Here is a 55046-nt window from a genome sequence, read left to right as displayed (position 1 = left end):
AGCCCGGGATCGCGCCGATGCCGAACGCCATCACAAAGATCACCGCCCACGCCAGCTCGGGCATGGTGCGCAAAAACGCCACCAGCACGCGAATGGCAAAGCGCACCGGCGCCGGGGACCAGGCGTTATTGGCGGCGAGAAACGCGAAAACGGTGGCAATGGCGACCGCCACCAGGGTTGAGGCCAGCGCCAGCTGCAGGGTTTCCCAGATCAGCGGCAGCTGGATCGGCAGGCGATAGCCCCACCAGGCCAGCGACCCTTTGGTCTGCACGTCGGCGAACAGGTTGCCGGCGCTCAGGGGCGGAATGGTCTCTGCCATATAGTCCAGGAAGTGGGGCAGCGAGTGCCAGATAGTCAGCAGATTAAATTCCGCGGCGCTGCCGGCGGCAAAATAGAGCGCCAGCAACAGCAGCGACCAGCAGACGGCATCGCGCTTTTGCCGCGAGCGTACCTGCTGGTAATAGCGTTCAAATTCGATGTGGGTCGTCTTCATGCGTCGGGGATCTTCAACGTAGCGCCGCCGCTCACCTCAGGGCAAGCCGGCGGCGTTGAGGCAGGATTAACGCGCGCTCACCAGCTCGCGTTTCATATCGATAATCTGCTGGAAATCAGCCACGCTGCCCGGGCCGATGTGCTGCGTACCGCCCATCGCTTTGATAAAGCAGGCGTGATCCTCAGTATCCAGTTTTTTCACCGCCGCCACGACCTTCGCCTTAAAGTCCGCCGGCAGCGCATTGCTCACAAGGATCGGGCCGTTCGGGATCAGCGGCGATTGCCAGATAATGCGGATCTGCTTCATCAGATCCGGATGATCCATGCGAATCAGGCGGTTGAACGCGCCGGTGGTGTAGCCGGTGTTGTAATCGCCAACCATCGAGGCCCAGGTCACCGCCCCCGCGAACTGGCCATTCAGCACGCCGAGGATGTCCTGCTCGTGGCCACCGGAGAAGGTGACGCTGGAGAAGGTGTTGTTGTATTTGTTGTCGGCGTTGCCGCCAAATTTTTCTTTAAACGCATGGTTAGGGATCAGATACCCGGAAGTGGAATCCGGGTCGGCGAAGCCAAAGGCTTTGCCTTTTAAATCGTCCAGCGTTTTATACGGGGAGTCGGCTTTGACAATCACCACCGAGTGATAGCCGCGAGACTGATCTTTGTCGTCCACGGCGATGCCGACGATATCCACCGCTTTCGGGTTATTGAGATAAACCGAGGCGTAAGAGGAGGGGGACATGCTCAGCACCACGTCGACTTTACCCCCCAGCAGACCCTGAATCACCCCGGAATAGTCGGAAGAGTTACGCAGTTTGGTATCCACGTTCAGCTCTTTATCGAGGAAGGTCTTCACGCACTGGTTATCGCCGATTTGCTGGGTGGCGTTCTGGCCGCCGAGAATGCCCAGATTCAGCTCTTTCGGCTGCGCCGCAGCTGCCTGCCATGCCATCATCATGCCCGCGACCATTGCGGATAAACGAACTGCGCCAGTCATATATATTTTCATTATCTTGCCCGTGTGAGTGAAATTAATGCAATTGGCTAACGTCATCGCCGTACAGCTGCTGCAGTACATCCTGCGTCAGCCGGGCGGGGTGATCGTCAAAAATAAGCTGTCCGTTGGCGACGCCGATAACCCGGGTGCAGTAGGTCCTGACCAGCTCCACCGAATGCAGGTTGACCATCACGCTGATGCCCTGCTCGCTAATCTCGCGCAGCACATCCATGATGCGCTGAGTGTTTTTCGGATCCAGCGAGGCGACAGGCTCGTCGGCGAGCAAGATCCCGGGGTTTTGCATCAGCGCCCGGCAGATCGCCACCCGCTGCATCTGCCCGCCGGAGAGGTTCTCCGCCCGCTGCAGCGCGTGCGGCAGCATGTTCATCCATTCAAGCAGCGCAATAGCGCGCGCCCGGTCGGCTGCGGGAAAGATTTTAAACAGCGATTTCAGGGTTGAAGTCTGGCTGAGGCGGCCCAGCAGAACGTTGGTGAGCACGTCGAGGCGCGGCACCAGGCAGAAGTCCTGAAAGATCATCCCGCAGTGGCTGCGCCAGGCGTTGAGCGCGCGGCCTTTCAGCCGGGAGACATCGTGCGGGGTACCGACTTCCGGGTAGCTAAGAATTTCGCCGCCGCTGGCGCTGTGGGTGCCATTGAGAACATGCAGGAGCGTCGATTTACCGGCGCCGGAGCGACCAATAACCCCGACCATTTCACCGGCGTGCAGATCAAAGCTGATGCCGTCCAGCACCTTGTGCTGAGCCTCGTAGGCTTTACTCAGGTTACGCACGCTTAAGACCTTCCGCTGCCGGCCGGCATTGAGATCGGTGAACGGCTGGAAATCAGTTTCGGCCACCGCGGCAAGAGAGCTGTTCATAAGAGTGTCCAGGTTCGTCATTAACTGGCCACTATTAATAGGTCTTTATGTGAAATTTCGATGACGGTATTGCGAACAAACCGTGAACAGGCGGGAAAGGGCGGCGGTGAGCGGTCCACCCGCGCGCGTGGCGCGCTGGCAATGTTGCCGATCACGGCACCCTCGGCCCCCGGTCCACCCGCGCGCGCGTGGCGCGCTGGCGAAGCGCCGAAAAGCGGCTATGCTTTCGGGGGCGCGGAGACAGGCGCCCCTTGACGGCCCGAACCCTCGTCAATCTTCGCTTAATCTTGCTGATGAGAACTGTTATATCGAATAGATAATGCGTCTGCCTTTGTTTAGCATTCAACATTCCCCAGGTATTAACATATACATAACTATTTTGTGCGGCAGGTTAATCTATTCATGAGTCTTATGTGTTGGTGAATCATCCTGGTTGTTGCTTCTTTTTGGATTTATATTCTTTATTTTTTAATAAATTTGGTTTATTCGACAGCTTCATTCTGCCCTCCATTAAGAATATTCCTAACATAATAGGGTGAAGATCCTGGGTAATATAAAATTCAGCTAAGAATCGACGGTAATATTGCCAATAACCTTATGAAAATAAATGTCTTTTTTCTTTCCTCAAAAAAACGATATTTTCAGTTTTTGTAAATATTGACCTGGGCGCGAAATTCATTGCCTTTCCGCATGTTGACACTCTATAGGAAAAAACTTAAATTCAACGCCAAGCAGAAAATAATTATAGTTTAACCCCGCTTATCCAATATTGATAGGTGATGCGTGTCTTATTTAATGGCGATTTATTAAAGGAATGGAATACGCCAGTTAACTTTATAGGCCTGGCAAGCAGTGACGTTGTAAAAATGATTACTTCAAGGACTATGAGGTTAAAAACTATATGGAATATAAAAGCTGTTCCGATAAGTATATTTGGTCTGCCCATGACTCCTACTTCTATAAAGGATTATCCGAACTGATTGTAGATATCGACGAATTAATTTATCTGTCGCTAGATAAAATCAGAAGAGATTTCGTGTTTATCAATCTCAATACGGCTTCGTTAAACGAGTTTATCAGGCGCGACAGCGAATGGCTATCCGCGGTAAAGGGGAAACAGGTCGTATTAATTGCGGCCAGAAAGTCAGAGGCCTTAGCGAATTATTGGTATTACAATAGCGATATTCGCGGCGTGGTATATGTTGGCCTGAGTCGCGATATTCGAAAAGAGCTGGCCTATGTGATTAATGGCAGGTTTCTCCGTAAAGATATTAAGAAAGATAAAATTACAGACCGGGAAATGAAAATTATCCGCATGACCGCCCAGGGCATGCAGCCGAAATCGATCGCCAGAATTGAAAATTGTAGCGTGAAGACAGTGTATACCCATCGGCGCAATGCTGAGGCCAAGCTGTATTCCAAAATATATAAGTTAGTTCAGTAACACCCAGGCAAGTTAATTTTTGAATGGTTCACCGGGACATCATGTCCTTAATTCAACTCAGGAAGAAAAAGCGATGAAAAAAAAGGTTCTGGCAATAGCTCTGGTAACGGCGTTTACCGGTATGGGTGTGGCGCAGGCTGCTGACGTAACGGCTCAGGCTGTAGCGACCTGGTCTGCGACCGCCAAAAAAGACACCACCAGCAAACTGGTCGTCACCCCGCTCGGCAGCCTGGCGTTCCAGTATGCCGAAGGCGTGAAAGGTTTTAACTCACAGAAAGGTCTGTTTGACGTGGCAATTGAGGGTGACGCAACGGCGACCGCCTTTAAGCTGACCTCGCGTCTTATCACTAACACCTTAACCCAGCTGGATACCTCCGGCTCCACGCTGAGCGTGGGCGTGGATTATAACGGCGCAGCGGTGGAAAAAACCGGTGATACCGTGATGATCGATACCGCCAACAACATTCTGGGCGGCAACCTCAGCGCGCTGGCTAATGGCTACAACGCCAGCGGCCGCACCACCGCGCAGGATGGTTTCACCTTCTCTATCATCAGCGGCACCACTGACGGCACCACCGCCGTGACCGATTACAGCACCCTGCCGGAAGGGATCTGGAGCGGCGACGTTAGCGTCCAGTTCGACGCCACCTGGACCAGCTGATCCTTCTGATGCACCAGCAGGGGGGGCTCCCCCTGCTTTTTTCACGGACGGAATTGTTATGAAAAAGCACCTTCTGGCCCTCGGGCTGCTGCTTGCCGGAGTATCGCCGGCGCAGGCGCTGGATGTCGGCGATATCTCATCTTTTATGAACAGCGGCAGCAGCACGCTGAGCAAAACGATCAAGAACAGCACCGACAGCGGCCGGCTGATCAATATCCATCTCGAACGGCTCTCTTCCCCGCTGGATGACGGACAGGTTATCCCGATGGATAAACCGGATGAGGTACTGCTCACTCCCGCCAGCCTGCTGCTACCCGCCCAGGCCAGCGATGTGATCCGCTTCTTCTACAAAGGCCCGGCGGATGACAAAGAGCGCTACTACCGCATTGTCTGGTTCGACCAGGCGCTCAGCGATGCCCAGCGCGATAACGCCACCCGCAGCGCGGTGGCCACCGCTTCCGCCCGCATCGGCACCATCCTGGTGGTGGCGCCCCGGCAGGTGAACTACCGCTTTCAGTACGCCAACGGCTCCCTGACCAACACCGGGAACGCGACGCTGCGGATCCTCGCCTACGGCCCTTGCCTGAAGGCCGCCGAGGGTAAGGAGTGTAAAGAGAACTACTACCTGATGCCGGGTAAATCACGCCGTTTTACGCGCGTGGACACGGCGGATAAAAAAGGACGGGTTGCGCTTTGGCAGGGTGAGCAGTTTGTTCCCGTGAAATAGACAGCTGTGCAGATGGATAACGACGATGCCTCTACAACGGATTTCCCCAGGACTGAAAACACCGCTTGCCTTCGGCATGTTTTTTTTGTTCGTTCAGCCCGACGCCAGCGCGGCTGCCCCAGGGGCGCAGCAGATTGGCGGGGTGATTATTCCGCAGGCCTTCAGCCAGGCGCTGCAGGACGGCATGAGCGTTCCTCTCTATATTCATCTTGTCGGCAGCCAGGACACCCGGGACGATCAGCGGATCGGCAGCGCCTTTATCTGGCTGGACGGCGGCCAGCTGCGCGTTCGGCAGATCCGGCTGGAGGACAATGAGGGTAACGCCAGCGTCAGCGAACAGACCCGCCAGCAGCTGACTGGCCTCGCCAACGCCCCGTTCAGCGAGGCGCTCACCATCACGCTGACCGACAGCGCGCAGCTGGATCTCAGCCTGCGCCAGCTGCTGCTGCAGCTGGTGGTCAAGCGCGAGGCGCTGGGCACCGTGCTGCGCTCGCGCAGCGAAGACATCGGCCAGTCGAGCGTCAACGCCCTCAGCAGCAACCTGAGCTATAACCTCGGCGTCTATAACAACCAGATGCGCAACGGCGGGAGCAACACCTCCAGCTATCTGTCGCTGAACAACGTCACGGCGCTGCGTGAGCATCATGTGGTGCTCGACGGCTCACTGTACGGGATCGGCAGCGGTCAGCAGGACAGTGAATTATATGAGGCCATGTATGAACGCGATTTCGCCGGCCACCGCTTTGCCGGCGGGATGCTTGACACCTGGAACCTGCAGTCCCTGGGGCCGATGACCGCTATTTCGGCGGGCAAGATTTACGGCCTTTCCTGGGGGAACCAGGCCAGCTCCACCGTCTTCGACAACAGCCAGTCCGCCACGCCGGTGATCGCCTTTCTGCCGGCGGCGGGCGAGGTGCATCTCACTCGTGACGGCCGGTTGCTGAGCGTCCAGAACTTCGCCATGGGGAACCATGAAGTAGATACCCGCGGCCTGCCGTACGGTATTTACGACGTGGAGGTCGAGGTGATCGTCAACGGGCGGGTGGTCAGCAAACGCACCCAGCGGGTCAATAAGCTGTTCAGCCGGGGACGCGGCGCCGGCGCGCCGCTGGCGTGGCAGGTGTGGGGCGGCAGTTTTCATATGGATCGCTGGTCGGAGAGCGGGAAAAAGACCCGGCCGGCGAAAGAGAGCTGGCTGGCGGGCCTCTCGGCCTCCGGGTCGCTCAGCACCCTGAGCTGGGCGGCAACGGGCTATGGCTACGACAACCAGGCGGTGGGAGAAACCCGCCTGACGCTGCCGCTGGGCGAGTCGATCAACGTTAACCTGCAAAATATGCTGGCCAGCGACAGCTCGTGGAGCAGCGTCGGCAGCATCAGCGCCACGCTGCCGGGGGGCTTTAGTTCAGTGTGGGTCAACCAGGAGAGAACCCGCATTGGCGATCAGTTGCGGCGCAGCGATGCTGACAACCGGGCGATCGGCGGCACCCTCAACCTCAACGCGCTGTGGTCGAAGCTGGGGACGTTCAGCGTCAGCTACAATGATGACCGTCGCTACAACAGTCATTACTACACCGCGGATTACTATCAGACGGTCTACAGCGGCGCCTTTGGATCGCTCGGCCTGCGGGCAGGGATCCAGCGCTATAACAATGGCGACAGCAGCGCCAACACCGGGAAATATATCGCCCTCGATCTGTCGCTGCCGCTGGGCAACTGGTTCAGCGCCGGGATGACCCATCAGAACGGCTACACCATGGCTAACCTCTCAGCGCGCAAGCAGTTTGATGAAGGCACCATTCGCACCATCGGCGCCAATCTGTCGCGGGCCATCTCTGGCGATACCGGGGATGACAAAACCCTCAGCGGCGGGGCGTATGCCCAGTTCGACGCCCGCTACGCCAGCGGCACGCTGAACGTCAACAGCGCGGCGGACGGCTACGTCAACACCAACCTCACCGCCAGCGGCAGCGTCGGCTGGCAGGGCAAAAATATCGCCGCCAGCGGACGAACCGACGGCAACGCCGGGGTGATCTTCAACACCGGGCTGGAGGATGACGGTCAGATCAGCGCCAGGGTCAACGGGCGGATCTTCCCGCTCAGCGGCAAGCGTAACTATCTGCCGCTCTCTCCCTATGGCCGCTATGAGGTGGAGCTGCAAAACAGCAAAAACTCGCTCGACAGTTACGACATCGTCAGCGGGCGCAAGAGTCATCTGACCCTCTATCCCGGCAACGTGGCGGTGATTGAGCCTGAGGTGAAGCAGATGGTCACCGTCTCCGGTCGTATTCGGGCGGAAGACGGCACGCTGCTGGCGAATGCGCGGATTAACAACCATATCGGCCGTACCCGCACCGATGAAAACGGCGAGTTTGTCATGGATGTGGATAAGAAATACCCCACGATCGATTTCAGCTACGGCGGCAATAAAACCTGCGAAGTGGCGCTGGAGCTCAGCCAGGCGCGCGGCGCCGTCTGGGTGGGGGATGTGGTTTGCAGCGGCCTCTCGTCGTGGGCGGCGGCGCAGCAGACAGGAGAAGAGAATGAAAGTTAACCCCTTAATCGCCCTGGCGATCCTCGCGCTGCTCTGGCCGGCGGCCGCGCTCAGGGCGGCGGTGACCAAAACCACCTGGTCGGATGCGCCGGCGCGCGAGTTTGTGTTTGTGGAAAACAACGCCGACGACAACTTTTTCGTCACCCCCGGCGGGGCGCTGGATCCGCGCATGACCGGCGCCAACCGCTGGACCGGCTTAAAATACACCGGCTCCGGGACCATCTATCAGCAGAGTCTCGGCTATATCGATAACGGCTACAACACCGGGCTCAATGCCAACTGGAAGTTTGATATGTGGCTGGAAAACTCGCCGGTTTCGCACCCCTTAACCGGCCTGCGCTGCATCAACTGGTACGCCGGGTGCGATATGGCCACCAGTCTGATCCTGCCGCAAACCACCGACGCCAGCGGGTTCTATGGCGCGACGGTGACCAGCGGCGGCGCGAAGTGGATGCACGGTATGATGTCGGACGCCTTCTATCAGTATCTGCAACAGATGCCGGTCGGCGGCAGCTTCACGATGACCATCAATGCCTGCCAGACCTCGGTGAACTACGACGCCAGCAGCGGCGCGCGCTGTAAGGATCAGGCCTCCGGCAACTGGTATGTGCGCAACGTCACCCACACCAAAGCCGCGAGCCTGCGGTTGATAAACACCCACTCGCTGGCGGAGGTGTTTATCAACAGCGATGGCGTGCCGACGCTCGGGGAAGGGAACGCCGACTGCCGGACGCAGACCATCGGCAGCCGCTCAGGATTAAGCTGTAAGATGGTCAACTATACCTTGCAGACCAATGGGTTAAGCAACACCTCGATCCATATTTTCCCGGCGATCGCCAACTCGTCGTTGGCCTCGGCCGTCGGGGCGTACGATATGCAGTTCAGCCTCAACGGCAGCTCATGGAAGCCGGTGAGCAATACCGCCTATTACTACACCTTCAACGAGATGAAGAGCTCAGACGCGATCTATGTGTTCTTCTCCAGCAACTTCTTTAAGCAGATGGTGAATCTCGGGATCAGCGATATCAATACCAAGGATCTGTTCAACTTTCGCTTCCAGAACACCACCTCGCCGGAGTCAGGCTGGTATGAGTTTTCCACCTCCAATACGCTGATTATCAAGCCCCGTGATTTCAGCATCAGCATTATCTCCGACGAATATACCTCGGCGCCGTCGCGGGAGGGGTATGTCGGCAGCGGCGAACCGGCGCTCGATTTCGGCTACATCGTCACCACCAGCGGTAAAACGGCCGCCGACGAAGTGCTGATCAAAGTGACCGGACCGGCGCAGGTGATTGGCGGGCGCTCCTACTGTCTCTTTAGCTCCGATGACGGTACGGCGAAAGTGCCGTTCCCGGCGACGCTCTCTTTTATCACCCGCAGCGGCGCGACGCAGACCTACGACGCCGGGTGCGATGACAGCTGGCGGGATATGACCGATGCGCTGTGGCTGACCACGCCGTGGACCGATATCTCCGGCGAAGTGGGGCAGATGGATAAGACCACGGTGAAATTCTCGATTCCGATGGATAACGCCATTTCGCTGCGGACGGTAGACGATAACGGCTGGTTTGGCGAAGTCAGCGCTTCAGGAGAGATTCATGTCCAGGCGACGTGGCGCAACATTAACTAAGGCCCTGCTGACGGTGGGCTGCCTGCTGGTGGCTCCGCTGGCGCAGGCTATCTCGGTCGGCAACCTGACCTTTTCCCTGCCGGCTGAAGCGGATTTCGCCAGCAAACGGGTGGTCAACAACAATAAAAGCGCGCGGCTGTACCGCATCGCCGTCAGCGCCATCGATCGTCCGGGCGGCAGCGAAGTGCGCTCCCGGCCGGTGGATGGCGAGCTGCTGTTCGCCCCCCGTCAGCTGGCGCTGCAGGCCGGGGAGAGCGAATACTTCAAATTTTACTATCATGGCCCGCGGGACAATCGCGAGCGCTATTATCGGGTCTCGTTTCGCGAAATCCCCACCCGCAACCTGACGAGGCGCAGCCCGACCGGCGGCGAGGTCAGCATGGAGCCGGTGGTGGTGATGGATACCATTCTGGTGGTGCGCCCGCGCGAGGTGCAGTTTAAATGGTCTTTCGATAAGGTGGCCGGGGCGGTGAGCAATACCGGCAATACCTGGTTTAAGCTGCTGATTAAGCCAGGATGCGATTCGACCGAAGAGGAGGGGGACGCGTGGTATCTGCGTCCCGGGGACGTGGTTCGCCAGCCGGCGCTGCGCCAGCCGGGGAACCACTATCTGGTCTATAACGACAAATTTATTAAGATCAGCGATACCTGCCCGCTGAAGCCCCGCCCCGCGGAGTGAACCTTACCCGGCGGTCGCGCGGCGGGTAAAGCGCCGGCTGGCCAGCAGGCTCAGACCGCAGCACAGCAGGTAGTACACCGCGCCGGTGAAGACGAAGATCGCCAGGGGATAGATCTGCACCCGGTTGTTGACCTGGCCGGCCACGGTGGTCAGCTCCGGGACGTTGACGATAAACGCCAGCGAAGTGTCCTTCAGCAGGCCGATAAAGATCCCCACCAGCGACGGCTGAACGTTGCGCAGCGCCTGCGGGAGCAGCACCAGGCGCAGCGTTTGCCCGGGGGCGAAGCCCTGGGTCAGCGCCGCCTCATACTGACCTTTCGGCAGCGACTGCAGCCCGGCCAGCACCGAGTGCATCACCGAGGCGGCGGTAAACCACGCCAGCGCCAGGGTCACGGTCACCGCGCCGGGCAGATCGCCGCCGGTCAGCATCGGCAGCAGATACCACAGCCAGAAGATGACAAATATCAGCGGGATGCCGCGGATAATTTCCGCCCACAGAAACAGCAGACGCCGCGTCAGTCCGCCGTAGCGCCAGGCCAGGCCCGCCAGCGCAATGCCTCCCGGCAGCGCCAGCAGCGTGGCGCCGATAGCCATCAGCAGGGTCAGGGCCACGCCGCCGGGCTGGCCCTCCGCCAGCCGGCCCCACAGCAGGTAATCAAGGTTATCGGCGATCACCGCCAGATTAGCGTTCATGTTGGGCGCTCCGTTGCAGTTTTCTTCCCGGGCCGAGACGCGTTAGCGCCACGCCCATCGCCACCCCCAGCGCCAGGTACAGCGCGGTGCCGACGGCAAAAGCCTCCAGGGCGTGCGCGTTATAGCTCTCAATCTGCCGCACCTGATAGGTCAGTTCCGCAAAGCCGATGCCGCTGGCCAGCGATGAGAGTTTCATCAGGTTGAGATACTGGCCGACAATCGGCTGCCAGGCGTTGGCCAACCCCTGCGGCAGGAGGATAAAGCGCAGCTCCTGCCACGGCGTAAAGCCCTGCGACAGCGCGGCTTCCCGCTGCCCGTGGCTGACGGCGCGCAGTCCGGAGGCGATCTCTTCCACCAGAAAGGCGGAGGTAAAGACCCCCAGCCCCCACATTGAGCAGAGGAACTCCGGCGTCAGCCACCAGACGTTGCCCGGCAGAATGGACCAGGCGTGCTCGTCGTTCACCACGTTCTTCACCGCCAGCGGCAGCAGATTCCAGGCGGCAAAGTACCAGAACAGCAGCTGGACCAGCAGCGGGGTATTGCGAAACAGCGAGACCCACGCGGCCACCAGCCCGCGCCCCGCGCGGCCGCCGCCGAGACGCAGGGCCAGCAGCAGAACCGCCAGCGCAGTGGCGAGCAGGATCCCGGCGACGCTGACCCAGACGGTGGTGAGAAAACCAGAGATAATCCATTGCAACGGCTGTCCGCTCAGGACGCCGTGCCAGTCAAGCATCGGCGTCACTCGAGGCTCTCCTGGTGCAGCGGATCCAGCACCTTCTGCAGAAAACGCCGCGCGCGGGCATGCTGCGGATGGGCGAAAAACTCAGCCGGCGGGGCGACCTCGAGAATGTCGCCGCCGTCGATAAACACCACCCGGTCGGCAATTTCGCGGGCAAACTGCATCTCGTGGGTCACCACCAGCATGGTGATCCCGCTGTGGGCGAGGTTTTTCATCACCTGCAGCACTTCGCCGATCATCTCCGGGTCGAGCGCCGAAGTGGGCTCATCGAACAGGATAATCTGCGGCGAGGAGGCCAGGGCGCGGGCGATCGCCACCCGCTGCTGCTGGCCGCCGGAGAGCTGCGCCGGCATCTGCTGCGCTTTCTCCTCCAGCCCGACCTGACGCAGCAGCGCCAGCGCCCGCTCCTGTGCCGCGCTTTTTCCCCAGCCGTGGACGCGCTCCAGCGCCAGCGTGATGTTCTCCTGCGCCGTCAGGTGGGCGTAAAGGTTGAACTGCTGGAAGACAAAGCCGACGCGGCTGCGCAGCTGGCGCAAGGCGCTGCCGCTCAGCCGGCTGGTGGGTTTGCCGTCGATCAGGATCTCGCCGCCGCTTAAGGATTCGAGCTGGTTGATCAGGCGGATCAGCGTCGATTTTCCCGATCCGGAAGGGCCGAGGATCGCCACCACTTCGCCGGGATCGACCTGCAGGTTGATGGCGTTAAGCACCTGATGATCGCCGTAGCGCTTGGCCACCTCACGAAAGGTAATGCTGGCGCGCTGCAGACGTGAAAAATCCGCGGCCGGGGCCGCGGAGTGGGAGAATAAACCCGAGAACATATTATTTCGCTTCTATGGTAAAGGCGCGCGGCTGCGGCGTTTTAGTGGCAGGGCCAAACCAGACATCGTAAATTTTCGCGGCTTCGCCGGTTTTCTCCAGCTTCACCAGCTCATCGTTGACGGCCTTCAGCAGGGCCGGTTCGCCTTTCTTCACCCCCACGCCAATCTCTTCTTTGCTGAGCAGGTCGGGCAGAATTTTAAACTTGGCTTTATCCGGCGCTTCCGCCAGCAGACCGGCAAGGATGGTGCTGTCCTGGGTGATGGCCTGGACGTTGCCGTTGCGCAGGGCGGTCAGGGCCAGCGGAATATCGTCATAGGAGAGGACGCGAGCCTGCGGGAAACGCTGGTGCAGCGCCTGTTCGCCGGTGGTGCCTTTCACCGCGCCGATGCGCGCTTTGCTGTACTCATCAAGCTTATCCGGAGAGCCGGCCGGCACGAGGAACTGCTGGCCGGTGACGAAATACGGCGTTGAGAAATCAATAACCTGGGCCCGCTCCGGGGTGATGGTAATGTCGGCGACGATCAGGTCGGCTTTGCCGGACTGCAGCAGCGGAATACGGTTGGCCGGGTTAGTGGCCACCAGTTCGAGTTTGACGCCGAGCGCTTTCGCCAGCGCCTGGGCAAAGTCGACGTCGTAGCCGACGATATGGTGGGTTTTGGCGTCCACGGAGCCGAACGGCGGGTTGGCGTCAAAGGTGGCGACTTTCACGACGCCGGCGGCTTTGATGTCAGCCAGCTGGTCGGCCTGCGCCTGCGAGGCGAGCAGCAGCATACCCAGCGCCAGTGCGATTTTTGTGGTTTTGTTGCGCATATTTTTTCCCCTGAATCCCTGTTTTGTTTTGTGGACATCACGCTCCCACACATTCCCCGTCGGCGGCAAAGAAGAAAAAATTCTTATCTATAACGAAAAAGAACTTAACAAACCTGTGGGTATTCTTTATGCGCTGGTAGCGTTTTACCGGCGCAGTCACGACTGCCGGGCGGTCCTCTTTCCCTCCGGAGAGAGGGTGAGGGTGAGGGATAGGGGTAATTTTCCGTTCACTTTGCGTTTGCGAGAAAATGGTGGTTCTTTGCCGGTGAACGGGTAAAGGGGGAGAAAACCGTCTCCCCCTTTACAATCCCCCCGGTCCCGCAGAGAAATCGGTGCTGCGCACTACGCTCACCTCCCGGTCATCAGCCTGCGGTCGGCTCAACTCGACGTCATGTCTCGAATCGCCTCTGGCCGCCGTCCATGGCGGCCAGCCCTTGTCTGCCGACCTCCGGTTCGCCGATTTCAGCGGGAATCGGGCCCGCTGCACGCCCGTAGGTTTCAGGAGCCATTTCATAGCTATCAGAACATATCCGTTAAAAATGGTATGTGCCTTTCCCTGTGGCCCCGCGGTATATAGCGGTGCGGCAACGACAGCCGAACGGCCCTCTTTCCCTCTGGAGAGAGGGTGAGGGTGACAGGACCGGGCGTAATATGCGCCAGCCAGGATTGCAAATTCGGAATTAATATTTCCCGCGCCCGGCCAACTGTGGTTGAAATAGACCCAGGCGATTCGCTTCCCGACAGAGGAGAAAACGAAAGTGGCATTGTGGCAACGGTTAACGGGCTGGCTGGCTTTTTTGTCCAACGGTGAAGCCGGACAGCAAGATACTCAACGCGTCATGGAGGCGATCCTGCCGGTGGCCAGCCTCTACGGCGTGGACATTGGCAACGTGGAAACCCGGTGGTTCCGTCATGATAAGACATACTGAGCGACGCAGGACGCGAGAAGCCTACTGGAACGAGGTGTGCTTTGTGTAGCAAGAGACTGCCTGAGGTTGCGGCATCGCAGGAGGCGCAGCCGCAGCCCAGGCAGTTTTAACCACCCTTATCCCCCCAGATACATCCGCTTAATTTCCGGGTTAGTCAGCATCTCCCGCGCCGCGCCTGACAAGGTGATCCGGCCATTCTCCAGGACATACGCCCGATCGGCGATCGCCAGCGCGGCCGTCGCATTCTGCTCCACCAGCAGCACCGTCATATTCTCTTCGCGCAGTTGCTTAATGATGCCGAACAGCTCGCCGACAATTTTCGGCGCCAGCCCGAGGCTCGGTTCATCCAGCATCAATAACACCGGCTCGCTCATCAGCGCCCGGGCGATGGCCAGCATCTGCTGCTCGCCGCCGCTCATGGTGCCCGCCATCTGATGGCGCCGCTCCTTGAGCCGTGGAAAGAGGGCGTACATACGATCGCGCAGGCGGGTGTAGCCGGCGAGATTATTGTAAGCGCCCATGCGCAGGTTCTCTTCGATGGTCAGGTTGGTAAAGACCCGGCGTCCCTCCGGCACCAGCGCCAGCCCGCGACGTACGATCTGGTGGGTCTGGCTGCGCGAGATATCGTCGTTGAGGAAGCTGACGCGCCCGCTGGAGCGCACCAGGTTGACGATCCCATTGAGGGTAGAGGTTTTACCGGCGCCATTGCTGCCGATCAGGGTGACGATCTCCCGGTCATAAACATCGATATCGACGCCTTTCAGCCCCTGGATCACGCCGTAAAAGACCTTCAGTTCTCTGGCGTTAAGCATAATTGGCTTCTCCCAGATAAGCGGAAATGACGTCCGGATGCTGGATCGCCTCGGCCATCAGGCCGCTGAACAATGGCTTACCATACTCCAGGACCATCACCCGTTCGCACAGGCGGTTGACGAAGGGCATATCGTGCTCGATTAACAGGACGCTGAGCTGATAGTCATGGCGCATGCGGAAGATCAGCTCCGCCAGATCCTCGGTCTCCTTTGGGTTCATCCCGGCGGCCGGCTCATCGAGCAGCAGCAGCTTCGGCGAGGTGGCCAGCGCGCGGGCGATCTCCACTTTGCGCTGGTTGCCATAGCTCAGGTTCGTGGCCTGCATATGGGCGAAGTGGGCGATGCCGATGTCTTCCAGAATGGCCATCGCTTTGGCCTTCGCCGCCCGCTCGGCCGGAAAGTAGCGGCCAATGTGCAGGGCCGCCTCCAGCAGCGAGTAGCGGCTGGCGCGGTCGAGTCCAACCATCACGTTCTCCAGCACCGTCATCGAGTTAAACAGCCGGATATTCTGGAAGGTGCGGGCGATCCCGGCGTTGACCACCTGGTTGGGCTTCAGCCCCTTCAGCGACGTGCCCGCGAGGGTGACGCTGCCGCTGGTGGGCTTATAGTTGGCGGTGATGATGTTAAACAGGGTGGTCTTGCCCGCGCCGTTAGGGCCGATAAGGCCAAAGATCTCCGCTTCATCAACATGGAAGCTGACGTTGTCGATGGCCCGCAGGCCGCCAAACTGCATGGTGACGTCCTGCACCTGCAGGATGATTTTATTTTCCGCCATAGCTGCTGTTCCTTCTTCCCATCTGCCAAATCTCTTTTTTCCCCAGCAGCCCTTCGCGGGCGAAAAGCATGATGATCAGCAGCAGCAGGGAGAAGACCACCATTCTCAGGCCCGGATAGGCGCCGAGATCGTGACCGAAGAACTGCAGCGGCTGGTCGAGAAAGCGCAGCCACTCGCCGCTGCCGACCACCAGCACGGTGCCGAGCAGGGCGCCGGTGGTGCTGCCGAGCCCGCCGAGGACGATAATAATCAGCAGCTGGAAGGTGAGCATAAAGTCGAACAGCCCCGGGGAAATGGTGGTCAGCAGGGAAGCCAGCAGACCGCCGCCGATCCCTTCGAAGAAGGCGCTGGTGGCGAAGGCGCAGGTTTTAATGCGGAAGGTGTTGACCCCCATGGCGATCGCCGCATCTTCATCGTCGCGAATGGCTTTCATCATCCGGCCATACTTCGACCACACCAGTTGGAGGATCATGCCGGTAGCCAGCAGGGCGAACAGGCCGCACCAGAACAGGAGATGCGGCTGTTGGGGAATATCGTTCAGCCCGATGGCGCCGTTGGTAATTTGCGGGTTGTTAATGGCGAGGATCTTGATGATAAACCCGAAGCCGAGGGTGACGATGGCCAGGTAGTCGCCGCGCACCCGGAAGACCGGCACGGCGAGGCACACCGCCAGCGCCGCCGCGCACAGGCCGCTTATCAGCAGGGCGGGGAGGAAGCCCGCGTGCAGGCTGAGGATCCACGGGCTGGGGGCGGCCATTTCAAACATATCTATTTTGCTGTCGCTGGAGAGGATCAGCAGGGCGGTGACGTAGGCGCCCACCGCCACGAAGCCGTTCGGCTCCAGCGACAGCTGGCCGGTCACGCCGTTGATCAGGTTGTAGCTGACCGCGAGGATCATAAAGATAAAAATGGTGCTGATGACGCGAACAATGTAGTCATTGAAAACCACGTTGATTCCGGCCAGCAGCGCGATACAGATGACAATAATGGCCAGGTTGCGCAGCTGCGCCCCGGCGGTGGTCGTCGCGTTGAGCATCAGAAACGGCTCCTTTCCAGACGTTCGTCGCCCATAATGCCGACCGGGCGGAACAAGAGGACCAGAATCAAGAACAGGAAGGCGAAAGCGTCTTTATAGCCGCCCAGTTCGGGGAAGATCGCCACCGCGACCACCTCGGTAAAACCGAGGATAAAGCCGCCCAGCACCGCGCCGGTGACGCTGCCGATCCCGCCCAGCACGGCGGCGGCGAAGGCCTTCAGGCCGATAAGCACGCCCATCAGGGGATCGATCGTCGGGTAGCTGATGGAGTAGAACACGCCGCCGAGCGCCGCGAGGCTGCTGCCGAGGGCGAAGACCAGGGAGATGATCCGGTTGGCGTCAATGCCCATCAGACGCACGGTGTTGACGTCAAAGGCTACCGCGCGGATCGCCATTCCATAGCGGGTGCGGTACAGCAGCCAGAGGATCGCCAGCAGCAGCAGGACGGTGATCAGCGGCACAATCCACGCCACGTTGGTAATGATGACGCTGCCGAAGGCCCGGGTCTGGTTGAAAAAGTCAGGGGCGGAGAAGAAGCGCGAGCTGCCGCCAAACAGCACATTAAACAGGTTTTCGAGGAAGAAGCTGACGCCGATGGCGGTGATCAGCATGGAGATTTTCGAGGCCTGGCGCAGCGGACGATAGGCGACCCGGTCAATCAGCATGCCAAACAGGCCGCACAGCCCGAGGGTCAGGAAAACGGCTACCCCGAAGGGTAGCCCAACCGAAGAAAATAAAAACAGCGTACTAAACGCGCCGACCATCATCACGTCCGCATGGGCGAAGTTGATCAGCCTTAGCACGCCATAAACCATCGTATAACCGATGGCAATCAGGGCGTACATGCCCCCAAGACTCATTCCATTGACCACTTGCTGGAGAAAAATGGCGCCGTCCATTTTGTAGCCTCGTCACAACTTAAGGGTTAACCACGGTACGAAACGCCAGCTTGCCATCTTTCACTTCGTTGATGACCGCGCTGCGAATGGCGTCGCCGTTCTGTAACGTCAGCGTGCCGGTCACGCCCTGGAAATCTTTGGTGGCGCGGATTTTTTCATTCACGCAGACCCGATCGTGGGGATCGCTGCACTGGTTCATGGCGTTGACGATAACGTTATAGGCGTCCGCCGCCATAGCGCCCCAGGTATGGGTCGGCTGCTGGTATTTGGCTTCCCAGGCTTTGATGAAGGTTTCCCCGGCCGGGGTCTGCTCTTTGGCGTTCGGCGAGTAGTAATCGGTGGTCATATAGCCGTTGACCGCGTCTTTACCCACATCGAAGAAGACCTGATCCGCGGCCAGACCGTCGCCGCCCACCACCGGTTTGTTGAGCCCCAGCTGTTTTGACTGGACGGCAATCAGCGCCCCTTCGGTGTAGTAGATCGGCATATAAATCATGTCGACATTCTTCGCCTTGACGCTCGCCAGCTGGGCTTTAAAGTCCTTGCTGCCGCCCGGGGCCTGTACCTCGATGGGAATGGTGCCGCCGTTTTTCAGGAACTGGGTGCGGAACGCTTTCGCCAGGCCGACGGAGTAATCGTTGCTACTGTCAAACACGATGGCGGCGGTTTTGGCTTTCAGATCGCGGGAGGCCAGATTGGCCCCGACCACCCCCTGGAAGCTGTCCGAGAAGCAGACCCGGCTGACGTACGGATGGTTGCGGGTGACGCGGTCGTTGGTGGCGGTGGAAGAGACCAGCGGCGTTTTGCTGTCGTCGGCGATCTTGGTCATCGCCAGGGTGTTGGAGGAGGTGACTTCCCCGATCACGGCATCCACTTTATCGCTGGAGACCAGCCGCTGCATGGCGTTGGCCGCTTCGACTTTGTCGCTTTTATCATCGATAACGATAAGCTTGATGGTATCGCCATTTTTTAACGTCGGGGTGATGGTCTGAATAATGTCCAGCCCTTTCTGCGACGGCTGACCATAGCCGCTGAGGGCGCCGCTCAGGGGTAATACCACCCCGATTTTAATTTCCGCTGCCTGCGCGCTGCTCGCGCCGGCCAGCGCGGCTACCAGCGTGGCCATTAAAGACGCTTTCCCGGAAAACGATTTCATTGGTATTTCTCCGTCGGTCGATTATTTATCTTTAACCATCAATGACTGCATAACATTGAGGAATAATTCGCCAGCGTATCTGGCGAATTATTGGCTGTTATGTTGAATAGATAACGAGATATATACCCTAAATAATTCGAGTCGCATGAAGGTGGCATGTGAGCGATTTCCCAGGCGCTTGCAGAAGTCAGTGACTGGGGGGAAAGAACGCAGCCAACGCACATGCAACTTAAAGTATGACGGGTATTTTTAAGGCGCTGAATTACCTTACAACGTCCGTTTCGTTTTTACTCATGCAATATTCTTATTACCTGCAGGCAAGGGCATAAGGCTGGTGACAACACGGCTTTTGATACGCTGAACGTATTTTGCCGGGGGGCGACTGGCGCCTTATCCGGCCTGGAAAATACGCACTATAAACCGGTTGAACGGTTTCCACAGGCTCGCGCCAGCGAAGCGCCGCCGGGCGATTTCAGCGCACCCGAATATAATATTCAGGTGCGCCAGGTAATATTAAAAATCTATTCTTCGGCTCGCGTGACTTATTATTTTAAAGGGGTCAATGGTTTTATTTTTCCATGCAGCGCCGGATTATCGCTTTCATCTTTCAGGCGCACGCCGGTAAGCCGTCGTAAAAAAGCCTGCTCCAGCAGCCAGGCCAGTTTAAATGCGGCGGCGTCATGGCTCAGCCCTTCCGGGCGAATATTGGAGATACAGTTGCGCTCTGACTCCAGCCGCTGCCGATGGGGCTGCCAGGTGAGGTAGACGCCGAGGCTGTCCGGCGAGGAGAGGCCCGGTCGTTCGCCAATCAGGATCGCCACCGCGCGGGCTTTCAGGGTTTCGCCAATATCATCCCCCAGCGCCACCCGCGACTGATGGGCCAGCACCACCGGCGCCAGGCCGATCCCCAGCGTCTGCAGCCAGGGCAGCAGGGCGCGGATCAACGGCACCGCCTGGCGCTCTACCGCCCAGGAAGAGAGGCCGTCGCCGATCACCAGCAGCAGGTCGGCGGGGCGGACGCCGCTGGCGGCGAGGTCGGCGCGACTCTCGTCGGCGAGCTGCCGCCCGAGATCCGGGCGCCGCAGATAGGTATGACGGTCCGGCGCGGCGCTGTGCACCGTCAGGGTGTCGAGGCCGAGCGCCGCCAGCGGCGCCACCAGCTGCTGGCTGGCGAACGGCTGATGAATGGCGTCCCGCGCTCTGGCGTGGGCCAGACCAAAGTTAAGGACTTCGCGGGTCGGCAGGCTGGCGCCGCTGCGGCCCAGGGCGATCCGCGCATCGGTAAATTCACGCAGCGGGTTCCAGGCGTCGGGACGGTTCATACGGGGGCTCCTTGCGGCAGAACGGACAGCAGCGGATGGCGGGCGTCGGTGAGCCGCAGCGCGCCGTGCGGATCGATAATTTGCATCTTCGCCAGCCAGTCGGCGAACTCCGGGGCATGCTTTAAGCCCAGCAGACGACGGGCGTAGAGCGCGTCATGGAACGAGGTGCTCTGGTAATTAAGCATGATATCGTCCGCCCCTGGCACGCCGATCAGGAAGGTGAGCCCGGCGGCGCACAGCAGGGTCAGCAGGGTGTCCATATCATCCTGATCCGCTTCCGCGTGGTTGGTATAGCAGACGTCGCAGCCGATCGGCAGACCCATCAGCTTGCCGCAGAAGTGATCCTCCAGCCCGGCGCGAATAATCTGCTTACCGTCGTAGAGATACTCCGGACCGATAAAGCCGACCACCGTATTGACCAGCAGCGGTTCAAAGTGGCGGGCGACGGCGTAGGCCCGCGCCTCGCAGGTCTGCTGGTCGACGCCGTGGTGGGCGTTGGCCGACAGGCAGCTCCCCTGGCCGGTCTCAAAATACATTACATTGTTGCCGAGGGTGCCGCGACCGAGGCTGAGGGCCGCCTCGCGGGCCTCCTGCAGCATGGCAAGGTTGATGCCGAAGCCGCTGTTGGCCGCTTCGGTTCCCGCCACCGACTGAAACACCAGATCCACCGGCGCGCCGCGCTCAATCAGCTGCAGCGTATTGGTGACGTGGGTCAGAATGCAGGACTGGGTGGGAATGGCGAAGCGCTGGATAATATCGTCCAGCATCACGTTCAGCTGCGCCAGCACCGGTAAGCTGTCGCTGGCCGGGTTGATGCCGATCACCGCATCACCGGCGCCGTACAGCAGTCCGTCGAGCATACTGGCGGCGATGCCTTTCAGGTCATCGGTGGGATGATTGGGCTGCAGGCGCACGCTGAGGTGGCCGGGCAGGCCGATGGTGTTGCGAAAGCGCGTCACCACCTGACATTTGCTGGCGGCGAGGATCAGATCCTGATTGCGCATCAGCTTGCTTACCGCCGCCGCCATCTCCGGGGTGATAGCGCGGGCGACCCGCTGCAGCGTGGCGGTATCGGTGGCATCGTCCAGCAGCCAGTCGCGGAAATCGCCGACCGTCAGGTGACGCAGGGCGGCAAAGCCCTGCGCATCATGGGTGTCGAGGATCAGGCGGGTCACTTCGTCCTGCTCGTAGGGGATAAGCGGGTTGTCGAGAATGTCGGTCAGCGGCACCTCGGCGAGGGTCATTTTCGCCGCCATCCGCTCTTCGGCCGAGTGGGCGATAACGCCCGCCAGGGCGTCGCCGGAGCGGGCCGGCGACGCTTTCGCCATCAGCGTTTTCAGACTATCAAAGCGCCATACCTGGCCCGATAGCGTGGTTTTATACATGCCGCCTCCTCAGGAGACCGTGCGCAGTTGAGGATCCACTGGCGCCCGTTCACGGGCCGCTGCGGTTTTGCGGAACCACAGGTAGCCGCCGAGCATCATCGCCGCGAAAATCAGCGCCAGCAGCAGGTTATACCAGACCATCGCCACCAGGCAGATCACCGCCATGCCGAGGGCAAAGGCCGGCGCCAGCGGGTAGAGCGGCGCGCGGAACGGACGGATCAGCTTCGGCTCGCTACGGCGCAGTTTGAACAGCGCCGCCATGGAAGTGATATACATAACAATAGCCCCAAATACCGACATGGTGACGATGCAGGCGGTCAACGGCATGCCGCTGATGGTGATCAGCGAGTCGGAGAAGATCGCGGCGATACCCACCACGCCGCCGGCGAGGATCGCCAGATGCGGGGTGCGGGTGCGGCGGTTGAGGGAGGCCAGCCCGGCGGGCAGATAGCCGGCGCGGGCGAGGGAGTAGATCTGCCGCGAGTAGCCCATAATGATGCCGTGGAAGGAGGCGACGAGGCCAAACAGCCCCAGCCACACCAGCATATGCAGCCAGCCGCTGCCGTTGCCCACTACCGTCTTCATCGCCTGAGGCAGCGGGTCGTTGATATTGGACAGCGCGCGCCAGTCGCCGACGCCGCCGGCGAAGACCATCACGCCGATCGCCAGCACCGTCAGCGTCAGAATGCCGCCGCCCAGGGCGCGCGGAATGGTGCGCTGCGGATCTTTGGCCTCTTCGGCGGCCATGGAAGCCCCCTCAATGGCGAGGAAGAACCAGATGGCGAACGGAATGGCGGCGAACATCCCCGGCAGCGCCAGGCCGCTAAAGCTTTCCGCGCCCGCCCAGCCGTTGGCGGTGAAGTGGCTCCAGGAGAAGCCGGGGGCGACCACGCCCATAAACACCAGCAGCTCGAAGATGGCCAGCAGGGTGACGATCAGCTCGAAGGTGGCGGCGATGCCGACGCCGAGGATATTGAGCGTCATAAAGATCACGTAAGCGCCGCAGGCGACCCACTTCGGATCCAGCGCCGGAAACTGCACGTTGAGGTAGGCGCCGATGGCCATGGCGATGGCCGGCGGGGCGAAGACGAATTCAATCAGAGTGGCAAAACCGGCGATAAAGCCGCCGGTGGGCCCGAAGGCGCGGTAGGCGTAGGCGAAAGGGCCGCCAGCGTGCGGGATGGCGGTGGTCAGCTCGGTAAAGCTGAAAATAAAGGCGCAGTACATGGCGGCGACCGCCAGGGCGACGACCATAAACCCCATCGTGCCCGCCTGCGACCAGCCGTAGCTCCAGCCGAAGTACTCCCCGGATATCACCAGTCCGACGGCGATCCCCCATAAACGAAAACTGCCGAGCGTTCTTTTTAAGGTGGTGGTGTGCTCTGTCATACGTGTTGCCTCGCCAGATAGAAAGGTTCTGAACGACAGGCTGCAAAGAGAGTGCCAGAACGTTGTCCGCCGCGATGAGGCGCCAGCCCGTGGCGCGCTCACCGGCGCTGCGCAAAAATGGGGCAGGCTGCACGCTGTCGGCGCGCGACCTGGTGCAGCGGCTTTGCTTTTTCCGCGGTGGCACGGTATAACACTTCTTCTTTTGGATGTTTAGATGTCTATACGTTTATACGCATCATGGCCCGGGCAAGCGGGCTGGCGTGAGAAAATAAAATGCAAAGCACAACACAACAACAAGGTGGGCAACTGAAGCGCACCATGAAAACGCGCCATCTGATCATGCTGTCGCTCGGCGGCGTGATTGGCACCGGCCTGTTCTTTAATACCGGCTATATCATCTCCACCACCGGCGCGGCCGGAACGCTGCTGGCGTATCTGATTGGCGCCCTGGTGGTCTGGCTGGTGATGCAGTGCCTCGGCGAACTGTCGGTGGCGATGCCGGAGACCGGCGCCTTCCACGTTTACGCGGCGCGCTACCTTGGCCCGGCGACGGGCTATACCGTGGCGTGGCTCTACTGGCTGACGTGGACGGTGGCGCTGGGTTCGAGCTTCACCGCCGCCGGCTTCTGTATGCAGTACTGGTTCCCGCAGGTGCCGGTCTGGATCTGGTGCGTGGTGTTTTGCGCGGTGATTTTCGGTCTTAACATCATTTCGACCCGCTTCTTCGCCGAAGGCGAGTTCTGGTTCTCGCTGGTGAAAGTGATCACCATCATCGCGTTTATTATTCTCGGCGGCGCGGCCATTTTCGGCATCATTCCGATGCAGGATGGCTCCCCGGCGCCGGGCCTGCGCAATCTCACCGCCGAAGGCTGGTTCCCGCACGGCGGCCTGCCGATCCTGATGACCATGGTGGCGGTGAACTTCGCCTTCTCCGGGACGGAGCTTATCGGCATTGCCGCCGGAGAGACGGAAAACCCGCATAAGGTTATTCCGGTCGCCATCCGCACCACCATCGCCCGGCTGATTATTTTCTTTATCGGCACCGTGTTTGTGCTGGCGGCGCTGATCCCAATGCAGCAGGCGGGGGTGGAGAAAAGCCCCTTCGTGCTGGTGTTTGAAAAGGTGGGCATCCCTTACGCGGCGGATATTTTCAACTTCGTGATCCTGACGGCGATCCTCTCGGCGGCCAACTCCGGCCTGTACGCTTCCGGGCGGATGCTGTGGTCGCTGTCGAACGAGAAGACGCTGCCGGCCTGCTTTGCCAAAGTCAATAAACGGGGCGTGCCGGTGACCGCGCTGTCGGTGAGTATGCTGGGCGGCGTGCTGGCGCTGTTCTCCAGCGTGGTGGCGCCCGATACGGTGTTTGTGGCGCTGTCGGCGATCTCCGGCTTTGCGGTGGTGGCGGTGTGGTTGAGCATCTGCGCCTCGCACTTTATGTTCCGCCGCCGCCATCTGCAGCAGGGTAAGGCGCTGAGCGATCTGCAGTATCGCGCCCCCTGGTATCCGGTGGTGCCGATTCTGGGCTTTGTGCTGTGCCTGGTGGCCTGCGTGGGCCTCGCTTTTGACCCGAGCCAGAGAATTGCGCTGTGGTGCGGGATCCCCTTTGTGGCCCTGTGCTATGGTGCCTGGTATCTTACTCGTTCACGGAAAATGACTCAGGAGCCACAACATGTCGCAGACTAATCCGTTTACCGCCCTGCTTGCCGCCCAGCCTTTTGTGCTGCTGGACGGCGCCATGGCCACCGAGCTGGAGGCCCGCGGCTGCGATCTGGCTGACAGCCTGTGGTCGGCGAAAGTGCTGCTGGAGAACCCGCAGCTGATCCGCGATGTGCATCTCGACTACTTTCGCGCCGGAGCGCAGGTGGCGATCACCGCCAGCTATCAGGCCACTCCCGCCGGCTTTGCCGCGCGCGGCCTGGATGATGCGCAGTCCCGGGCGCTGATCGGCAAAAGCGTCGAGCTGGCGCGCAAAGCGCGCGAGGCGTACCTCGCCGAGAATCCGCAGGCCGGCACGCTGCTGGTCGCCGGTTCGGTGGGGCCGTATGGCGCCTTTCTCGCCGACGGCTCGGAGTATCGCGGCGATTATCAGCGCAGCGCGGCAGAGTTCCAGGCCTTCCACCGCCCGCGCGTCGAAGCGCTGCTGGATGCGGGCGCCGACCTGCTGGCCTGTGAAACCCTGCCGTCATTCGCCGAGATCCAGGCCCTGACAGCCCTGCTTCAGGAGTATCCCCGCGCCCGCGCCTGGTACTCCTTCACGCTGCGCGACGCCGAACATCTCAGCGATGGCACGCCGCTGCGCGAGGTGATGGCCGCCCTGGCGGATAACCCGCAGGTGGTGGCGGTGGGGATCAACTGTATCGCGCTGGAAAATACGCCCGCGGCGCTGGCGCATCTGCACAGCCTGACGGCGCTGCCGCTGGTGGTCTATCCTAACTCCGGCGAACATTATGATGCGGTGAGCAAGACCTGGCACCATCATGGCGAAGCCTGCGCCAGCCTGACGGATTATCTGCCGCAGTGGCTGGCGGCCGGGGCGAAGCTGATCGGCGGCTGCTGCCGCACCACGCCGAAGGATATCGCTGAGCTTAACGCGAAGCGCTGAGTTTTGTGCCGGGTGGCGCTGCGCTTACCCGGCCTACGCCTTGCGCGATCTGTAGGCCGGGCAAGGCGTAGCCGCCACCCGGCGCCAACCCTCTGCCGCCAACCCACCGCGCAAAATCAACTATCCTTTCCCGCTTTTGTTCTAAAAACGATTCGCTATTAGCCAGAATTTTTAATTACTTCATCTCCATCCTGATGCCGGAAATACTGCACCTATAACAACTCAGGGGAAGCAGACATTATGGCATTCACATCGCGAATTACTCTTCTGGCGGCGCTGGCCGTCGCCGCCTTCCAGGCGCAGGCGGTCAATGTGACCGTGGCGTATCAAACCTCCGCTGAGCCGGCGAAAGTCGCCCAGGCGGACAACACCTTCGCCAAAACCAGCGGGGCGACCGTCGACTGGCGGAAATTTGACAGCGGCGCCAGCGTGGTGCGCGCCCTGGCCTCCGGCGATGTGCAGATCGGCAATATCGGCTCCAGCCCGCTGGCGGTGGCCGCCAGCCAGCAGGTGCCGATTGAAGTGTTCCTGCTCGCCTCAAAGCTCGGCAACTCCGAAGCGCTGGTGGTGAAGAAAAGCATCACCAAACCGGAAGATCTGATCGGCAAACGCATTGCCGTGCCGTTTATCTCCACCACCCACTACAGCCTGCTGTCGGCGCTCAAACACTGGGGCATCAAGCCGGGCCAGGTGCAGATTATAAACCTGCAGCCGCCGGCGATTATCGCCGCCTGGCAGCGCGGGGATATCGACGGGGCTTACGTCTGGGCGCCAGCGGTTAACGAACTGGAAAAAGAGGGCAAGGTGCTGACCGATTCCGCGCAGGTCGGGGAGTGGGGCGCACCGACCCTCGACGTCTGGGTGGTCCGTAAGGACTTCGCCGAGCAGCATCCGGAGATCGTCAAAGCGTTTGCTAAAAGCGCCATCGACGCCCAGCAGCCCTACATCGCCAACCCGGAGGCATGGCTGAAACAGCCGGACAACATCAGCAAGCTGGCGCGCCTGAGCGGCGTGCCGGAAGCCGATGTCCCCGGGCTGGTGAAGGGGAACACCTACCTGACCGCCGCTGAGCAGGCGCAGGCGCTGAATGGGCCGGTCAATCAGGCCATCGTCGATACCGCGCGCTTTCTGAAAGAGCAGGGCAAAGTGCCCGCGGCGGGAACCGATTATCGTCAGTACGTTACTGACCGTTTCGTGAAGTAAAGGAGGCGGCGATGCTGCAAATCTCGCATCTTTCCGCCGACTACGGCGGTAAACCGGCGCTGGCGGATATCAACCTGACGCTGGAGAGTGGGGAGCTGCTGGTGGTGCTGGGGCCTTCGGGCTGCGGTAAAACTACCCTGCTGAACCTGATTGCCGGATTCGTGCCCTATCAGCACGGCAGCATCACCCTCGAAGGTCAGCGGGTGACCGGGCCGGGCGCAGAGCGCGGCGTGGTCTTCCAGAACGAAGGCCTGCTGCCATGGCGCAATGTGCAGGATAACGTGGCGCTGGGGCTGCAGCTGGCGGGCGTGGATAAAGCGCAGCGGCGGCAAGCGGCGGCGCAGATGCTGAAAAAGGTCGGCCTCGAAGGGGCGGAAAAGCGCTTTATCTGGCAGCTGTCCGGCGGTCAACGCCAGCGGGTGGGCATCGCCCGGGCGCTGGCGGCGAATCCGCAGCTGTTGCTGCTGGATGAGCCCTTCGGCGCGCTTGACGCCTTTACCCGCGAGCAGATGCAAACGCTGCTGCTGACCCTCTGGCATGAGACCGGCAAACAGGTGCTGCTCATCACCCATGACATTGAAGAGGCCATCTTTATGGCGACCGAGCTGGTGCTGTTGTCGCCGGGGCCGGGGCGAGTGGTGGAGCGGCTGCCGCTGGATTTCAGCCGCCGCTTTGTCGCGGGCGAACCCTGCCGCAGCATCAAATCCGACCCGCGGTTTATTGAACAGCGGGAATACATTCTGAGCCGGGTGTTTGACCAACGGGAGGCTTTCTCATGAGCGTGGTACTGAACGACAAACCGCGTCAACTGACGCTGAAGTGGCGCTGGCCGCTCTCCCGTCAGCTCACCCTCAGCGTGGCGACCCTGGCGGTGTTGCTGGCCGTCTGGTGGGCGGTCGCGGCGCTGCAGCTGATTAGCCCGCTGTTTCTGCCGCCGCCGGGCCAGGTGCTGCAGAAGCTTATCACTATCGCCGGGCCGCAGGGCTTTATGGATGCGACGCTCTGGCAGCACCTGGCGGCGAGCCTGACGCGGATCGTTATCGCTCTGCTGGCGGCTGTGCTGATCGGCGTGCCGGTGGGGATCGCCATGGGGCTCAACTCAACGGTGCGCGGGATCCTCGATCCGCTGATCGAGCTTTATCGTCCGGTGCCGCCGCTGGCCTACTTACCGCTGATGGTGATCTGGTTTGGCATCGGTGAAACGTCGAAGATCCTGCTGATCTACCTGGCGATTTTCGCCCCAGTAGCGATGTCGGCGCTGGCGGGGGTAAAAAGCGCGCAGCAGGTGCGGATTCGCGCCGCCCGTTCGCTGGGCGCCAGCCGGGCGCAGGTGCTGTGGCTGGTGATCCTGCCCGGCGCGCTGCCGGAGATCCTCACCGGGCTGCGCATTGGTCTTGGCGTCGGTTGGTCAACGCTGGTGGCCGCTGAGCTGATCGCCGCCACCCGCGGGTTAGGATTTATGGTGCAGTCCGCCGGCGAGTTTCTCGCCACCGATGTGGTGCTGGCGGGGATCGCGGTGATTGCCATTATCGCCTTTTTACTGGAACTGGGTCTGCGCGCGCTGCAGCGGCGCCTGACGCCCTGGCATGGAGAAGTACAATGAGTGAACGTCTGAGCATTACCCCGCTGGGGCCGTATATTGGCGCGCAGGTGACCGGGGCGGATTTAACCCGTCCATTGAGCGACAACCAGTTTGAACAGCTGTATCACGCGGTGCTGCGTCATCAGGTGGTATTCCTGCGCGAGCAAAATATCACCCCGGCGCAACAGCGCGACCTGGCGCTGCGGTTTGGCGACCTGCATATCCATCCGGTCTACCCTCACGCCCCAGGCGTCGAGGAGATTATCGTCCTCGATACCCACAACGATAATCCGCCGGATAATGACAACTGGCATACCGATGTCACCTTTATCGACACGCCGCCCGCCGGCGCCATTCTGGCGGCGAAAGAGTTGCCGACGACCGGCGGGGACACCCTGTGGACCAGCGGCATTGCCGCCTGGGAGGCGCTGTCAGAGCCCTTCCGGCAGCTGCTGAGTGGCCTGCATGCGGAACACGATTTCCGTAAATCGTTCCAGGAGTATAAGTACAACCACACGGAAGCCGAGCATCGGCGCTGGCAGGAGGCGGTGGCGAAGCATCCGCCGCTGCTGCACCCGGTGGTGCGTACCCACCCGGTGACCGGCAAGCAGGCGCTGTTCGTTAACGAAGGCTTTACCACTCGGATTGTCGACGTGACCGAGAAAGAGAGCGCGGCGCTGCTGAGCTTCCTGTTTGCCCATATCACCAAACCGGAGTTTCAGGTGCGCTGGCGCTGGCAGCCGAACGATGTCGCTATCTGGGATAACCGGGTAACCCAGCATTACGCCAACGCCGACTATCTGCCGCAGCGGCGGATCATGCACCGGGCGACGATCCTTGGCGATAAGCCGTATTACCGGGCGGGGTAAGGCTTGTATCAGCCGCGAGCCGCGGAGAAAAGCGGATGCTGCATTGCCCGCTGCTTCCCGGAGGCGGCGCCTGACGCGGCTTTTCCGGGCGACCGAACCGTCGGAAACGGTGAACCGTAGCCCGGCTAAGGCGCAACGCGCCGCAAGCCGGGAAAAAGCGTTTATGCCGATTTTTGCGCACCCAGATGCGCGCCAATATAGCGCTGATAGCGGTTGGCCTTCAGATAGGTCAAGTCCACCAACACCAGACCATCCACGCAGTTGTTGAAATCCGGGTCGCTGCCAAAATCGATAAACTGCACTCCGCCCGGCTCGCACACTTCCGAGTACTGCTTATACAGCGGCGGGATCGCGCAGCCGAGATTGCCCAGCAGGGACTTCAGCCGGGCCAGGTCGTCGTTGTAATCCTCCCCGCCAAACTGCGCCAGCACGTCGGGCAGCGACGCCGGATAAGGGCGACGCGACTCCGCCAGCGGATGCGTCGCCGGGAACCACAGCCGGTAGAACGCCACCAGCAGATCGCGAGCGGCGGGCGGCAGCCCGCCAGAAATCGATACCGGGCCAAACAGATAGCGATAGTGTGGATAGCGCGCCAGATAAGCGCCGATGCCGGACCACAGATAGTCCAGCCCGCGTCGACCCCAGTAGCGCGGCTGGATAAAGCTGCGCCCCAGCTCAATGCCGTGCTGCAGGATGTCGTCCATCCGCCCGTCGTAGTGGAAGAGACTGGAGCTGTAGATCCCCTCCAGGCCGCGCTTTGCCAGCTGTATAGCCGTCGGCATAAAGCGGTAAGCGCCGACGATTTCCAGATCTTCTTCATCCCACAGGATCAGATGCAGATAGTCGTCGTCATACCGGTCGATATCCCGCCGTTTGCCGCTGCCTTCCCCGACCGCGCGGAAGGCGATTTCCCGCAGGCGTCCCAGCTCGCGCAGCAGCGGCGCCTCCTCCTGGCCGTTGCGCTGCCAGAGGTAAATCACTTTGCCGTCGGCGGTGCGGCCCAGGCATTCGGCCTTGTGCAGTTCGCGTTTAAGCCGCGCCCGGTCTTCCGGACGGGCGATGGCGCTTTCGGTTTTAAACCGCCCCGGCAGCCCTTTGCGCAGCTGGTCAAGGTGCTGATAGCAGCGGCCGGTAAGCTCGCGAGCGCTGGACTGGGCATCGAACCAGCTCGACCAGGGGATCTGCTGGCCGATGCGCACCGGCAGGCTGCTGTTGCGCCGGCGAAACATCTGTTGCATCAGCAGGAGCAGCGGCAGGTTGTCGGAGACCAGGGTGCTGGCGTAAAACAGGGCGCTGTTGTGGGCATTAATCCACGCCGGCAGCAGCGGGGCGCGATATTTTGCCGCCAGCTTAATAAAGCCCGAGTGCCATTTTTTATCGCGGATGCCGCGACGGGTGAGGCGGGAGACTTCCCCCGCCGGGAAGAAGATCAGCACCCCGCCGGCCTGCAGCTGCTGGTCCATCTGCTGCAGCGCCGTTTTAGCGGTGCGGCCATGAATATTATCCACCGGGATAAACAGCGAGCTCAGGGGCTCAAGGTGGGTGAGCATGCGGTTGGTGACCACTTTGACATCGCGGCGCACGCGGGATACCGCATACAGGAGCGCCAGGCCGTCGAGGGTGCCGGTGGGGTGGTTGGCGATAATGACCAGCGGGCCATATTCGGGGATTTGTTCGAGATCGTGCGCCGGGATAGCGCAGCGGATATTGAGGTATTCCAGCACCTGTTCGACCGTATCAAGCCCCTTCAGGTGGCGGTGACGGTCGGCAAATTGTTGAAACTCTTCCTCATAAAATAGCTTTTTTAACAGTTTCTTTTGCCAGGGGGCGGGCCTCGCCTGAGGCCACAGGTCATCGAGTACGTTGTCGAGACTAAACATAGTGGCTCCTCCTCCGTCCTGCCCAGACAGTAGAAGGTAGAGATGTCGTTCAGATTACAGTTGGGTGAAGTTTCGCTCGCAGCGGGGGAGGTTTCCCGGATAGCGGCTAACGCCTCATCCGGGCTACGGTTGGCGCCGATTTGTAGCCCCGGTAAGCGTCAGCGCCACCGGGGAGAGGCTATCGGCGTTCACCGCAGCTAAGATCAAAGCTATCGCCAGCCCAATTTGGGGGATATAGCCCGCGCTGGACATCGCGATGAAAGGTTGAAAATGGCCAATCGATCACCCGGGTGACCCAGCCATGCTTAAGTGGATTGATAGGGATGTAATCAACGTGTCGGCGGTAATCATCTTCATCGCGTATGGCATGCTCCCAGAAGCGCGGTTGCCAGAGGGGTTGTCGTTTTAACGTTCTGGTAAAACAGCCTTTGATATCTCTCCAGCGTGAAGAAAAATCGTCATCGTTATGAGGTAGTGTCCAGATGCAATGCAGATGTTCAGGCAACACCACCCAGGCATCAATAATAAAGGGGCGATGTTGTTTAACAACAGCGACAGAGTAGCGCAATAATTCTATGTTTTCAGTTAGGTGCATGCTTCTACGGTCTTTAAGGTTAACAGTGAAGAACCAGGTTCCCCCCTTAATGTAATAACGTCGATAAGCCACCACAGGATCTCCTGGAATTCGGTATTTATGATGTGGTTTAACACGTTAGAAGGCGAAATCCGGTACGCCAAGGAGAAGGCGCAGAAGGTGGAAAGCGGCGCGCAAAGTTTTAGCTACAGATATTGGTTAGCGCCTGTCCCCGGATAGCGGCGCAAGCGCCTTATCCGGGCTACGGTGTGGTGGTCGCGATAAATACAGCGCACCGGGGATGAGGTTTGGTAGCCCCGGTAAGCGCAGCGCCACCGGGGAGAGGGAGGCTTAACGGAGGATTTTTTTCTCGGCCAGGTCGAGGGCGAAATAGCTGAAGATCAGGTCGGCGCCCGCGCGTTTGATCGCGCCAAGGCTTTCCAGAACCACTTTCTCTTCATCGATAGCGCCCGCCTGGGCGGCGAATTTTATCATCGCGTACTCCCCGCTGACCTGATACGCGCCGAGCGGCAGATCGCTGCGCTCGCGGATATCGCGCAGAATATCCAGGTAGGCGCCAGCCGGTTTCACCATCAGGCAGTCGGCGCCCTGGGCTTCATCGAGCAGCGACTCGCGAATGGCTTCCCGGCGGTTCATCGGGCTCATCTGATAGGTTTTACGATCGCCCTTCAGCGCGGTACCGGCCGCTTCGCGGAACGGGCCGTAGAAGGAAGACGCGAACTTGGTCGAGTAGGACATGATCGCCGTATTGGTGAAGCCGGCAGCGTCCAGCGAGCGGCGAATCGCCTGCACCTGACCATCCATCGCGGCGGAAGGGGCGATGAAGTCCGCGCCGGCGGCGGCGGCGACAACGGCCTGTTTGCCAAGATTTTCCAGGGTCGCGTCGTTGTCCACCCCGTGGTCGCACAGCACGCCACAGTGGCCGTGGGAGGTGTATTCGCAGAAGCAGGTATCGGACATGACGATCATCTCCGGCACCGTGGACTTACAGATCCGCGACATACGCGCCACCAGACCATTTTCATTCCAGGTATCGCTGCCGGTGGCGTCGGTGTGATGAGAAATGCCAAAGGTCATCACCGAGCGAATGCCGGCATTGGCGATGCGTTCGATCTCGCGCGCCAGATATTTTTCCGGAATACGCATCACGCCGGGCATAGCCTCGATCGCTTTGTAATCATCAATTTCTTCTTCAACAAAGATCGGCAACACCAGGTCGTTCAAACTCAGTGTTGTCTCTTCAAACAGGGCGCGCAGCGCAGCGGATTGACGCAGGCGGCGGGGGCGAGTGATTAAATCTGTCATGGTTTGCCTGATTTTGTGAAATGAAAGACGTTAGTGTAACTGAAATGGCATGGGGATGTTTCGCCAAAACGATCGTTATGTCGCATCGGCGAAACCTCCCCCGGGCTTACTGGCTGGCCGTCTGCATGTTGGGCTGCGCGCCGCTCAGCTCGCTGACCAGGTCGTTGATGCCATCGCTCATATTGTTGAAGCGGGTTAACGGCGAGCGGGTCACCACCACAAAAGCGCCGACGTTAGCCTGCGGATTCATCGCCATATAGGTGATAAACCCGCCGCCGCCGCCGGTTTTCTGAATAATCCCCGGATGGCCATTCTTCGGCTTCATATACACCCAGCCAAGCCCCAGCGCGTCGGCGCGGCCCGGCACGTCCATACCGATCACCCGGGTCAGCTGGTTACGCTGATAAATCAGCGTCTGCATCCGGTCGGCCTGCTGGCCGCGGGTATAGAAATCGGATGACAGGAACTGCTGCATCCAGCGCATCATATCCCCCGGCGTCGAGTAGACTCCGCCGCTGCCGATCGCCGCCAGGGTGTTGTTGCACGGGCTGGCGCCTTTTTCCGGGATCATCAGCCGCTGGCACTGGTCCGGCGACGGGGTAAAGGTGGTGTCCTTCATCCCCAGCGGTCGGGTGATCTGCTCTTCAAATAGCTGCGGATAAGGTTTGCCGGCGGCGGTGGAGAGCGCGTCCGCCAGCAAATCGAAGGCCAGGTTGGAGTAGGCCGCCTGCGAGCCCGGCGCGGTCTTCAGGGTCGCGGTAGAGAGCCAGCTCCAGCGCTGCTGGCGGGTCGGCCAGACAAACACCGGGCGATGGGCGGCGCCGCCAGGCTGTTCGCGCGGCAGGGCGCTGGTATGGGTCGCGAGATTCACCAGGGTGATCGGTTTTCCCTGCCAGTCAGGCACCCGGGCGCCCGGCGGGGCGTATTTGCTCAGCGGATCGTCGAGTTTCACCACCCCCTGGTCGAGCAGCTTCACCAGCATCTCGCTGGTCATCAGTTTGCTGAGGGAGGCGATACGGATCACCGAGTCGAGCTGCGGGTGCTGATTATTCCCGGGGCGGGTTTCGCCAAAGCTGCGAAACACACGCTGATTGCCATCGATCACCACCAGCGCCATGCCGGTGGCGCCGCTGCCGTAGTAGATATGATTGGCGTAACGATCGACCACATCCGAGGCGAAAACCGGGTCAACGGTGGGCTGTGCGGCCTGCGCCGAGGTCCACGACGCCGCGCACAGCGCAGCAAAAATGAGCAAACTACGTTTCAACGGAAATCATCCATTAAATAAATAAAAGAGAAGAGGGTATTTATACTACGAAGTGGCGCAGAACAAAGCGGGATTCACGACATTCCTGCAGGAAAAAGGTAACGGTGCGTAAAAAAGACTTTTTTACGCTTTCGGATATCGGCTTTTTTCGCCGGCGCGTATGATGACCGTTTGGCTGAAGGTTCGCGGGAGAAAACAATGGCGGCTCAACGGGTAGTGATGGTCGTGGATATGCAAAACGGCGTGTTCGCCACGCCGCGTCTGGCGCGCGAGCGCTGCGTCGCGCAAATTAATCGTCTGGTGCGCGCGGCGGATAAGGTCATTTTTATTCAACATGATGAGGCCGGCGGCCTCGAAGCCGGCAGCGAAGGCTTCGCCCTGCTCCCTGAGCTGGAGCAGCCGGCCGGCGCGCTTTATGTCACTAAAACCGCCTGCGACGCCTTCTACCACACCTCGCTGGAGCAGGTGCTGCGGGAACACGACATTCAGCAGTTTGTCATCTGCGGTTGCGCCACCGACTACTGCCTCGACACCACCATTAAAAACGGCGCCAGCCGCGGATACGGCATTGTTATCGCGGAAGATGCCCACACCACCGCCAACCGCCCCGCCGCGCAGGCCGCGACGCTCATCGCCCACTACAATGAGGTGTGGCGTACGCTGACCGTTCCTGGCAATCCTTTACAGGTGAAACCCACAGAAACAATTCTGCACGCCTGGCAGCAGAACTAAGCTGTTGATATCCGGTCTTATCATCCGTCTGCCCCGCGAGAACGCTTTCACGCGGCGGCCGACGTATGCGTCGTATACAGCAATAGCAGAACGATAAGAAGTTAGCAGGAGACAATGATGTTTAAATCTTTTTTCCCCAAACCGGGGCCGTTTTTTATTTCTGCCTTTATCTGGTCGCTGCTGGCGGTGATCTTTTGGCAGGCGGGCGGCGGCGACTGGCTGCTGCGGGTCACCGGGGCATCGCAGGATGTGGCGATCAGCGCGGCGCGCTTCTGGTCGCTCAACTATCTGGTGTTCTACGCTTACTATCTGTTTTGCGTCGGCGTGTTTGCGCTATTCTGGTTTGTCTACTGCCCGCATCGCTGGCAGTACTGGTCGATTCTCGGCACGTCGCTCATCATCTTCGTCACCTGGTTTCTGGTGGAAGTGGGGGTGGCGATCAACGCCTGGTATGCGCCGTTCTATGACCTGATCCAGAGCGCGCTGGCCACCCCGCATAAGGTCAGCATCAACCAGTTTTATCATGAGATCGGCATCTTTCTCGGCATCGCGCTCATCGCGGTGATCATCGGCGTGATGAACAACTTTTTCGTCAGCCACTACGTCTTCCGCTGGCGCACGGCGATGAACGAACACTACATGGCCCACTGGCAGCATCTGCGCCATATCGAAGGCGCCGCGCAGCGTGTGCAGGAAGACACCATGCGCTTTGCCTCCACCCTGGAGGATATGGGCGTGAGCTTTATCAACGCGGTGATGACCCTGATCGCCTTCCTGCCGGTGCTGGTGACGCTCTCGCAACACGTTCCCGACCTGCCCATCGTCGGTCACTTGCCGTATGGCCTGGTGATTGCCGCGATCGTCTGGTCGCTGATGGGGACCGGCCTGCTGGCGGTGGTGGGGATTAAGCTGCCGGGGCTGGAGTTTAAAAACCAGCGCGTGGAAGCGGCCTATCGTAAAGAGCTGGTCTACGGCGAGGACGATGAAACCCGCGCCACGCCGCCGACGGTGCGCGAGCTGTTCAGCGCGGTGCGTCGCAACTATTTCCGTCTCTATTTCCACTATATGTATTTCAATATCGCCCGCATTCTCTATCTGCAGGTGGATAACGTTTTCGGCCTTTTCCTGCTGTTTCCGTCGATCGTTGCCGGTACGATTACCCTCGGGCTGATGACGCAAATTACCAACGTTTTCGGCCAGGTGCGCGGTTCGTTCCAGTACCTGATCAGCTCGTGGACGACGCTGGTGGAACTGATGTCCATCTACAAACGTCTGCGCAGCTTTGAGCGCGAACTGGACGGCAAACCGCTGCAGGAAGCGATCCCGACATTACGTTAATCAAGACAAGGAAGCAGGATGGCCGCACGTTTATCGCGCATTATACCCGGTTCATTGACGCTGCTGGCGGCCGTGGTGCTAAGCGCCTGTACCAGCCAACAGGCGCCGGTGTTGAAAGAGGGCGAGAAGCCCGTTGACGTGGCGTCGGTGGTGCGGCAGAAAATGCCCGCCAGCGTCAAGGATCGGGAGGCCTGGGCGCAAGCCATCGCCACCGCCTTTGACAGCCAGAAGCTGGCGCCGACGGAAGAGAACGTCTGCTCGGTGCTGGCGGTCGCGCAGCAGGAGTCCAATTATCAGTCCGACCCGGTGGTGCCGGGGCTGAATAAAATCGCCTGGCAGGAGATCGACCGCCGGGCGGAAAAAATGCACATTCCGCTGTTTCTGGTCCATACCGCGCTGAAGATCACCTCGCCAAACGGCAAAAGCTACAGCGACCGTCTGGACAACGTGAAGACGGAAAAGCAGCTGAGCGCTATTTTTGATGACTTTATCGGGATGGTGCCGATGGGGCAGAAGCTGTTCGGCTCCCTGAACCCGGTGCACACCGGCGGCCCAATGCAGGTCAGCATCGCCTTTGCCGAGCAGCACACCTCCGGCTACCCGTGGAAAATGAACGGTACGGTGCGCCAGGAGGTCTTCAGCCTGCGCGGCGGCCTGTGGTTTGGCACCTATCATCTGCTGAACTACCCGGCCAGCTACAGCGTGCCGCTGTACCGTTTTGCCGACTTTAACGCCGGCTGGTATGCCAGCCGTAACGCCGCCTTCCAGAACGCGGTGGTGAAAGCCAGCGGGGTGAAACTGGCGCTCGACGGCGACCTTATCCGCTATGACAGCGATGAGCCGGGCAGCACCGAGCTGGCGGTGCGCCGCCTGGCGGGCCAGCTGGGGATGAGCGACAGCGAGATCCATAGCCAGCTGAAAAAGGGCGACAGCCTGGCGTTTGAGAAGACTGACCTCTATCAACAGGTTTTCCGCCTCGCGGATAAAAAAGCGGGCAAAACCCTGCCGCGGGAGATGTTGCCGGGGATCCAGCTTGAGAGTCCGAAAATCACCCGTAATCTGACGACGGCGTGGTTTGCGAAACGGGTCGATGAGCGGCGGGCAAGCTGTATGGCGCGGCGTTAACGGCGCCGACGCCAGCGCACAATGAGCGCCAGCAGCCCGATGAACGAGCAGCCGATCAGAAAAGGGATCAGGCCAAAGAGGGTGCCAACGGCGAGGCTGATGTCGACCTGCGGACGGCTGGCGTCCTGGGCCTGCATCAGGCGCTCAAAGACTCCCGGGGCGTGGATCAGCATGCTGAGCATCTGCGCGCCGGCCCAGCAGCAGATCAGGACGAACAGTCCGTAAGCGACATGGCTGCCGGTCAGCGCCCCTCTTTTTTTATTTCCCAAAAGCGATTTTGAAAAACTGAATTCAGCCATAGGCCCTCCCACCTCTGTACTGCTGGTTTTTTCTCCAGCTCTATGGCAGGTATTCTGGCAGTGCGACGCCGTCGCCAGTATCAGATTGCTGGTAATTGCCCTCCAGGAATAATCCTGTTTTCGCCGTTGTGTTAACCGCGCCACAGGAAGGGAAAAGGGAGACCGGCGTCGCAATCCAGCAACATTCTCCATATCGCTACAGACCGCCGCGGGCGGCTATGCGAAGATGCGTTTTTTGCTGTTGGAGGCCGCATGAAGCTCACTGATAAAATTCGCCGCGACTGGCACTACTACGCGGTGGCGCTGGGGTTAATTTTTATTCTAAATGGCGTGGTGGGGCTGCTGGGGTTTGAGACGCAGGGCTGGCAATCTTACGCCGTCGGTCTGGTCACCTGGGTGATAAGCTTCTGGATCGCGGGCTTTGTGATCCGCCGCCGCCCGGCAGAAGAGGCCTGAGGCCGCCGCTGCCAGGCGGGGTAAACGCGTTTTAGTTCATGGAGGTTTTCAGCGCCCGGTCCGCGGCATGGCGCTCCAGCGCCAGCTCAATCAGGCGGGTGATCAGACTGGTGTAATCGAGGCCGCTGGCCTGCCACAGCTTCGGATACATGCTGATGTTGGTGAAGCCCGGCAGGGTGTTGATCTCGTTGATCACCACCTCGTTGTCGGCGGTGAGGAAGACGTCGACGCGGGCCATACCGCTGCAGCCCAGGGCCTGGTAAGCCTGCACCGCGATAGCGCGGATCTTGTCGTTGATCTCCGGGGCGATAGCGGCGGGGACCACCACCTGCGCGCCCTGGTCGTCGATATATTTGGTGTCGTAAGCGTAAAACTCGCTGTTGAGGACAATTTCGCCGCAGGTACTGGCCTGCGGGTGGTCGTTACCCAGCACCGCACACTCAATTTCCCGGCCTTGAATGCCTTGCTCTACCACCACTTTATGGTCAAATTCAAAGGCCAGGGCCACCGCCTGATGGTACTGCTCTTCGTTTTTAACTTTGCTGACGCCAACCGACGATCCCTGGTTGGCCGGCTTAACGAACAGCGGCAGGCCCAGCTTCGCTTCGACATCGGCAAAGCTAAACTGCGCGCGGTTGGCGCGGGTCAGGGTGATAAACGGCGCGACGGCGAGCCCGGCGTCGCGCAGCAGGCGTTTGGTCACATCTTTGTCCATACAGGCCGCAGAGCCCAGCACATCGGATCCGACGAAAGGCAGATTGGCCATGCGCAGCATCCCCTGCAGGGAGCCGTCTTCGCCCAGCGTGCCGTGGACGATGGGAAAAATCACATCGATGGCCGCCAGCGGCTGGCCGCTTTCGGCGTTAATCAGCTGCTGCGCTTCACGGCCCGGGATCTGCGCCAGGGTCACCGTTGAAGGGCGCAGGGCGATGCGGGCAGGATCCTGAGCATTGAGCAGGTAGTTGCCGGCGTCGTTGATGTGCCATAGCCCCTGTTTATCAATCCCCAACAGAACCACATCGAAGCGTGATTTATCAATCGCTTCCACGATATTCTTCGCTGACTGCAGCGACACTTCATGCTCTGCCGACTTACCGCCAAAAACGATCCCAACCCTCATCTTTGCCATTTCAACTTCCATCCAGATTACATCAAAGGGCATAACATACCATGTGAAACCGCCGCCTGCCTGCCATAATATTTACCTGATCAATTGACGGGAGCGGGCGTGAGAGGAAAGACGCTGCTGGTGCTGGCCGGGCTGCTCGGCGCGGGCCTGGTGGGATATCGCTATCTGCCGCCACACCTGAATCCGCTGGCGCCGCTGGCCCTTGACGATCCCCCGGGCTGGCTGACGTCGTTCAAGTTGCGCAGCCTGACGGCCGACCAGTGCGCCTCTCTGCTGGCGGAGGCCAACCGTCGGCGGCTCATCGCCAGCCAGCCGGTGGCCGACAGCGAGGGCGCCTGCCCGCTGCGTAACGTGGTGCGGGTAGCTAATTTTGGCTCGGTGCAGCTGAGCAGCAGTTTCCTCGCCAGCTGCCCGCTGGCGCTCAGCAGCGCGCTGTACGTCGAACAGCAGGCGAAGCCGCTGACCCGTCAGCTGATGGCCAGCGATCTGCGCCAGATCGATCATCTCGGCAGCTTCGCCTGCCGTAATATCTACCATCGGGAACAGGCGCGGCGCAGTGAACACGCGACGGCGGATGCCCTTGATGTTAGCGGCTTCCGCTTGACGGACGGCAGACGCATCAGCGTCCTGCAGGGCTGGCGCAGCGAGCGCTCTCACCCCTGGCTGGCGGCGCTGTTGAGCAACAGCTGCCCTTACTTCGGCAACGCGCTGGGGCCGGAGTACAACGCGGCGCACGCCAACCATTTTCACTTTGGTATGCGCGGGCAGGGCTTCTGCTTTTGAGCATAAAGCCCTGTGAGCAGCCTGAATAACCAGAAAATACTTCGTCAGCCTTTCATGCGCATTCATAAAACACCAAACTCACCGCCAGCGCATCTATGGTAGTACACCAGTGGAATGAAATTGCTAAGCTAGGTAATAATTGGCAAATCATTAATGAATACGCGTAGTTATGGAATCCTGGAAGGTTAATCTCATCTCCGTCTGGTTTGGGTGCTTTTTTACCGGCCTGGCGATCAGTCAAATTCTCCCCTTTTTACCCCTCTACGTCTCCCAGCTGGGCGTCACCTCGCATGAAGCGCTGTCGATGTGGTCGGGACTGACCTTCAGCGTCACCTTCCTGGTCTCGGCGATCGTCTCGCCGATGTGGGGGAGCCTCGCGGACCGCAAAGGCCGCAAGCTGATGCTGCTGCGCGCCTCGCTGGGAATGGCGATCGCCATTTTACTTCAGGCCTTCGCCACCAACGTCTGGCAGTTGTTTATCCTGCGGGCGATCATGGGCTTAACCTCCGGTTATATCCCCAACGCCATGGCGCTGGTGGCCTCCCAGGTGCCGCGCGAGCGTAGCGGCTGGGCGCTGAGCACCCTGTCGACGGCGCAAATCAGCGGGGTGATCGGCGGCCCGCTGCTGGGCGGTTTCCTGGCGGACCACGTCGGGCTGCGGATGGTCTTTTTTATTACGGCGATCCTGCTGACCATCAGTTTTCTGGTCACCCTGTTTCTGATCAAAGAGGGGGGCCGCCCGCCGGTCAGCAAAACCGATCGTCTCACCGGGAAACAGGTCTTTGCCTCCTTGCCCTATCCGGGGCTGGTGATCAGCCTCTTTTTCACCACCCTGGTGATCCAGCTGTGCAACGGCTCAATTGGTCCGATCCTGGCGCTGTTTATCAAGTCGATGGCGCCGGACAGCAACAATATCGCTTTTCTGGCCGGGATGATCGCCGCGGTGCCCGGGGTGTCGGCGCTGATCTCTGCCCCACGGCTGGGTAAGCTTGGCGACCGCATCGGCACTTCGCGGATCCTGCTGGCGACGCTCTGTTGCGCGGTGGTGATGTTCTTTGCCATGTCCTTTGTCACCACCCCGCTGCAGTTGGGGACGCTACGTTTTCTGCTCGGCTTTGCCGATGGCGCGATGCTTCCGGCGGTGCAGACCCTGCTGCTGAAATACAGCAGCGACAGCGTCACCGGGCGCATCTTTGGCTATAACCAGTCGTTTATGTATCTGGGCAACGTCGCCGGGCCGCTGATTGGCGCCTCCGTATCGGCGATGGCCGGCTTCCGCTGGGTATTTATTGCCACCGCCATTATCGTCTTCATCAACCTCTGGCAGCTGGCATGGATGCTGCGCCGCACCCGCCGGGCGAAGGCCTGAACCTCGGCTGACGGTATTTAACGCCATACCGTCAGCGTTTTTCACCGACAGTAGATTTATCATTACTTTTTGTTATCGCCATGGCGTGAGCGCTATTCCGTTTTATTATTTCCGACGTACTTTGGTTATAAACAGCGCCGCTCATGATTAAACAATACTATTTATAGTGGTATTTTGTTGTGGTAAAACGTTTCGCTGTATATTGGGTGTTGCGACGATTCTTATTTTAAGTAATTCTGAGGTCCGTCATCGGGTATGACATCTCAATCGAAAAACAGACCTCGCATAAGGAACTGGTGCTATGAAGAATCTCATTGCTGAGTTACTGGTTAAACTGGCGCAAAAGGAAGAAGAAGCAAAGGAACTGACGGTGCAGGTTGAAGCGCTGGAGATCGTGGTCACCGCATTATTGCGCCATATGGAGCATGATGCCCAGCAGGCATTGATTCAGGATATTGAGCAGGCGATAGACCAGGTGACGCCCTGTCCGCCGGTCAACGACCAGGATGCCATCCTGCTGCAGCAATATCTAAAGAAGCTGTTGCGGCATCCTCGTAGCTAATCTTTGCGACGCGACAAGGATGCCGTCATTTTTCTGTCATCTCCCTTTTATAAAGTCTCCCACGTTTTGTTTTTTTAAGTATTTTTTACATGGAGATGACAAAAGTGAAATTAAGCGCCCTGTTTATTGCCCTGCTGCCTCTGCTGGGCTCGCCGGTTATTCATGCGGAAACTACTGCCGCGCCGGTTCTGGAAAATCGCGCTGCCCAGGGAGATATCACCACTCCCGGCGGCGCGCGTCGTTTAACGGGCGATCAAACCGAAGCGCTGCGCGCCTCGATAATCAATAAGCCGGCCAAAAACGTTATTTTGCTGATTGGCGATGGCATGGGTGATTCTGAAATTACCGCTGCGCGAAATTATGCGGAAGGGGCGGGCGGTTTCTTTAAAGGCATTGACGCCCTGCCGTTAACCGGGCAGTACACGCACTATTCGCTGGATAAAAAAACCGGTAAACCGGACTACGTCACCGACTCGGCGGCCTCCGCCACCGCCTGGACCACCGGCGTGAAGACCTATAACGGCGCGCTGGGCGTCGATATTCATGAGAACGCGCATCAGACCATCCTCGAGCTGGCGAAAGCGGCGGGCCTGGCCACCGGCAACGTTTCTACCGCCGAGCTGCAGGACGCCACCCCCGCGGCGCTGGTGGCGCATGTGACATCGCGTAAATGCTACGGCCCCACGGTTACCAGCGAAAAATGCCCCAGCAATGCGCTGGAGAAAGGGGGCAAAGGCTCCATTACCGAACAGCTGCTGAACGCCCGGCCGGATGTCACCCTGGGCGGCGGCGCGAAGACCTTTGCCGAAACGGCGACGGCGGGCGAGTGGCAGGGCAAAACCCTGCGCGAGCAGGCGGAAGCGCGCGGCTACCAGATTGTGACCGACGCGGCCTCTCTTGCCGCCGCGACGGCAGCCAGCCAGGATAAACCGCTGCTGGGACTCTTCGCCGACGGCAATATGCCGGTACGCTGGGAAGGGCCGAAGGCGTCTTATCACGGTAATATCGATAAGCCGCCGGTGACCTGTACGCCAAATCCGAAACGCGACGCCTCGGTGCCGACGCTGGCGCAGATGACGGAGAAAGCGATTGACCTGCTGAGCCGCAACGAGAAAGGCTTCTTCCTGCAGGTGGAAGGCGCCTCCATCGATAAGCAGGATCATGCGGCGAATCCGTGCGGCCAGATCGGCGAAACCGTGGACCTCGACGAGGCGGTGCAGAAGGCGCTGGAATTTGCCAAAAAAGACGGCAATACCCTGGTGATCGTCACCGCCGACCATGCGCACGCCAGCCAGATTATCCCGGCGGATAGCAAAGCCCCGGGGCTGACCCAGGCCCTGAATACGCACGATGGCGCGGTGATGGTGATGAGTTACGGTAACTCCGAGGAAGAGTCGATGGAGCACACCGGCACCCAGCTGCGCATTGCGGCCTATGGTCCGCATGCGGCTAACGTCGTCGGCCTGACCGACCAGACCGACCTCTTCTCGACCATGAAAGCGGCCCTGAGTCTCAAATAAGTCGCTGCCGGTGGCGAATTCGCGTCACCGGCTGGTTTTTTTTCTATCTGCGTCCAGACTTACAACGTTCCACTCACAGAAGGATGGTGCGATGAAAATAACCTTACTGATGACCCTACTGTTTGGCTTGATCTTTATCAGCGCGGTTGGCGCGGCAGAAAAAACGCCTACTCCCCAGCAGCAAAAGATGACGGACTGCAATCAGCAAGCGTCAGCCAAGGCGCTGAAGGGGGATGAGCGCAAAACCTTTATGAGCCAGTGCCTGAAAAAAGAGACCACCACGCCGCAAGGAAAGACCCTCACGCCTCAGCAGCAGAAGATGAGCGACTGCAACAAAGCGGCTTCGGCAAAATCACTGAAGGGCGATGAACGCAGCACCTTCATGAGTAGCTGCCTGAAGAAAGCCTGAAAAAAAGGGAGCGCTCGCGCGCTCCCTTGTTCTTTGACCTCTCAGGGCTTGCAGCCCGCCTGCTCAGCTTCAGGAGCGGCTCAGTTTCTCTGATTTTTCCATGCACTGGGTGATGGCTTCGATCACCGCGGAGCGGAAGCCTTTCTCTTCCAGCACGCGCACGGCTTCGATGGTGGTCCCGCCAGGAGAGCAGACCATATCTTTCAGCGCCCCCGGATGCTCACCGCTCTCCAGCACCATTTTGGCGGAGCCCATCACCGCCTGAGCGGCGAATTTGTAAGCCTGAGCGCGCGGCATTCCGCCGAGCACGGCGGCATCGGCCATCGCTTCGATAAACATAAAGACATAGGCTGGCGCGGAGCCGCTAACGCCGACCACCGGATGGATCATCGGTTCGGCAATTTGCTCCGCCTGGCCAAAGCAGCGGAAAATGGTCAGCACTTCCGCTACATCTTCGCTGCTCACCAGCGCATTTGGCGTAACGGAGGTCATGCCGGCGTTAACCAGCGACGGCGTATTGGGCATCGCGCGAATAATTTTGCGATCGTGGCCGAGCGCGCGTGCCAGCTGATCAAGCGTGACGCCGGCGGCGATGGAGACCACCAGCGACTCTTTATTCAGGCTGGAGGCGATATCGCCCAGCACTTTGGTCATGATCCCCGGCTTCACCGCGCCGAAGACGATATCGGCAATCTGCGCCACTTCCTGGGCGCTATCGGCGGCGTTGATGCCGTACTGGTCGCGCAGAGCCGCAACCTTGTCCGGCGACGGGGTGTAGACCCAGATTTGTCCCGGCTGTACCTGGCCGCTGGCGATCAGTCCACCCAGAATGGCCTTACCCATATTGCCGCAGCCGATAAAGCCAATTTTCTTATCCATCACCATTCCCCTCTGCTTTTTTCGTTACGATCTGATTAGCTTATCATCCTGGCGCTTTCATGGGGGAGAAAAGCAGGTAACATTGGCGGCACTTATTGCAGGTAACAGGAGCTGGCATGGCCATTTGGGTGGATGCAGACGCGTGTCCGAACGTGATTAAAGAGATATTGTTCCGCGCGGCAGAGCGGACCCAGACGCTGCTGACGCTGGTGGCGAACCAGCCGCTGCGCGTACCGCCGTCGCGTTTCATCCGCACCCTGCGGGTTGAGCAGGGTTTTGACGTGGCGGATAACGAAATCGTCCGTCAGTGCGCGGCGGGGGATTTAGTGATCACCGCCGATATTCCGCTGGCGGCGGAGGTGCTGGCGAAGGGCGGGGCGGCGCTCAATCCGCGCGGAGAGCGCTACAGCGAGGCGACGATCCGCGAGCGGCTGACGATGCGGGATTTTATGGAGACATTACGGGCCAGCGGCGTTCAGACCGGCGGCCCGGATAGTTTATCGCAGCGCGATCGGCAACAGTTTGCCGCCGAGCTGGAGAAGTGGTTGCTGGCGGTTAAACGTCAGCAGGGTTAAACCCAGCTGTCGTCATCGCTGCCAATATCATCATCGCCAAAGCCGGCGTCGAAGTCGTCGTTCCAGGTGTTGTCGGCAAGGAACTGATCGTCTCCCTGACGGAACGGATCGTCACCTGCGGCGGCGTCCTGCGCGGCGGCATCAGGCTGCGGCTTCTCTTCGATGATATTAACAATCTCCTGCGGGTGCGAGCCGCTGAACATATTGGTCAGCATATTGCCCAGCACCACGCCGCCCGCTACGCCTGCGGCCGTTTGCAGCGCGCCTGCCATAAAGCCGCCGCCGCGTGCGGCAGCCTGCGGGGCATAGCTCTGCTGCTGCTGTGGGGCATACTGCGGCTGGGCGCTGGCCTGCGGGCGACCGTATTGCTCCGCGCCCGGGATCGGGTCAGAACCGCGTGACGAGCCGCCGCCGCCAAACAGGCCGGAGAGGAATCCGCCGCTGCTGGGCTTCGCCGCCTGCAGCTGGCTGACCTGGCTCTCCAGCGCCTGGATGCGATCGTTGAGCTGTTTAATCGCGGCTTCCTGGATAAGAATGGTTTGCGCCATATAGTAGGGGGCCGCCGGCTGCGCGCTCACGTGTTGGGCAATCCGCTCCTCGGCGCTGGCATCGCGCGATGCACTGTGCGCCTCAGCCTCTTTCAGCCGGGAAAACAGTCCATCAATAAGGCGTTGTTCTTCAGATTGCATGTTACATTCCTCTGTCACACTGTCGAATAGGCATCAGGGTGCGTCTGAAACACGATGTTGTAAATATGTTGCTTCGTAAAGCTATGCATAAATGTGTTACCGTTTACGCCAGCAGCGGATAAAAAATAACGCCCGGCGGAAAGTAAAGCTGGTTAAACAGTACATGCAATGATAAGTTTACATTAAGAACCCCTTGTCTCACTGTGGTGATGGGGTGTAAAGAAGTTGTGTAACGTTTTCTTTACGTATACGTTGCGGAACAGACAGCGATAATACGTTCTTTCGTTTTCCTTTTTTTGCGACAGACGGAACCAGGGGGTCTTCGGTTATGACACAGCCAATCTTTCTCATCGGGCCACGCGGCTGCGGTAAAACCACCGTCGGCCATGCGCTGGCGCGAGCGCGGCATTTTCAGTTCTCCGATACCGATCATCGGCTGCAGGCCCATGAGCAGCGGACGGTGGCGGAGATCGTGCAGGCGGAAGGATGGGCGCGCTTTCGCGAGCTGGAGACCCTGTCGCTGAAGGCCGTGACCCTGCCGAATACGGTGATCGCCACCGGCGGCGGCATCATCCTTGCGGAATGTAACCGCCAGTTTATGCGGGAGAACGGCGTGGTGATCTATCTGCAGGCGTCGGTATCGGCGCTGATTGACCGTCTGGAAGCCTACCCGAAAGCCGAACAGCGGCCGACGCTCACCGGGAAACCGGTGCGTGAGGAAGTGGGCGAGGTACTGGCGCAGCGTGAAGCGTTATACCGTGACGCTGCCCATTATATTGTCGATGCTACGGCCGCCCCGGATCGGGTGGTGGAACAGATTATGACCATGCTGTGCGGCGCGGCGGCCACCCCGGTAAGTTAAGAATTTACTTACATTAAGGCGGCGAGGGGCGCCTATACTTGATAGTTCTGATACCAGAAGAAGGAAGAACTATGCCAAACAGGCCCCCATATCCGAGAGAAGCGCGCGTGGTTGCGGTAGAGAAAGGCCCGCAGGGTCAGACGGTCACCTGGTATCAACTTCGCGCGGACTATCCTGAACCCAATTCGCTGATCAGCGAACATCCTACCGAGCAGGAAGCCGTGGATGCCAAGCGGCGCTACGAAGATCCTGACAAGTCGTAACCCCAGAGCCCGGATTGCCTGCTCTGCGGGCAATATCGGGCATACCTCACACTTTTTATTTATCAGTCGTACTAATGAATATCTAACACACGGATTTTTCAGGCGCGCCGCCGCCGCCGGGCAATCTTTACATTCTACTGCGGCGTGGAGCTGCTACGCTTCTCGACGGTTGATTTTTACTCACCAGGGGGGCGAATGCTGTGTGTGGTAAGCCTGTGTTGAAGCAGTGGTAGTGAAAAGGTACATGATATGAGTAGTGCAACGATGGCAATTTTGACCATCGGCGTTGTGCCGCTGGCGGGAGTATTACCGCTCCTGACCGAACATATCAGGGAAGAACAGATCGCTCACATCAGCCTGCTGGGCGAGATGACGCGTGATGACGTGATGGCAGAGTACGCCGTGGGTGACGGCGAACAGGGTCTCTTGACCCTGCTCAGCGATAACCAGCTGGTGATGGTGTCGCGACAAAAAATTGAACGTGATGTTCGCAGCGTGATCGCCATGCTGGATCGACAGCATTTTGATGTGATCCTGCTGCTCAGCTCCGAACAGCTGGCCGGTTTTACCACCCACCACGCGATCCTCCTCGAGCCGCAGCGGATCATTCCGCCGTTGGTGGCGTCGATCGTTGATGGGCACCAGGTCGGGGTGATCGTGCCGGTGGAAGAGATCATGCCCATGCAGCGACAAAAGTGGCATTCACTGGAGAAGTCGCCGTACTACGCGCTGGCCAACCCGTTTACCGGTAGCGACAGCGAGCTGTTAACCGCCGGTAAAGCGCTGCTGGAGCAGGGCGCCGACGTGCTGGTCCTCGACTGTCTTGGTTACTATCAGCATCATCGCGATGTGTTACAAAAAGCCCTTGATGTCCCGGTTTTGCTGTCGAATGTGCTGGTTTCCCGACTGGCGGCAGAACTATTAGTCTAATGTGTTAATTTCACGTGACAGGGGCAAGGAGCGCCCCCTATATTGAGCCTTTCAACGACGATCAGAAGGGCTTGTTTATGCTTCAAAGCAATGAATACTTTGACGGAAAAGTGAAATCCATTGGCTTCACCAGCAGCAGTACCGGTCGCGCCAGCGTTGGCGTGATGGCGGAAGGGGAATACACCTTTGGTACGGCGCAGCCGGAAGAGATGACGGTGGTCAGCGGAGCGCTGAATGTCCTGCTGCCGGGTGAGACTGAGTGGAAAGTTTACGCCGCCGGCGAAGTCTTCAATGTGCCAGGCAACAGCGAATTCCATCTGCAGGTGGCTGAGCCAACCTCTTATCTGTGCCGCTATCTGTAAGCCAGCGTATCGCCCGGCGCTTGCCGCCGGGTTGTATGTTTCCTTCCTGCCAGGCAGGAAGGAAAGCGGCGCTTAGCGCTGCGCTTCGCCGCCGAGCCCTTCCACCAGGCTTTGGATCAGGGCAGCCAGTTCGCCGGTCATTAAGATAAAGTCGGCGTCAAAGCGCTGGGCGAAATCTTCCCGATCGATATCTTCGTTTTGGTCGCGTAATTCATCGCAGAACTTGAGGCGCTTAATTGACGCGTCGTCGCAGATCACAAACTGAATACGCTGCTGCCAGTCCAGCGCCAGCTTGGTGACGACCTTCCCGGCCTCAATATGCACAGCGATTTCGTCGCTCACCAGATCCTGCTTCTTGGCGCGGATCACGCCGCCATCTTCCAGCATCGCTTTCAGCTCGGCTTCGTCCAGCAGCTGGAAGCCCTGCGCCACGGTGCCGGAGCGGACCCACTCGGTCAGCGTCAGCTCAATCGGATTCTCCAGGGTCAGCGGCACCACCGGCAGCGAGCCGAGGGTTTTACGCAGCAGGGCCAGGGTATCTTCCGCTTTCTTCGCGCTGGCGCAGTCCACCATGATCAGGCCGTTGACGGTGTCGATCCACATCATCGTCTGGCTGAAGCGGCTGAAGGCGCGCGGGAGCAGCGAGTGCAGCACTTCATCTTTCAGGGAATCTTTCTCAGTTTTCTTCAGCTTGCGCCCCTGATCGGCTTCCAGCTTCTGGATCTTCGCCTCCAGCGCCTGCTTGATCACCGGCGACGGCAGGATCTTTTCTTCTTTACGCGCGCAGATAATGATCTGGCCGTTCGCCGTATGCGTCAGCGCGTCGCTGTGCGATCCCATCGGCGATACCCAACCGGTTTTCGCCATATCCTGGCTGCCACAAGGGGTAAATGTCAGCTCGGCCAGCTGTTTTTCCATCTCCTCGGCGCGCAATTCGATATCGCGGCTGAGACGGTAAACCATTAAATTTTTGAACCACAGCATGATAATTTCCACGGCTTTGTCGTTAAATCAGGCGGGCATGATAGCGAATTGTCGCTATGCTTGCATTGTTAATCGGGGTGAGGAGCTGAGCGTGCGTATTGGTATTGATTTAGGTGGCACAAAAACCGAAGTGATAGCCCTGAGCGACCAGGGAGAGCAGCTGTTTCGCCATCGGTTACCCACGCCGCGGGAGGATTACCGGCAAACCATCGAGACTATCGCCACCCTGGTGGCGATGGCCGAGCAGGCGACCGGACAGCGTGGCACCGTGGGGATGGGGATCCCGGGCACGATTTCGCCCTATACCGGGGTGGTGAAAAACGCCAACTCGACCTGGCTCAACGGCCAGCCCTTTGATAAGGACCTCAGCCTGCGCCTCGACCGTGAAGTGCGGCTGGCTAACGACGCCAACTGTCTGGCGGTGTCGGAAGCGGTGGACGGCGCGGCGGCGGGGGCGCACACGGTGTTCGCGGTGATTATCGGCACCGGCTGCGGCGCGGGCGTGGCGCTCAACGGGCGGGCGCATATCGGCGGCAATGGTAACGCCGGCGAGTGGGGACATAACCCATTGCCGTGGATGAACGACGATGAGTTGCGCTACCGTGCGGAAGTGCCTTGCTACTGCGGTAAACAGGGATGTATCGAAACCTTTATCTCCGGCACCGGCTTTGCCACTGACTACCAGCGGCTGAGCGGCAAGGGGTTAACCGGCAGCGAGATTATGCGCCTGGTGGGGGAAGGTGACGAAAAAGCCGAACTGGCGCTGAGCCGCTACGAGCAGCGGCTGGCGAAATCGCTGGCCCACGTGGTGAATATCCTCGACCCGGACGTTATCGTGCTGGGCGGCGGGATGAGCAACGTCGAGCGGCTGTATCAGACGGTGCCGGACCTGGTGAAACAGTGGGTCTTCGGCGGCGAGTGTGCAACACCGATCCGCAAAGCGATGCACGGCGACTCCAGCGGAGTACGCGGCGCGGCATGGCTGTGGCCGCTCCAGGGGACCTGAACCGCTCCCCCTCACCCCGACCCTCTCGCTCCGGAAGAGGGTTAGGGTGAGGGGACATCGCAATGATTCAAACCTCACTCCACCGCAAACGCTCTGTCCAGCCGACTGTAGCCCAGACCATTGATCTTCTTCACTTTGATCTGCACCGGAATGCGATCTTTCATCGCCTCCACGTGGCTGATCACCCCGATAATCTTGCCGCTGGCATTCAGCGCGTCCAGCGCGTCCAGCGCCGTGTCCAGCGTTTCGCTGTCGAGGGTGCCGAAGCCTTCATCAAGAAACAGGGAATCAATCCGCGTCTTATGGCTCACCAGATCTGACAGCGCCAGGGCCAGCGCCAGGCTGACGAGGAAACTTTCGCCACCGGAGAGGGTGCGGGTGTCGCGTACGGCGTCGGCCTGCCAGGTATCGACAACCTCCAGCTCCAGCGCTTCGCTGGCTTTGCGCTGCAGCAGATAGCGCCCGTGCAGGCGGTTAAGCTGCTGGTTTGCCAGCCAGACCAGATTATCCAGCGTCAGCCCCTGGGCGAATTTGCGGAACCGGTCGCCGGTGCTGGAGCCGATCAGCGAATTGAGATAGCCCCAGTCATCCGCCCGCTGCGCCGCCTCTGCAATCTGTCGCCCCAGCGCCTGCTGATGTTGACGGCTCTCTGTGTCCTGCCTGAGCTGCTGGCGGATCTCGCCCTGGCGGGTGGTGTTGTCCCGCAGCCGCTGGGCCAGGGCCTGCAGCTGGGTTTGCAGGGCGGGGATGTCCGCGTCCGTCCCTTGCGGACGCAGCGCCAGGTGCGCCTGCTGCTGACGGGTCGCCTGCTCGCAGAGCGCCGTCGCCTGCTGGAGCTGCTGCTCCAGCGTCTGTTTTAACTGCGTCAGCCGCTGGACGGTCTCGTCATCCAGCAGCGCGGCGAGAAACGCCTGCCGATCGCTAAAGCGGCTGGCGGCCAGGGCGGCGGTAAATTGCGCCTGCGACTGGTCCAGGCGCGCCTTCTCTTCGGTCTCCAGCTGCTGCTGGGCGACAAGCTGGCTGTGCAACGCCAGGCACTCCTCATGGATAGCGCGCCAGTTGTCGGGAACCACCGGCTCAGCTTCAGTCTCTGCCTCGTCGCTGGCTGGCAGCGTCTCCAGCAGCGGCTGCAGGGCGGCAATCTGCTCCTGAATGGCGCCATGCCGGGTCTGTTGCGCCTGCCACTGGGCAAATTCGCTTTCGCGAGCGTTCAGCCAGGCGGCTTCTGTCCCTTCTTCCGGCAGGTTGAGCGTCAGGGTCTGCAGGGCGCTTTCCAGCCCCTGGCGCGTGGCCGTCAGCTGCTGCTGAGCCTGGCGCGCCAGCGCCTCCTGATCGTTAAGCTGGCTCTGCAGCATCAGGCGCTGGCTAAGCTGGTAGAGCTGTTGCTCGTAGCGCTCCTGCTCCTGTATCCAGTCGTTTATCTCTTGCGCAATATCCCGCGTGATCTGAAGAGAGGCGCAGGTTTCCTGCCACGCTTTAGTGAGCGCTTGCTCTTCCTCAGCGAGCCGCCCGGCCGCTTCGGTTTCACGCTGGAGCTGCTGCGTCAGGGCGTTGACCTGCCCGAGGATCAGCAGACCTTCTTCTTTCAGCGCGGCGACCTCTTTTTCCAGCACATCGCGGCGGCGCTGGTTATCCGTGACCGTCAGCGAGGCGTATTGTTCAATCGCCGGGTGTTCACAGGAGCCGCACAGCGGGCAGGGCTTACCGGCCTCAAGCCGGGCGCGGTAACCTTCCAGATCTTTAATCGTTTCTTCCCGCTGGCAGAGCGCCTTCAGGTCGAGATAGTGCTGGTTTTTGTCTTTGTACTGCTCCCGGCGCTGCGCCAGGGTGGCGTTGAGTTTTACCTGCTCCGCCTGCGCCTGCTGTACGCTTTCGGCGTTCTGGCGCAGACGCTTGCGCAGCAGCTGATGCTGTTCATGAAGGGAGAGCAGCCGCTGGCGCAGCGGTCGCGACTGGGTTTGCTGCGCCATCGCCGCCGCAACGTCATCGGCGGTCAGCGACAGAGGGCTGGCCGGCAGATCGGCCAGCTTCTGGCGCAGCGCGGCCAGGCGGGTGGTCTGGGCCGTCAGCTGCTGATTATCCCGAGTCAGCTGCGAAAATTGCGCCCGCCAGCCGGCGATCTCCTGGCCCCATAAGCGAAATCGCTCATGGGCCGCCAGCCACTGCGCCAGATCGGCCAGTTCAGCCTGACGCTGCCGCTGGGCATGCACGGCGCTGCGGCGAATGCGCGCGCGCAGCGCCGTGCTGGAAAGTAAGCGAGCATTCACTTCATTGATTCGCTGGCGGGTTTGCGCCAGGCCTGCCGCGTGCTCCTGTTGACGCTCCCATAAGGGGCGCAGCTGGGCGGCGGGTTGGGCCAGCTCAAGCCTGGCGAGCGCCGGCGCGGCGTCGGCCAGCGCCTGACGGGCCTGCTGCTGGCCGCTGACCGCCTGCTGCTGCTGCTGCGCCAGCTCATCGCGACGCGTTAGCCACTGAAGCTGCTGCTGCTGGTTTTGCTGCTGCGCCAGCAGGGCTTTCTCTTCGTCAGTAAGTACCTGCAAACTTTCCTGCAGCGCCTGCTGCTGGGCCTCCGTCAGCAGGACGATGCCCGCCGCCTGGGCTTCGAACTTCTCCAGCGTATGGCGAGCGGCTTTGTGCTGCTCATAGACCATCGCCGAAATCTGACCGTAGATTTCCGTGCCGGTCAGCTCCTCCAGCAGCTCCGCGCGATCGCTCGGCTTGGCGTTCAGAAAGGCGGCAAATTGCCCCTGGGAGAGCAGCATCGAGCGGGTGAAGCGGCCATAGTCGAGGCCGGTGAGCGCCGCGGTTTGCTCCAGCTTATCCGAGACCTTATCGGCGAGGATTTTACCGTCGGCGCAGCGCGCCAGCTCGACGCGGGGCGCCTGCAGGTTGCCATCTGGCTGGTTACGCGCCCGGTTCTGGCTCCAGAAGGCGCGGTAGGCGATGCCTTTCACTTCAAACTCCACCTCCGCCAGACACTCGGCGGTATCGCGGGTCATCAGGTCATTTTGCGACTGGGAGACTTTATTCAGGCGCGGCGTCTCGTGATAGAGCGCGAGGCAAATGGCGTCGAGCAGGGTGGTTTTCCCGGCGCCGGTGGCGCCGGTAATGGCGAACAGGCCGTTGCTGGCGAACGGCTCGGCGGTAAAGTCTATCTTCCATTCCCCTTTCAGGGAGTTGAGGTTTTTCAGACGCAGACTGAGGATTTTCATGCGTTTTCGTCCTCCGCGGTGAGCGTATGCAGCGTATGAGCGAACAGCTCGTGCAGCCGTGCGCGCTTCTCATCGTCAATCTCGGTCAGCGCCAGCCGGCGCTCGAACACCTCTTCCACCTTGAGTTCGCTGAGGGTCTCCCGCTGGGCGTTGAGCAGTATTTTCTCGCGCTGCTCGCGGCTGCGGCGCACCAGCAAGACTTCCACCGGCAGATCCTCCGTCAGCGCCTGAATATGGCGCTGAATATCGTGCAGGTACTCCTCGGTGGTGATTTCGATATCCAGCCACACCGGCGGGTCCTGTTCAACGCCGCGCCACTGCGACAGCTGGGCGGTGATGGCGGCCAGATCGCCTTTGATGACCGCCAGCGGCTGGGTGACGGGCACCTCAAGGGTCTCCACGGCGCTGAGTCGCCCATCGCTAAAGCTCACCAGATGCACCGATTTCGCTTTACCGGTTTCATCAAAGCTCAGCGGCAGCGGCGAGCCGCTGTAGCGGATGTGCTCGCAGCCGCCAACCACCTGCGCCCGGTGAATATGGCCCAGCGCAATGTAGTCGGCAGGGGGGAAGTGCTGCGCCGGGAAGGCATCCAGCGTGCCGATATAAATGTCGCGAACGGCATCGCTTTTGCTGGCGCCGACGGTGGTCAGATGGCCGCTGGCAATCACGGGCAGCGGCCGATCGCCGCGCAGGGCGCAGGCCTGCTGATACTGCTCCTGATAATAGTCGCTGATGGCGTGCAGCAGCTGCTGCTGTTTTTCCCGACCGGAGTGGCCGGCCTGGCTGGTGACCAGCTCGCGCGGGCGTAAAAACGGCACCGGGCAGAAGATAGCGCCTGGGGTGCCGTCGCGCCGCGGCAGCTCAATGGGCGGGCAGCCGGCGTTCGCCACGACGGTGGTGTGTAAAAAGGCGAGGATATCGCGGGATTCATTAAGCATCGCCACCGAATCGTGGTTGCCCGCCAGCACCACCAGGCGACAGCCGGTCTGCTGCAGTTGGACGACAAAGCGGTTATACAGTTCGCGAGCGTAGCTCGGCGGCGATCCGGTATCAAAAATATCGCCGGCCACGATGATGGCGTCGACTTCATGCTCCTGCGCGCGGGCCAGCAGCCAGGTCAGGAAGGCGTCATGTTCGGCCGCACGGCTTTTGCTGTAAAAATTCTGGCCCAGGTGCCAGTCGGAGGTGTGAAGGATGCGCATAAATCTTCCCTAGCGAAAAAAGCATGAGCGGCAGTATACCATTTGTCGGAGAGGGGTAAGTCCGCGTCATGCTTCAAAATACCCGATCGTCAGACGGTCATTTTTTTCATAAATCTGTCACAAAAGTGACGCATAATGACGCCGCACTTCTATACTGATGGCTAAAAAACACAGGGTAAATAATGGCGAGAAGAATTCTGGTCGTTGAAGATGAAGCTCCAATCCGCGAAATGGT

57 protein-coding genes (2 of these 57 running past the window's edge) are annotated in these 55046 nt (G+C 60.0%); 31 read left to right on the top strand and 26 right to left on the bottom strand.

Going from position 1 to position 55046, the window contains the following annotated elements; all coding sequences use genetic code 11:
- The 3 genes from phnE to phnC all read right to left on the bottom strand — a co-directional run.
- On the bottom strand, positions 1–493 hold the 5' portion of the coding sequence (phnE, locus tag ABLV04_RS25715; protein ID WP_023288541.1) for a phosphonate ABC transporter, permease protein PhnE. It extends 380 nt beyond the left edge of the window; the window shows 493 of its 873 coding nt (coding positions 1–493); its start codon is at positions 491–493; its stop codon lies off the left edge, out of view.
- Between the two features lie 66 nt (positions 494–559).
- Positions 560–1498 carry a phosphonate ABC transporter substrate-binding protein gene (phnD, locus tag ABLV04_RS25710; protein ID WP_064155222.1) on the bottom strand — a complete coding sequence of 313 codons (939 nt, stop codon included), beginning with the start codon at positions 1496–1498 and terminating at the stop codon, positions 560–562.
- Positions 1499–1520: 22 nt separating this feature from the next.
- Positions 1521–2363, bottom strand: a complete 843-nt coding sequence (gene phnC / locus ABLV04_RS25705; protein ID WP_064155221.1) for a phosphonate ABC transporter ATP-binding protein — start codon at positions 2361–2363, stop codon at positions 1521–1523.
- Positions 2364–3264: 901 nt separating this feature from the next.
- Between phnC and ABLV04_RS25700 the strand changes: the two genes are divergently transcribed.
- The 6 genes from ABLV04_RS25700 to ABLV04_RS25675 all read left to right on the top strand — a co-directional run bounded on the left by ABLV04_RS25700 (position 3265) and on the right by ABLV04_RS25675 (position 10058).
- A complete protein-coding gene (locus ABLV04_RS25700; protein ID WP_082225986.1) occupies positions 3265–3807 on the top strand; it encodes a helix-turn-helix transcriptional regulator in 543 nt (180 codons plus the stop codon).
- 73 nt (positions 3808–3880) lie between these two features.
- Positions 3881–4468 (top strand): common pilus major fimbrillin subunit EcpA, encoded by a 588-nt coding sequence (gene ecpA / locus ABLV04_RS25695; RefSeq protein ID WP_023288545.1) that lies wholly within the window; start codon positions 3881–3883, stop codon positions 4466–4468.
- A 58-nt stretch (positions 4469–4526) separates the two neighbouring features.
- Complete coding sequence (locus ABLV04_RS25690) at positions 4527–5195, top strand: hypothetical protein (protein ID WP_023288546.1); 669 nt, start codon at positions 4527–4529, stop codon at positions 5193–5195.
- A 25-nt stretch (positions 5196–5220) separates the two neighbouring features.
- Positions 5221–7746 carry a CS1-pili formation C-terminal domain-containing protein gene (locus ABLV04_RS25685; protein WP_348816262.1) on the top strand — a complete coding sequence of 842 codons (2526 nt, stop codon included), beginning with the start codon at positions 5221–5223 and terminating at the stop codon, positions 7744–7746.
- Positions 7736–9379: a fimbrial adhesin EcpD gene (gene ecpD / locus ABLV04_RS25680; RefSeq protein ID WP_180266047.1), complete on the top strand. Its 1644-nt coding sequence runs from the start codon at positions 7736–7738 to the stop codon at positions 9377–9379. The genes ABLV04_RS25685 and ecpD overlap by 11 nt, the downstream gene beginning before the upstream one ends.
- The gene (locus ABLV04_RS25675) at positions 9348–10058 is read left to right on the top strand and encodes a fimbria/pilus periplasmic chaperone (RefSeq protein ID WP_180266048.1); all 711 of its coding nucleotides are present in this window, start codon (positions 9348–9350) and stop codon (positions 10056–10058) included. Before ecpD ends, ABLV04_RS25675 begins: the two co-directional genes overlap by 32 nt.
- Before the next feature lie 3 nt (positions 10059–10061).
- Here ABLV04_RS25675 and ABLV04_RS25670 read toward each other — a convergent pair whose 3' ends face one another.
- Genes ABLV04_RS25670 through ABLV04_RS25655 form a run of 4 tightly spaced genes read right to left on the bottom strand, consistent with a single transcriptional unit; the run spans position 10062 to position 13119 of the window.
- Entirely contained in the window at positions 10062–10751 is a 690-nt protein-coding gene (locus tag ABLV04_RS25670; protein WP_017900979.1) for an amino acid ABC transporter permease, read from the bottom strand.
- Positions 10741–11493, bottom strand: a complete 753-nt coding sequence (locus ABLV04_RS25665) for an amino acid ABC transporter permease (protein ID WP_044521207.1) — start codon at positions 11491–11493, stop codon at positions 10741–10743. The genes ABLV04_RS25670 and ABLV04_RS25665 overlap by 11 nt, the downstream gene beginning before the upstream one ends.
- Positions 11490–12308: an amino acid ABC transporter ATP-binding protein gene (locus tag ABLV04_RS25660; RefSeq protein WP_023288551.1), complete on the bottom strand. Its 819-nt coding sequence runs from the start codon at positions 12306–12308 to the stop codon at positions 11490–11492. Before ABLV04_RS25660 ends, ABLV04_RS25665 begins: the two co-directional genes overlap by 4 nt.
- Before the next feature lies 1 nt (position 12309).
- Positions 12310–13119: an ABC transporter substrate-binding protein gene (locus ABLV04_RS25655; protein ID WP_002890106.1), complete on the bottom strand. Its 810-nt coding sequence runs from the start codon at positions 13117–13119 to the stop codon at positions 12310–12312.
- Positions 13120–13877: 758 nt separating this feature from the next.
- Between ABLV04_RS25655 and ABLV04_RS25650 the strand changes: the two genes are divergently transcribed.
- Positions 13878–14048: a hypothetical protein gene (locus tag ABLV04_RS25650; protein ID WP_002890108.1), complete on the top strand. Its 171-nt coding sequence runs from the start codon at positions 13878–13880 to the stop codon at positions 14046–14048.
- Between the two features lie 116 nt (positions 14049–14164).
- Here the strand turns inward: ABLV04_RS25650 and ABLV04_RS25645 are convergent, their stop codons facing one another.
- From ABLV04_RS25645 to ABLV04_RS25625, 5 genes are read right to left on the bottom strand one after another with little or no spacing between them, the layout of a single operon-like run.
- Entirely contained in the window at positions 14165–14860 is a 696-nt protein-coding gene (locus ABLV04_RS25645) for an ABC transporter ATP-binding protein (RefSeq protein ID WP_004204908.1), read from the bottom strand.
- Complete coding sequence (locus tag ABLV04_RS25640; protein WP_180266049.1) at positions 14853–15635, bottom strand: ABC transporter ATP-binding protein; 783 nt, start codon at positions 15633–15635, stop codon at positions 14853–14855. The genes ABLV04_RS25645 and ABLV04_RS25640 overlap by 8 nt, the downstream gene beginning before the upstream one ends.
- A complete protein-coding gene (locus ABLV04_RS25635) occupies positions 15622–16671 on the bottom strand; it encodes a branched-chain amino acid ABC transporter permease (RefSeq protein ID WP_049013815.1) in 1050 nt (349 codons plus the stop codon). Before ABLV04_RS25635 ends, ABLV04_RS25640 begins: the two co-directional genes overlap by 14 nt.
- Complete coding sequence (locus ABLV04_RS25630) at positions 16671–17570, bottom strand: branched-chain amino acid ABC transporter permease (protein WP_002890128.1); 900 nt, start codon at positions 17568–17570, stop codon at positions 16671–16673. The genes ABLV04_RS25635 and ABLV04_RS25630 overlap by 1 nt, the downstream gene beginning before the upstream one ends.
- Before the next feature lie 19 nt (positions 17571–17589).
- Complete coding sequence (locus ABLV04_RS25625; protein ID WP_072096492.1) at positions 17590–18696, bottom strand: ABC transporter substrate-binding protein; 1107 nt, start codon at positions 18694–18696, stop codon at positions 17590–17592.
- Here ABLV04_RS25625 and ABLV04_RS25620 point away from each other — a divergent pair.
- Positions 18689–18832: a hypothetical protein gene (locus ABLV04_RS25620; RefSeq protein ID WP_032428606.1), complete on the top strand. Its 144-nt coding sequence runs from the start codon at positions 18689–18691 to the stop codon at positions 18830–18832. The two genes, ABLV04_RS25625 and ABLV04_RS25620, sit on opposite strands and share 8 nt — an antisense overlap.
- Before the next feature lie 439 nt (positions 18833–19271).
- Here ABLV04_RS25620 and eutC read toward each other — a convergent pair whose 3' ends face one another.
- From eutC to eat, 3 genes are read right to left on the bottom strand one after another with little or no spacing between them, the layout of a single operon-like run.
- Entirely contained in the window at positions 19272–20048 is a 777-nt protein-coding gene (eutC, locus tag ABLV04_RS25615; protein ID WP_023288555.1) for an ethanolamine ammonia-lyase subunit EutC, read from the bottom strand.
- On the bottom strand, positions 20045–21433 hold the full coding sequence (locus ABLV04_RS25610; protein ID WP_023288556.1) for an ethanolamine ammonia-lyase subunit EutB: 1389 nt from the start codon (positions 21431–21433) through the stop codon (positions 20045–20047). Before ABLV04_RS25610 ends, eutC begins: the two co-directional genes overlap by 4 nt.
- A 9-nt stretch (positions 21434–21442) precedes the next feature.
- Positions 21443–22822 carry an ethanolamine permease gene (gene eat, locus ABLV04_RS25605; protein WP_032453381.1) on the bottom strand — a complete coding sequence of 460 codons (1380 nt, stop codon included), beginning with the start codon at positions 22820–22822 and terminating at the stop codon, positions 21443–21445.
- Between the two features lie 62 nt (positions 22823–22884).
- Here eat and ABLV04_RS25600 point away from each other — a divergent pair, with 62 nt between their 5' ends.
- The 7 genes from ABLV04_RS25600 (at position 22885) to tauD (ending at position 29078) form a co-directional block, all read left to right on the top strand.
- Complete coding sequence (locus ABLV04_RS25600; protein WP_072199122.1) at positions 22885–23013, top strand: hypothetical protein; 129 nt, start codon at positions 22885–22887, stop codon at positions 23011–23013.
- Positions 23014–23095: 82 nt separating this feature from the next.
- Positions 23096–24505, top strand: coding sequence for an S-methylmethionine permease (gene mmuP, locus ABLV04_RS25595; RefSeq protein ID WP_032453383.1), 1410 nt, complete (start codon positions 23096–23098; stop codon positions 24503–24505).
- Entirely contained in the window at positions 24492–25424 is a 933-nt protein-coding gene (gene mmuM, locus ABLV04_RS25590; RefSeq protein ID WP_180266050.1) for a homocysteine S-methyltransferase, read from the top strand. Before mmuP ends, mmuM begins: the two co-directional genes overlap by 14 nt.
- Positions 25425–25664: 240 nt before the next feature.
- Entirely contained in the window at positions 25665–26627 is a 963-nt protein-coding gene (gene tauA / locus ABLV04_RS25585) for a taurine ABC transporter substrate-binding protein (RefSeq protein ID WP_004204897.1), read from the top strand.
- An 11-nt stretch (positions 26628–26638) separates the two neighbouring features.
- A complete protein-coding gene (tauB, locus tag ABLV04_RS25580) occupies positions 26639–27406 on the top strand; it encodes a taurine ABC transporter ATP-binding subunit (RefSeq protein WP_023288561.1) in 768 nt (255 codons plus the stop codon).
- Complete coding sequence (gene tauC / locus ABLV04_RS25575; RefSeq protein WP_032453385.1) at positions 27403–28230, top strand: taurine ABC transporter permease TauC; 828 nt, start codon at positions 27403–27405, stop codon at positions 28228–28230. Before tauB ends, tauC begins: the two co-directional genes overlap by 4 nt.
- Positions 28227–29078: a taurine dioxygenase gene (tauD, locus tag ABLV04_RS25570; protein ID WP_023288563.1), complete on the top strand. Its 852-nt coding sequence runs from the start codon at positions 28227–28229 to the stop codon at positions 29076–29078. Before tauC ends, tauD begins: the two co-directional genes overlap by 4 nt.
- A gap of 161 nt (positions 29079–29239) precedes the next feature.
- Here the strand turns inward: tauD and ABLV04_RS25565 are convergent, their stop codons facing one another.
- The 4 genes from ABLV04_RS25565 to ampH all read right to left on the bottom strand — a co-directional run bounded on the left by ABLV04_RS25565 (position 29240) and on the right by ampH (position 34125).
- Positions 29240–30958 (bottom strand): GNAT family N-acyltransferase, encoded by a 1719-nt coding sequence (locus ABLV04_RS25565; protein WP_072422257.1) that lies wholly within the window; start codon positions 30956–30958, stop codon positions 29240–29242.
- Positions 30959–31136: 178 nt separating this feature from the next.
- Positions 31137–31628, bottom strand: a complete 492-nt coding sequence (locus tag ABLV04_RS25560) for a transposase (protein WP_110237838.1) — start codon at positions 31626–31628, stop codon at positions 31137–31139.
- A 255-nt stretch (positions 31629–31883) separates the two neighbouring features.
- On the bottom strand, positions 31884–32858 hold the full coding sequence (hemB, locus tag ABLV04_RS25555; protein ID WP_002890201.1) for a porphobilinogen synthase: 975 nt from the start codon (positions 32856–32858) through the stop codon (positions 31884–31886).
- Positions 32859–32964: 106 nt separating this feature from the next.
- Positions 32965–34125, bottom strand: coding sequence for a D-alanyl-D-alanine-carboxypeptidase/endopeptidase AmpH (gene ampH / locus ABLV04_RS25550; RefSeq protein ID WP_044521218.1), 1161 nt, complete (start codon positions 34123–34125; stop codon positions 32965–32967).
- Between the two features lie 219 nt (positions 34126–34344).
- On the opposite strand from ampH, the gene ABLV04_RS25545 reads away from it, so the two are divergent.
- The 3 genes from ABLV04_RS25545 (at position 34345) to ABLV04_RS25535 (ending at position 37320) form a co-directional block, all read left to right on the top strand.
- A complete protein-coding gene (locus ABLV04_RS25545) occupies positions 34345–34857 on the top strand; it encodes an isochorismatase family protein (RefSeq protein ID WP_072096510.1) in 513 nt (170 codons plus the stop codon).
- 117 nt (positions 34858–34974) lie between these two features.
- Entirely contained in the window at positions 34975–36195 is a 1221-nt protein-coding gene (sbmA, locus tag ABLV04_RS25540) for a peptide antibiotic transporter SbmA (RefSeq protein WP_032453450.1), read from the top strand.
- A gap of 18 nt (positions 36196–36213) precedes the next feature.
- Complete coding sequence (locus ABLV04_RS25535; protein ID WP_017898945.1) at positions 36214–37320, top strand: DUF1615 domain-containing protein; 1107 nt, start codon at positions 36214–36216, stop codon at positions 37318–37320.
- Here ABLV04_RS25535 and ABLV04_RS25530 read toward each other — a convergent pair.
- A complete protein-coding gene (locus tag ABLV04_RS25530) occupies positions 37317–37619 on the bottom strand; it encodes a YaiY family protein (protein WP_023288568.1) in 303 nt (100 codons plus the stop codon). The genes ABLV04_RS25535 and ABLV04_RS25530 overlap by 4 nt on opposite strands.
- A 252-nt stretch (positions 37620–37871) precedes the next feature.
- Between ABLV04_RS25530 and ABLV04_RS25525 the strand changes: the two genes are divergently transcribed.
- Positions 37872–38075: a DUF2754 family protein gene (locus tag ABLV04_RS25525; protein WP_004204881.1), complete on the top strand. Its 204-nt coding sequence runs from the start codon at positions 37872–37874 to the stop codon at positions 38073–38075.
- A gap of 31 nt (positions 38076–38106) precedes the next feature.
- Here ABLV04_RS25525 and ddlA read toward each other — a convergent pair whose 3' ends face one another.
- The gene (gene ddlA / locus ABLV04_RS25520; protein WP_023288569.1) at positions 38107–39204 is read right to left on the bottom strand and encodes a D-alanine--D-alanine ligase; all 1098 of its coding nucleotides are present in this window, start codon (positions 39202–39204) and stop codon (positions 38107–38109) included.
- Between the two features lie 99 nt (positions 39205–39303).
- Here ddlA and ABLV04_RS25515 point away from each other — a divergent pair, with 99 nt between their 5' ends.
- The 5 genes from ABLV04_RS25515 to psiF all read left to right on the top strand — a co-directional run bounded on the left by ABLV04_RS25515 (position 39304) and on the right by psiF (position 43847).
- Positions 39304–39987 carry an extensin family protein gene (locus ABLV04_RS25515; RefSeq protein WP_023288570.1) on the top strand — a complete coding sequence of 228 codons (684 nt, stop codon included), beginning with the start codon at positions 39304–39306 and terminating at the stop codon, positions 39985–39987.
- Positions 39988–40156: 169 nt separating this feature from the next.
- On the top strand, positions 40157–41356 hold the full coding sequence (locus ABLV04_RS25510; protein ID WP_023288571.1) for a multidrug efflux MFS transporter: 1200 nt from the start codon (positions 40157–40159) through the stop codon (positions 41354–41356).
- Positions 41357–41657: 301 nt separating this feature from the next.
- Positions 41658–41918 carry an anti-adapter protein IraP gene (gene iraP / locus ABLV04_RS25505; RefSeq protein ID WP_004204875.1) on the top strand — a complete coding sequence of 87 codons (261 nt, stop codon included), beginning with the start codon at positions 41658–41660 and terminating at the stop codon, positions 41916–41918.
- 89 nt (positions 41919–42007) lie between these two features.
- Entirely contained in the window at positions 42008–43438 is a 1431-nt protein-coding gene (phoA, locus tag ABLV04_RS25500) for an alkaline phosphatase (protein ID WP_032428614.1), read from the top strand.
- Between the two features lie 91 nt (positions 43439–43529).
- A complete protein-coding gene (psiF, locus tag ABLV04_RS25495) occupies positions 43530–43847 on the top strand; it encodes a phosphate starvation-inducible protein PsiF (protein WP_048296829.1) in 318 nt (105 codons plus the stop codon).
- Positions 43848–43916: 69 nt separating this feature from the next.
- Here the strand turns inward: psiF and proC are convergent, their stop codons facing one another.
- Positions 43917–44726, bottom strand: coding sequence for a pyrroline-5-carboxylate reductase (gene proC, locus ABLV04_RS25490; RefSeq protein ID WP_023288574.1), 810 nt, complete (start codon positions 44724–44726; stop codon positions 43917–43919).
- A gap of 116 nt (positions 44727–44842) precedes the next feature.
- Between proC and ABLV04_RS25485 the strand changes: the two genes are divergently transcribed.
- A complete protein-coding gene (locus ABLV04_RS25485) occupies positions 44843–45301 on the top strand; it encodes a YaiI/YqxD family protein (protein ID WP_032453501.1) in 459 nt (152 codons plus the stop codon).
- Here ABLV04_RS25485 and ABLV04_RS25480 read toward each other — a convergent pair.
- Complete coding sequence (locus tag ABLV04_RS25480; protein ID WP_023288576.1) at positions 45298–45990, bottom strand: DUF2076 domain-containing protein; 693 nt, start codon at positions 45988–45990, stop codon at positions 45298–45300. The two genes, ABLV04_RS25485 and ABLV04_RS25480, sit on opposite strands and share 4 nt — an antisense overlap.
- A 328-nt stretch (positions 45991–46318) precedes the next feature.
- Between ABLV04_RS25480 and aroL the strand changes: the two genes are divergently transcribed.
- From aroL to ppnP, 4 genes are all read left to right on the top strand, one after another.
- A complete protein-coding gene (gene aroL / locus ABLV04_RS25475; protein WP_180266051.1) occupies positions 46319–46852 on the top strand; it encodes a shikimate kinase AroL in 534 nt (177 codons plus the stop codon).
- Positions 46853–46923: 71 nt separating this feature from the next.
- Positions 46924–47115, top strand: coding sequence for a YaiA family protein (locus ABLV04_RS25470; protein ID WP_008805350.1), 192 nt, complete (start codon positions 46924–46926; stop codon positions 47113–47115).
- Positions 47116–47364: 249 nt separating this feature from the next.
- The gene (locus ABLV04_RS25465; RefSeq protein WP_180266052.1) at positions 47365–48045 is read left to right on the top strand and encodes an AroM family protein; all 681 of its coding nucleotides are present in this window, start codon (positions 47365–47367) and stop codon (positions 48043–48045) included.
- A gap of 77 nt (positions 48046–48122) precedes the next feature.
- Positions 48123–48407: a pyrimidine/purine nucleoside phosphorylase gene (gene ppnP, locus ABLV04_RS25460; RefSeq protein WP_002890284.1), complete on the top strand. Its 285-nt coding sequence runs from the start codon at positions 48123–48125 to the stop codon at positions 48405–48407.
- 72 nt (positions 48408–48479) lie between these two features.
- On the opposite strand, the gene rdgC is transcribed toward ppnP, so the two are convergent.
- On the bottom strand, positions 48480–49391 hold the full coding sequence (rdgC, locus tag ABLV04_RS25455; RefSeq protein WP_002890285.1) for a recombination-associated protein RdgC: 912 nt from the start codon (positions 49389–49391) through the stop codon (positions 48480–48482).
- Positions 49392–49482: 91 nt separating this feature from the next.
- Between rdgC and mak the strand changes: the two genes are divergently transcribed.
- Complete coding sequence (gene mak / locus ABLV04_RS25450; protein ID WP_023288578.1) at positions 49483–50397, top strand: fructokinase; 915 nt, start codon at positions 49483–49485, stop codon at positions 50395–50397.
- Between the two features lie 74 nt (positions 50398–50471).
- On the opposite strand, the gene sbcC is transcribed toward mak, so the two are convergent.
- A complete protein-coding gene (gene sbcC / locus ABLV04_RS25445; protein WP_180266053.1) occupies positions 50472–53609 on the bottom strand; it encodes an exonuclease subunit SbcC in 3138 nt (1045 codons plus the stop codon).
- Complete coding sequence (gene sbcD / locus ABLV04_RS25440; RefSeq protein ID WP_048296837.1) at positions 53606–54811, bottom strand: exonuclease subunit SbcD; 1206 nt, start codon at positions 54809–54811, stop codon at positions 53606–53608. The genes sbcC and sbcD overlap by 4 nt, the downstream gene beginning before the upstream one ends.
- 182 nt (positions 54812–54993) lie before the next feature.
- Between sbcD and phoB the strand changes: the two genes are divergently transcribed.
- A protein-coding gene (gene phoB, locus ABLV04_RS25435; RefSeq protein WP_004204861.1) for a phosphate response regulator transcription factor PhoB crosses the window boundary here: on the top strand, positions 54994–55046 show its beginning. It continues 637 nt past the right edge of the window; 53 of the gene's 690 nt are visible here — the first part of the coding sequence; its start codon is at positions 54994–54996; its stop codon lies beyond the right edge, outside the window.

The organism is Klebsiella sp. JN_Kp127, from assembly GCF_040062505.1.
Classification (GTDB): domain Bacteria; phylum Pseudomonadota; class Gammaproteobacteria; order Enterobacterales; family Enterobacteriaceae; genus Klebsiella; species Klebsiella quasipneumoniae.
This window is presented reverse-complemented; position numbering and strand designations above follow the sequence as displayed.

What these genes read in the sequence shown, in the direction of transcription:
- ABLV04_RS25535 (WP_017898945.1), top strand. Translation starts at nt 36,214, where the DNA reads ATGGCCGCACGTTTATCGCGCATTATACCCGGTTCATTGACGCTGCTG.
- phnD (WP_064155222.1), bottom strand. Translation starts at nt 1,498, where the DNA reads ATGAAAATATATATGACTGGCGCAGTTCGTTTATCCGCAATGGTCGCG.
- hemB (WP_002890201.1), bottom strand. Translation starts at nt 32,858, where the DNA reads ATGACAGATTTAATCACTCGCCCCCGCCGCCTGCGTCAATCCGCTGCG.
- eat (WP_032453381.1), bottom strand. Translation starts at nt 22,822, where the DNA reads ATGACAGAGCACACCACCACCTTAAAAAGAACGCTCGGCAGTTTTCGT.
- ABLV04_RS25675 (WP_180266048.1), top strand. Translation starts at nt 9,348, where the DNA reads ATGTCCAGGCGACGTGGCGCAACATTAACTAAGGCCCTGCTGACGGTG.
- sbcD (WP_048296837.1), bottom strand. Translation starts at nt 54,811, where the DNA reads ATGCGCATCCTTCACACCTCCGACTGGCACCTGGGCCAGAATTTTTAC.
- ABLV04_RS25545 (WP_072096510.1), top strand. Translation starts at nt 34,345, where the DNA reads ATGGTCGTGGATATGCAAAACGGCGTGTTCGCCACGCCGCGTCTGGCG.
- ABLV04_RS25645 (WP_004204908.1), bottom strand. Translation starts at nt 14,860, where the DNA reads ATGCTTAACGCCAGAGAACTGAAGGTCTTTTACGGCGTGATCCAGGGG.
- ABLV04_RS25485 (WP_032453501.1), top strand. Translation starts at nt 44,843, where the DNA reads ATGGCCATTTGGGTGGATGCAGACGCGTGTCCGAACGTGATTAAAGAG.
- tauB (WP_023288561.1), top strand. Translation starts at nt 26,639, where the DNA reads ATGCTGCAAATCTCGCATCTTTCCGCCGACTACGGCGGTAAACCGGCG.
- ABLV04_RS25630 (WP_002890128.1), bottom strand. Translation starts at nt 17,570, where the DNA reads ATGGACGGCGCCATTTTTCTCCAGCAAGTGGTCAATGGAATGAGTCTT.
- psiF (WP_048296829.1), top strand. Translation starts at nt 43,530, where the DNA reads ATGAAAATAACCTTACTGATGACCCTACTGTTTGGCTTGATCTTTATC.
- ABLV04_RS25525 (WP_004204881.1), top strand. Translation starts at nt 37,872, where the DNA reads ATGAAGCTCACTGATAAAATTCGCCGCGACTGGCACTACTACGCGGTG.
- eutC (WP_023288555.1), bottom strand. Translation starts at nt 20,048, where the DNA reads ATGAACCGTCCCGACGCCTGGAACCCGCTGCGTGAATTTACCGATGCG.
- mmuP (WP_032453383.1), top strand. Translation starts at nt 23,096, where the DNA reads ATGCAAAGCACAACACAACAACAAGGTGGGCAACTGAAGCGCACCATG.
- rdgC (WP_002890285.1), bottom strand. Translation starts at nt 49,391, where the DNA reads ATGCTGTGGTTCAAAAATTTAATGGTTTACCGTCTCAGCCGCGATATC.
- ABLV04_RS25465 (WP_180266052.1), top strand. Translation starts at nt 47,365, where the DNA reads ATGAGTAGTGCAACGATGGCAATTTTGACCATCGGCGTTGTGCCGCTG.
- ABLV04_RS25510 (WP_023288571.1), top strand. Translation starts at nt 40,157, where the DNA reads ATGGAATCCTGGAAGGTTAATCTCATCTCCGTCTGGTTTGGGTGCTTT.
- ABLV04_RS25635 (WP_049013815.1), bottom strand. Translation starts at nt 16,671, where the DNA reads ATGCTCAACGCGACGACCACCGCCGGGGCGCAGCTGCGCAACCTGGCC.
- ABLV04_RS25470 (WP_008805350.1), top strand. Translation starts at nt 46,924, where the DNA reads ATGCCAAACAGGCCCCCATATCCGAGAGAAGCGCGCGTGGTTGCGGTA.
- ecpD (WP_180266047.1), top strand. Translation starts at nt 7,736, where the DNA reads ATGAAAGTTAACCCCTTAATCGCCCTGGCGATCCTCGCGCTGCTCTGG.
- tauD (WP_023288563.1), top strand. Translation starts at nt 28,227, where the DNA reads ATGAGTGAACGTCTGAGCATTACCCCGCTGGGGCCGTATATTGGCGCG.
- ABLV04_RS25625 (WP_072096492.1), bottom strand. Translation starts at nt 18,696, where the DNA reads ATGGCCACGCTGGTAGCCGCGCTGGCCGGCGCGAGCAGCGCGCAGGCA.
- ABLV04_RS25670 (WP_017900979.1), bottom strand. Translation starts at nt 10,751, where the DNA reads ATGAACGCTAATCTGGCGGTGATCGCCGATAACCTTGATTACCTGCTG.
- proC (WP_023288574.1), bottom strand. Translation starts at nt 44,726, where the DNA reads ATGGATAAGAAAATTGGCTTTATCGGCTGCGGCAATATGGGTAAGGCC.
- ABLV04_RS25700 (WP_082225986.1), top strand. Translation starts at nt 3,265, where the DNA reads ATGGAATATAAAAGCTGTTCCGATAAGTATATTTGGTCTGCCCATGAC.
- ppnP (WP_002890284.1), top strand. Translation starts at nt 48,123, where the DNA reads ATGCTTCAAAGCAATGAATACTTTGACGGAAAAGTGAAATCCATTGGC.
- ABLV04_RS25565 (WP_072422257.1), bottom strand. Translation starts at nt 30,958, where the DNA reads ATGTTTAGTCTCGACAACGTACTCGATGACCTGTGGCCTCAGGCGAGG.
- ABLV04_RS25480 (WP_023288576.1), bottom strand. Translation starts at nt 45,990, where the DNA reads ATGCAATCTGAAGAACAACGCCTTATTGATGGACTGTTTTCCCGGCTG.
- ABLV04_RS25610 (WP_023288556.1), bottom strand. Translation starts at nt 21,433, where the DNA reads ATGTATAAAACCACGCTATCGGGCCAGGTATGGCGCTTTGATAGTCTG.
- ABLV04_RS25690 (WP_023288546.1), top strand. Translation starts at nt 4,527, where the DNA reads ATGAAAAAGCACCTTCTGGCCCTCGGGCTGCTGCTTGCCGGAGTATCG.
- ABLV04_RS25530 (WP_023288568.1), bottom strand. Translation starts at nt 37,619, where the DNA reads ATGGCTGAATTCAGTTTTTCAAAATCGCTTTTGGGAAATAAAAAAAGA.
- ABLV04_RS25655 (WP_002890106.1), bottom strand. Translation starts at nt 13,119, where the DNA reads ATGCGCAACAAAACCACAAAAATCGCACTGGCGCTGGGTATGCTGCTG.
- aroL (WP_180266051.1), top strand. Translation starts at nt 46,319, where the DNA reads ATGACACAGCCAATCTTTCTCATCGGGCCACGCGGCTGCGGTAAAACC.
- tauC (WP_032453385.1), top strand. Translation starts at nt 27,403, where the DNA reads ATGAGCGTGGTACTGAACGACAAACCGCGTCAACTGACGCTGAAGTGG.
- tauA (WP_004204897.1), top strand. Translation starts at nt 25,665, where the DNA reads ATGGCATTCACATCGCGAATTACTCTTCTGGCGGCGCTGGCCGTCGCC.
- sbmA (WP_032453450.1), top strand. Translation starts at nt 34,975, where the DNA reads ATGTTTAAATCTTTTTTCCCCAAACCGGGGCCGTTTTTTATTTCTGCC.
- phnC (WP_064155221.1), bottom strand. Translation starts at nt 2,363, where the DNA reads ATGAACAGCTCTCTTGCCGCGGTGGCCGAAACTGATTTCCAGCCGTTC.
- ABLV04_RS25640 (WP_180266049.1), bottom strand. Translation starts at nt 15,635, where the DNA reads ATGGCGGAAAATAAAATCATCCTGCAGGTGCAGGACGTCACCATGCAG.
- phoA (WP_032428614.1), top strand. Translation starts at nt 42,008, where the DNA reads ATGGAGATGACAAAAGTGAAATTAAGCGCCCTGTTTATTGCCCTGCTG.
- mmuM (WP_180266050.1), top strand. Translation starts at nt 24,492, where the DNA reads ATGTCGCAGACTAATCCGTTTACCGCCCTGCTTGCCGCCCAGCCTTTT.
- ddlA (WP_023288569.1), bottom strand. Translation starts at nt 39,204, where the DNA reads ATGGCAAAGATGAGGGTTGGGATCGTTTTTGGCGGTAAGTCGGCAGAG.
- ABLV04_RS25660 (WP_023288551.1), bottom strand. Translation starts at nt 12,308, where the DNA reads ATGTTCTCGGGTTTATTCTCCCACTCCGCGGCCCCGGCCGCGGATTTT.
- ABLV04_RS25685 (WP_348816262.1), top strand. Translation starts at nt 5,221, where the DNA reads ATGCCTCTACAACGGATTTCCCCAGGACTGAAAACACCGCTTGCCTTC.
- sbcC (WP_180266053.1), bottom strand. Translation starts at nt 53,609, where the DNA reads ATGAAAATCCTCAGTCTGCGTCTGAAAAACCTCAACTCCCTGAAAGGG.
- ecpA (WP_023288545.1), top strand. Translation starts at nt 3,881, where the DNA reads ATGAAAAAAAAGGTTCTGGCAATAGCTCTGGTAACGGCGTTTACCGGT.
- iraP (WP_004204875.1), top strand. Translation starts at nt 41,658, where the DNA reads ATGAAGAATCTCATTGCTGAGTTACTGGTTAAACTGGCGCAAAAGGAA.